Source organism: Rhodospirillaceae bacterium, assembly GCA_028819475.1.
Taxonomy (GTDB): Bacteria; Pseudomonadota; Alphaproteobacteria; order Bin65; family Bin65; genus Bin65.
Genome location: JAPPLJ010000063.1, coordinates 1 through 56,071, shown reverse-complemented (window position 1 = coordinate 56,071; position 56,071 = coordinate 1). Strand labels below are relative to the sequence as shown.

The 56,071-nt window shown below is 67.0% G+C and carries 57 protein-coding genes (1 of these 57 cut by a window edge); 32 read left to right on the top strand and 25 right to left on the bottom strand.

The genetic code is table 11. The features are described from left to right. The 3 genes from OXM58_19030 to OXM58_19020 all read left to right on the top strand — a co-directional run. Positions 1–362, top strand: partial view of a thiamine pyrophosphate-binding protein gene (locus OXM58_19030; GenBank protein MDE0150458.1) — the end only. 1,267 nt of this gene lie to the left of the window's left edge; only the last 362 of its 1,629 coding nucleotides appear in the window; its start codon lies off the left edge, out of view; its stop codon occupies positions 360–362. Between the two features lie 89 nt (positions 363–451). Then, positions 452–739 (top strand): DUF1778 domain-containing protein, encoded by a 288-nt coding sequence (locus OXM58_19025; GenBank protein ID MDE0150457.1) that lies wholly within the window; start codon positions 452–454, stop codon positions 737–739. Next, positions 736–1,266 (top strand): GNAT family N-acetyltransferase, encoded by a 531-nt coding sequence (locus tag OXM58_19020; protein ID MDE0150456.1) that lies wholly within the window; start codon positions 736–738, stop codon positions 1,264–1,266. Before OXM58_19025 ends, OXM58_19020 begins: the two co-directional genes overlap by 4 nt. 242 nt (positions 1,267–1,508) lie before the next feature. On the opposite strand, the gene OXM58_19015 is transcribed toward OXM58_19020, so the two are convergent. Next, complete coding sequence (locus OXM58_19015) at positions 1,509–2,237, bottom strand: alpha/beta hydrolase (GenBank protein ID MDE0150455.1); 729 nt, start codon at positions 2,235–2,237, stop codon at positions 1,509–1,511. A gap of 98 nt (positions 2,238–2,335) precedes the next feature. Here OXM58_19015 and OXM58_19010 point away from each other — a divergent pair, with 98 nt between their 5' ends. The 9 genes from OXM58_19010 (at position 2,336) to OXM58_18970 (ending at position 9,961) form a co-directional block, all read left to right on the top strand. Continuing rightward, complete coding sequence (locus tag OXM58_19010) at positions 2,336–2,830, top strand: MarR family winged helix-turn-helix transcriptional regulator (protein MDE0150454.1); 495 nt, start codon at positions 2,336–2,338, stop codon at positions 2,828–2,830. Positions 2,831–2,834: 4 nt separating this feature from the next. After that, positions 2,835–4,907 (top strand): TRAP transporter fused permease subunit, encoded by a 2,073-nt coding sequence (locus OXM58_19005; GenBank protein ID MDE0150453.1) that lies wholly within the window; start codon positions 2,835–2,837, stop codon positions 4,905–4,907. Continuing rightward, on the top strand, positions 4,904–5,950 hold the full coding sequence (locus OXM58_19000) for a TAXI family TRAP transporter solute-binding subunit (GenBank protein ID MDE0150452.1): 1,047 nt from the start codon (positions 4,904–4,906) through the stop codon (positions 5,948–5,950). The genes OXM58_19005 and OXM58_19000 overlap by 4 nt, the downstream gene beginning before the upstream one ends. Before the next feature lie 282 nt (positions 5,951–6,232). Beyond that, the gene (locus tag OXM58_18995) at positions 6,233–6,445 is read left to right on the top strand and encodes a hypothetical protein (protein MDE0150451.1); all 213 of its coding nucleotides are present in this window, start codon (positions 6,233–6,235) and stop codon (positions 6,443–6,445) included. Positions 6,446–6,465: 20 nt separating this feature from the next. Further along, positions 6,466–7,041: a hypothetical protein gene (locus OXM58_18990; GenBank protein ID MDE0150450.1), complete on the top strand. Its 576-nt coding sequence runs from the start codon at positions 6,466–6,468 to the stop codon at positions 7,039–7,041. A gap of 142 nt (positions 7,042–7,183) precedes the next feature. After that, positions 7,184–8,224, top strand: coding sequence for a D-cysteine desulfhydrase (locus tag OXM58_18985; GenBank protein ID MDE0150449.1), 1,041 nt, complete (start codon positions 7,184–7,186; stop codon positions 8,222–8,224). 91 nt (positions 8,225–8,315) lie between these two features. After that, positions 8,316–9,164 (top strand): SDR family NAD(P)-dependent oxidoreductase, encoded by an 849-nt coding sequence (locus OXM58_18980; GenBank protein MDE0150448.1) that lies wholly within the window; start codon positions 8,316–8,318, stop codon positions 9,162–9,164. Positions 9,165–9,320: 156 nt separating this feature from the next. Then, positions 9,321–9,557, top strand: coding sequence for a type II toxin-antitoxin system Phd/YefM family antitoxin (locus OXM58_18975; protein ID MDE0150447.1), 237 nt, complete (start codon positions 9,321–9,323; stop codon positions 9,555–9,557). A gap of 5 nt (positions 9,558–9,562) precedes the next feature. Further along, a complete protein-coding gene (locus tag OXM58_18970) occupies positions 9,563–9,961 on the top strand; it encodes a type II toxin-antitoxin system VapC family toxin (GenBank protein ID MDE0150446.1) in 399 nt (132 codons plus the stop codon). A gap of 36 nt (positions 9,962–9,997) precedes the next feature. Here the strand turns inward: OXM58_18970 and OXM58_18965 are convergent, their stop codons facing one another. From OXM58_18965 to OXM58_18955, 3 genes are all read right to left on the bottom strand, one after another. Next, positions 9,998–10,744, bottom strand: coding sequence for an arylmalonate decarboxylase (locus tag OXM58_18965; protein MDE0150445.1), 747 nt, complete (start codon positions 10,742–10,744; stop codon positions 9,998–10,000). 66 nt (positions 10,745–10,810) lie between these two features. Beyond that, positions 10,811–12,013 carry an NAD(P)/FAD-dependent oxidoreductase gene (locus OXM58_18960; protein ID MDE0150444.1) on the bottom strand — a complete coding sequence of 401 codons (1,203 nt, stop codon included), beginning with the start codon at positions 12,011–12,013 and terminating at the stop codon, positions 10,811–10,813. Positions 12,014–12,030: 17 nt separating this feature from the next. Further along, positions 12,031–13,095, bottom strand: a complete 1,065-nt coding sequence (locus OXM58_18955) for an aromatic ring-hydroxylating dioxygenase subunit alpha (protein MDE0150443.1) — start codon at positions 13,093–13,095, stop codon at positions 12,031–12,033. A 157-nt stretch (positions 13,096–13,252) separates the two neighbouring features. Between OXM58_18955 and OXM58_18950 the strand changes: the two genes are divergently transcribed. The 6 genes from OXM58_18950 to OXM58_18925 all read left to right on the top strand — a co-directional run bounded on the left by OXM58_18950 (position 13,253) and on the right by OXM58_18925 (position 18,987). Then, positions 13,253–14,158 carry a hypothetical protein gene (locus OXM58_18950; protein MDE0150442.1) on the top strand — a complete coding sequence of 302 codons (906 nt, stop codon included), beginning with the start codon at positions 13,253–13,255 and terminating at the stop codon, positions 14,156–14,158. A gap of 24 nt (positions 14,159–14,182) precedes the next feature. Then, complete coding sequence (locus OXM58_18945) at positions 14,183–15,298, top strand: branched-chain amino acid ABC transporter permease (protein ID MDE0150441.1); 1,116 nt, start codon at positions 14,183–14,185, stop codon at positions 15,296–15,298. 9 nt (positions 15,299–15,307) lie between these two features. Continuing rightward, the gene (locus OXM58_18940; GenBank protein MDE0150440.1) at positions 15,308–16,198 is read left to right on the top strand and encodes a branched-chain amino acid ABC transporter permease; all 891 of its coding nucleotides are present in this window, start codon (positions 15,308–15,310) and stop codon (positions 16,196–16,198) included. Positions 16,199–16,209: 11 nt separating this feature from the next. Next, complete coding sequence (locus tag OXM58_18935; protein MDE0150439.1) at positions 16,210–17,013, top strand: ABC transporter ATP-binding protein; 804 nt, start codon at positions 16,210–16,212, stop codon at positions 17,011–17,013. Next, positions 17,003–17,707 (top strand): ABC transporter ATP-binding protein, encoded by a 705-nt coding sequence (locus OXM58_18930; GenBank protein ID MDE0150438.1) that lies wholly within the window; start codon positions 17,003–17,005, stop codon positions 17,705–17,707. The genes OXM58_18935 and OXM58_18930 overlap by 11 nt, the downstream gene beginning before the upstream one ends. 86 nt (positions 17,708–17,793) lie before the next feature. Continuing rightward, positions 17,794–18,987 carry an ABC transporter substrate-binding protein gene (locus tag OXM58_18925; protein MDE0150437.1) on the top strand — a complete coding sequence of 398 codons (1,194 nt, stop codon included), beginning with the start codon at positions 17,794–17,796 and terminating at the stop codon, positions 18,985–18,987. 86 nt (positions 18,988–19,073) lie between these two features. Here OXM58_18925 and OXM58_18920 read toward each other — a convergent pair whose 3' ends face one another. Further along, positions 19,074–19,841, bottom strand: coding sequence for an SDR family NAD(P)-dependent oxidoreductase (locus OXM58_18920; GenBank protein MDE0150436.1), 768 nt, complete (start codon positions 19,839–19,841; stop codon positions 19,074–19,076). Positions 19,842–20,044: 203 nt separating this feature from the next. Further along, positions 20,045–21,343 (bottom strand): AMP-binding protein, encoded by a 1,299-nt coding sequence (locus tag OXM58_18915; protein MDE0150435.1) that lies wholly within the window; start codon positions 21,341–21,343, stop codon positions 20,045–20,047. A 256-nt stretch (positions 21,344–21,599) separates the two neighbouring features. On the opposite strand from OXM58_18915, the gene OXM58_18910 reads away from it, so the two are divergent. From OXM58_18910 to OXM58_18900, 3 genes are read left to right on the top strand one after another with little or no spacing between them, the layout of a single operon-like run. Further along, positions 21,600–22,511, top strand: a complete 912-nt coding sequence (locus OXM58_18910; protein MDE0150434.1) for a hypothetical protein — start codon at positions 21,600–21,602, stop codon at positions 22,509–22,511. 4 nt (positions 22,512–22,515) lie between these two features. Beyond that, the gene (locus tag OXM58_18905; GenBank protein MDE0150433.1) at positions 22,516–23,388 is read left to right on the top strand and encodes a hypothetical protein; all 873 of its coding nucleotides are present in this window, start codon (positions 22,516–22,518) and stop codon (positions 23,386–23,388) included. Between the two features lie 9 nt (positions 23,389–23,397). Next, the gene (locus tag OXM58_18900; GenBank protein MDE0150432.1) at positions 23,398–23,730 is read left to right on the top strand and encodes a hypothetical protein; all 333 of its coding nucleotides are present in this window, start codon (positions 23,398–23,400) and stop codon (positions 23,728–23,730) included. 61 nt (positions 23,731–23,791) lie between these two features. Here OXM58_18900 and OXM58_18895 read toward each other — a convergent pair whose 3' ends face one another. From OXM58_18895 to OXM58_18880, 4 genes are all read right to left on the bottom strand, one after another. Beyond that, entirely contained in the window at positions 23,792–24,214 is a 423-nt protein-coding gene (locus tag OXM58_18895) for an SRPBCC family protein (protein ID MDE0150431.1), read from the bottom strand. 72 nt (positions 24,215–24,286) lie between these two features. Beyond that, complete coding sequence (locus tag OXM58_18890) at positions 24,287–25,207, bottom strand: cytochrome c (GenBank protein MDE0150430.1); 921 nt, start codon at positions 25,205–25,207, stop codon at positions 24,287–24,289. A 222-nt stretch (positions 25,208–25,429) separates the two neighbouring features. Beyond that, positions 25,430–25,948, bottom strand: coding sequence for a hypothetical protein (locus OXM58_18885; protein ID MDE0150429.1), 519 nt, complete (start codon positions 25,946–25,948; stop codon positions 25,430–25,432). A gap of 63 nt (positions 25,949–26,011) precedes the next feature. Beyond that, positions 26,012–26,626, bottom strand: coding sequence for a pyridoxamine 5'-phosphate oxidase family protein (locus OXM58_18880; GenBank protein ID MDE0150428.1), 615 nt, complete (start codon positions 26,624–26,626; stop codon positions 26,012–26,014). 287 nt (positions 26,627–26,913) lie between these two features. On the opposite strand from OXM58_18880, the gene OXM58_18875 reads away from it, so the two are divergent. Beyond that, positions 26,914–28,371, top strand: coding sequence for an amidase (locus OXM58_18875; GenBank protein ID MDE0150427.1), 1,458 nt, complete (start codon positions 26,914–26,916; stop codon positions 28,369–28,371). Positions 28,372–28,659: 288 nt separating this feature from the next. On the opposite strand, the gene OXM58_18870 is transcribed toward OXM58_18875, so the two are convergent. Continuing rightward, positions 28,660–28,875: a type II toxin-antitoxin system HicB family antitoxin gene (locus OXM58_18870; protein ID MDE0150426.1), complete on the bottom strand. Its 216-nt coding sequence runs from the start codon at positions 28,873–28,875 to the stop codon at positions 28,660–28,662. A gap of 112 nt (positions 28,876–28,987) precedes the next feature. On the opposite strand from OXM58_18870, the gene OXM58_18865 reads away from it, so the two are divergent. From OXM58_18865 to OXM58_18850, 4 genes are all read left to right on the top strand, one after another. Then, complete coding sequence (locus OXM58_18865; protein ID MDE0150425.1) at positions 28,988–29,776, top strand: ATP-binding cassette domain-containing protein; 789 nt, start codon at positions 28,988–28,990, stop codon at positions 29,774–29,776. 127 nt (positions 29,777–29,903) lie between these two features. Then, positions 29,904–30,656: a transporter substrate-binding domain-containing protein gene (locus OXM58_18860; protein MDE0150424.1), complete on the top strand. Its 753-nt coding sequence runs from the start codon at positions 29,904–29,906 to the stop codon at positions 30,654–30,656. Positions 30,657–30,747: 91 nt separating this feature from the next. Beyond that, positions 30,748–31,488 (top strand): ABC transporter permease subunit, encoded by a 741-nt coding sequence (locus tag OXM58_18855; GenBank protein MDE0150423.1) that lies wholly within the window; start codon positions 30,748–30,750, stop codon positions 31,486–31,488. A gap of 5 nt (positions 31,489–31,493) precedes the next feature. After that, complete coding sequence (locus OXM58_18850; GenBank protein MDE0150422.1) at positions 31,494–32,177, top strand: ABC transporter permease; 684 nt, start codon at positions 31,494–31,496, stop codon at positions 32,175–32,177. On the opposite strand, the gene OXM58_18845 is transcribed toward OXM58_18850, so the two are convergent. Together OXM58_18845 and dacB are read right to left on the bottom strand one after the other, a co-directional pair. Further along, positions 32,174–34,486 (bottom strand): xanthine dehydrogenase family protein molybdopterin-binding subunit, encoded by a 2,313-nt coding sequence (locus tag OXM58_18845; protein ID MDE0150421.1) that lies wholly within the window; start codon positions 34,484–34,486, stop codon positions 32,174–32,176. The two genes, OXM58_18850 and OXM58_18845, sit on opposite strands and share 4 nt — an antisense overlap. 42 nt (positions 34,487–34,528) lie before the next feature. After that, a complete protein-coding gene (gene dacB, locus OXM58_18840) occupies positions 34,529–36,100 on the bottom strand; it encodes a D-alanyl-D-alanine carboxypeptidase/D-alanyl-D-alanine-endopeptidase (protein MDE0150420.1) in 1,572 nt (523 codons plus the stop codon). A gap of 276 nt (positions 36,101–36,376) precedes the next feature. Between dacB and OXM58_18835 the strand changes: the two genes are divergently transcribed. Genes OXM58_18835 through OXM58_18825 form a run of 3 tightly spaced genes read left to right on the top strand, consistent with a single transcriptional unit; the run spans position 36,377 to position 39,590 of the window. Then, entirely contained in the window at positions 36,377–37,135 is a 759-nt protein-coding gene (locus tag OXM58_18835) for a glucose 1-dehydrogenase (protein MDE0150419.1), read from the top strand. Between the two features lie 12 nt (positions 37,136–37,147). Continuing rightward, positions 37,148–38,821 carry a sulfatase-like hydrolase/transferase gene (locus tag OXM58_18830; GenBank protein ID MDE0150418.1) on the top strand — a complete coding sequence of 558 codons (1,674 nt, stop codon included), beginning with the start codon at positions 37,148–37,150 and terminating at the stop codon, positions 38,819–38,821. Positions 38,822–38,840: 19 nt separating this feature from the next. Then, a complete protein-coding gene (locus tag OXM58_18825) occupies positions 38,841–39,590 on the top strand; it encodes a glucose 1-dehydrogenase (GenBank protein ID MDE0150417.1) in 750 nt (249 codons plus the stop codon). 303 nt (positions 39,591–39,893) lie between these two features. On the opposite strand, the gene OXM58_18820 is transcribed toward OXM58_18825, so the two are convergent. Together OXM58_18820 and OXM58_18815 are read right to left on the bottom strand one after the other, a co-directional pair. After that, positions 39,894–40,328: a type II toxin-antitoxin system VapC family toxin gene (locus OXM58_18820; protein MDE0150416.1), complete on the bottom strand. Its 435-nt coding sequence runs from the start codon at positions 40,326–40,328 to the stop codon at positions 39,894–39,896. Next, positions 40,325–40,552, bottom strand: coding sequence for an AbrB/MazE/SpoVT family DNA-binding domain-containing protein (locus tag OXM58_18815; GenBank protein ID MDE0150415.1), 228 nt, complete (start codon positions 40,550–40,552; stop codon positions 40,325–40,327). The genes OXM58_18820 and OXM58_18815 overlap by 4 nt, the downstream gene beginning before the upstream one ends. Positions 40,553–40,914: 362 nt before the next feature. On the opposite strand from OXM58_18815, the gene OXM58_18810 reads away from it, so the two are divergent. Both OXM58_18810 and OXM58_18805 read left to right on the top strand, forming a co-directional pair. Then, positions 40,915–41,457 (top strand): TRAP transporter small permease, encoded by a 543-nt coding sequence (locus OXM58_18810; GenBank protein ID MDE0150414.1) that lies wholly within the window; start codon positions 40,915–40,917, stop codon positions 41,455–41,457. 142 nt (positions 41,458–41,599) lie between these two features. Further along, entirely contained in the window at positions 41,600–42,820 is a 1,221-nt protein-coding gene (locus tag OXM58_18805; GenBank protein MDE0150413.1) for a TRAP transporter large permease, read from the top strand. A gap of 298 nt (positions 42,821–43,118) precedes the next feature. Here the strand turns inward: OXM58_18805 and OXM58_18800 are convergent, their stop codons facing one another. The 3 genes from OXM58_18800 to OXM58_18790 all read right to left on the bottom strand — a co-directional run bounded on the left by OXM58_18800 (position 43,119) and on the right by OXM58_18790 (position 46,127). After that, on the bottom strand, positions 43,119–44,012 hold the full coding sequence (locus OXM58_18800) for a LysR family transcriptional regulator (GenBank protein ID MDE0150412.1): 894 nt from the start codon (positions 44,010–44,012) through the stop codon (positions 43,119–43,121). Positions 44,013–44,065: 53 nt separating this feature from the next. After that, positions 44,066–45,034, bottom strand: coding sequence for a thioredoxin-disulfide reductase (gene trxB, locus OXM58_18795; GenBank protein MDE0150411.1), 969 nt, complete (start codon positions 45,032–45,034; stop codon positions 44,066–44,068). A 94-nt stretch (positions 45,035–45,128) separates the two neighbouring features. Next, the gene (locus OXM58_18790) at positions 45,129–46,127 is read right to left on the bottom strand and encodes a mitochondrial fission ELM1 family protein (protein ID MDE0150410.1); all 999 of its coding nucleotides are present in this window, start codon (positions 46,125–46,127) and stop codon (positions 45,129–45,131) included. Between the two features lie 167 nt (positions 46,128–46,294). On the opposite strand from OXM58_18790, the gene OXM58_18785 reads away from it, so the two are divergent. Further along, positions 46,295–46,795, top strand: coding sequence for an Lrp/AsnC family transcriptional regulator (locus OXM58_18785; GenBank protein MDE0150409.1), 501 nt, complete (start codon positions 46,295–46,297; stop codon positions 46,793–46,795). Between the two features lie 48 nt (positions 46,796–46,843). Here OXM58_18785 and OXM58_18780 read toward each other — a convergent pair whose 3' ends face one another. From OXM58_18780 to OXM58_18750, 7 genes are all read right to left on the bottom strand, one after another. Then, complete coding sequence (locus OXM58_18780; protein MDE0150408.1) at positions 46,844–48,301, bottom strand: lytic murein transglycosylase; 1,458 nt, start codon at positions 48,299–48,301, stop codon at positions 46,844–46,846. 78 nt (positions 48,302–48,379) lie between these two features. Beyond that, positions 48,380–49,675, bottom strand: a complete 1,296-nt coding sequence (locus OXM58_18775) for a lytic murein transglycosylase (GenBank protein MDE0150407.1) — start codon at positions 49,673–49,675, stop codon at positions 48,380–48,382. Positions 49,676–49,944: 269 nt separating this feature from the next. Then, a complete protein-coding gene (locus OXM58_18770) occupies positions 49,945–51,798 on the bottom strand; it encodes an SLC13 family permease (GenBank protein MDE0150406.1) in 1,854 nt (617 codons plus the stop codon). Between the two features lie 85 nt (positions 51,799–51,883). Beyond that, complete coding sequence (locus OXM58_18765) at positions 51,884–52,684, bottom strand: MBL fold metallo-hydrolase (GenBank protein MDE0150405.1); 801 nt, start codon at positions 52,682–52,684, stop codon at positions 51,884–51,886. Positions 52,685–52,717: 33 nt separating this feature from the next. Then, positions 52,718–53,206: an 8-oxo-dGTP diphosphatase MutT gene (gene mutT / locus OXM58_18760; protein ID MDE0150404.1), complete on the bottom strand. Its 489-nt coding sequence runs from the start codon at positions 53,204–53,206 to the stop codon at positions 52,718–52,720. After that, positions 53,187–54,413: a bifunctional glutamate N-acetyltransferase/amino-acid acetyltransferase ArgJ gene (gene argJ, locus OXM58_18755; GenBank protein ID MDE0150403.1), complete on the bottom strand. Its 1,227-nt coding sequence runs from the start codon at positions 54,411–54,413 to the stop codon at positions 53,187–53,189. The genes mutT and argJ overlap by 20 nt, the downstream gene beginning before the upstream one ends. 100 nt (positions 54,414–54,513) lie before the next feature. Beyond that, on the bottom strand, positions 54,514–55,416 hold the full coding sequence (locus tag OXM58_18750; GenBank protein ID MDE0150402.1) for a peptidylprolyl isomerase: 903 nt from the start codon (positions 55,414–55,416) through the stop codon (positions 54,514–54,516). Positions 55,417–56,071 lie beyond the last annotated feature (655 nt).

Genomic DNA, 56,071 nt, shown 5'->3' with positions numbered 1-56,071 from the left:
TCGTCGCGATTGCCGGCGACGGCGGCGCGCTGTTCGGCATTACCGAACTGGCGACCGCCGTCCACTACGGCATTCCGCTCACCGCCGTCGTCTTCAACGACAACGCCTACGGCAACGTCAGACGCTTCCAGATCGAGAATTACGACAACCGCCCGATCGCCTCCGACCTGACCAGCCCGGACTTTGTCCGCCTCGCCGAAAGCTTCGGCGCCCGCGGCCTGCGCGCGGAAACGCCGGAAGACCTGCGGCAACGGCTGCGCGAAGCTTTCAAGGGCGGCGGCCCGACCGTGATCGAAGTCCCGGTCGGCGATTTCCCCTCGCCCTGGGACTTTCTCATGCTGCCGAAGGTAAGGGGGATGTGACGCGCAAACCCTGAACAGTCCAAAGCGGTACAATCTTGCATTTGGCACCATAACGACGTACATATTTGTAATTGAACGAGGATAGAAGCATGGCTCCTGCGAACGCGGCCCGAAGCGAACGAATCAATCTGCGCCTGAGCGGAACGGCAAAGCTGCAGATCGAGCAGGCTGCGGCCGTCGAAGGCAAGACCGTCAGCGGCTTCATCGTCTCCAGCGCGCTGGAGAGTGCGGAGAAAGCCGTCCGCCGGCACGAGGCCATGACGCTCGGCCGCGAGGACGCGATGCGGTTCTTCGACGCCCTCGCCGACCCGCCGCCTCCGAACGACCGCCTACGCGCGGCCCTGGAGGAACACCGTCGTCGCGTCGACTCGCGTTGACCGATCCCGACACGCTGGTCATCCGGCCGCTCGACAGGCGGCATAACCGGACAGCCTTTTCCTGCGGTTTGCCGGAACTGGACCGTTACCTGTCGCGCCAGGCCGGCCAGGACGTACGGCGCCGGATCGCCCGCGTGTTCGTCTGCACCGACGGAGACACCGATGCCATCCTCGGCTTCTACACGCTGAGCGCACTGTCGATCGAGTTGACCTCGCTGCCAGAGACGCTTTCCCGGAAACTACCGCGCCATCCGGTGCCGTGCGCCCTTGTCGGCCGGCTGGCGGTCGATTCTTCGGTTCACGGGCAGGGTCTTGGTAGCATGCTCCTCGCCGACGCCATCAGGCGTGTCGTGGCAGCCAGCGAGACGGTGGCCATGCACGCCCTTGTCGTGGACGCCGCCAACGACAGCGCAAGACGCTTTTACGAAGGATTCGGCTTCGCGCCGCTGCGGAACCGCCCGATGCGGCTGTTCCTGCCACTTGGCCACCCCGGTCTGCGGGGGCCGGACGATCCGGCGCGGACCTGACCAGCCCGGACCTCGTCCGCCTCGCCGAAAGCTTCGGCGCCGGCGGCCTGCACGCGGAAACGCCGGAAGACCTCCGGCTCCGGCTGCGCGAAGCGTTCAAAGGTGGCGGCCCGACGGTGATCGAAGTCCCGGTCGGCGATTTCCCCTCGCCCTGGGAGTTCCTGATGCTGCCGAAGGTAAGGGGGGTGTGACGCCGTTCGTCGGATGCGCACGGCGGCGCCGTGTTCGCCGCGCTGTCGCACCTATTGAGCAGACGATCGATCGGGCACCGCCGAGTGAATCAGCCTGGCTGTCTCATCCGGCATTGTCAGCATCGCGTCGTGAAAGGTCGGCAGCCGGTGGACGGTCCAGTTCGGATCCGGTTCGTACTTTCGGGAAATATCGCGAAATCTGGTTTCCGAGTGCCGTTCAGCCTGGATATACATCTTTCTGACCACCCGCTCCCAGTCTGTCGCCAGTGTCAGCGCGTCTTCGAAGGTGCGCAGCGGATGATCGGTCGTCCGAGCATTGATCCAGTCCCTTAAGCCGGGATCATCCGTCCAAAGAGCTGCATCCGGTGGCGATACGCGCCATCCTCCACCCCGTTTTTGCGCTTCGGTCCGCGCAAGTTCGAGACGTTCCTGCGAAAGGTTGTCGGCAACGCATGTTCCGGGTTCCGGGACGAAGGCGTCGAGATACACCAGGGCGCCGATCCGGCTGGGAATCCGGTCCGCCACGCATGTGGTGACGAAGCCGCCATAGCTGTGGCCGACAAGCACGACATCGGTCAAATCTTCCCATTCGACCAAGTGCCGAATGTCGGCAATATGGGTCTCCAGGCCGACATCCGGGCCCAGCAGATGCGAACGGTCCGCGAGGCCCGTCAACGACGGCGCATATACGGTGTGGCCCTCCGTACGCAGACGGTCCGCCACAGGACGCCAGCACCAGCCGCCGTGCCAGCCACCGTGAACCAAAACGATTTCGGCCAACTCGGCCTCTCTTCATCGCTGCCGGAAATCGCCCGATAGCACAGATTAGTTGGCGGACCAACTAATCTGTGCTATCCTTTGGGCGTGGAGGATCAACCATGGCCGGTCGAAGCGCCGAAGTCCCGGAACGCGACCCGAACTACGAAGCGGAACTGGAAGCCTGGTTCAACTTCAAGATCAACGTCCTGTCGAACCGCATTTCGCGGGTCGTTGCCCGCAGCTACGCAGAAAGCTACGGCATCGGCGTGATCGACTGGCGCGCGCTTGTGGCGATCGAGCATTTCGGCCCGACCACGGCGAGCGCCATATCGGAGAGAACCCAACTCGACAAAGGATCGCTCAGCCGCGCCATCGACCGGCTGTCGAAGAAGGGCTGGATCGAGCGGTCCGCCGGACCGCGTGACCGGCGCCAGACCCTGCTCAGGATCACCGAGGCCGGCAAAACGGAATACCGCGCCATCGCCCCGCAGGCGCTGGACCGGCAGCGCGCGCTTCTGTCCGCCCTGTCGGAACAGGAACGCGACGTCCTTGTCGGTCTGGTCGATCGGCTCCTGCTCCGCGCGGACGCCATGCTCTCACGGTCTGCGGACTGACACGATGACGGGTTCCGGCGCGCCCGAAAGGCCCCTTGCCGGACACGGAAACGGCCGGCCGGCGGTAATCTTCCGTATCTTCGCGCCGGCGCCCGACGGGGCGGCGGACGATGCGGACGGCCATTCGGCAGCCGACGGAACGTTCGTTACGACGCGTCTCGTCATGCTGCTCGGCGGCGTCCTCGCCCTCGGTATGGCGCTCCAGACCATCTACACCGGCTATTTCGGCCCGTTCGAGCCGACGCTGCATCGCGGGCTGGCGCTGGGACTCTGCACTGTCGCGGCGGCGTTCGCCGCCCCCCTTTCGCTGCGCTACCGAGACGGGACCGGCCGGCGCCGCGCCGCCGCCTGGGCCTGGGACATCGTGCTAGTCGGAATCGTCGTCGCCGGCGTCGTCCGTCTGCTGGCCTTCTACGAGGATATCAACGAGAGCATTATCGACTACGCCCTCCACGACCAGATGATCGCCCTTCTGGCGATGATCGCATTGGTCATTCTGTCGAGCCGTTATTTCGGGCTGCCGCTGTCGATCTTCGCCGGCCTGTGCCTGGTTTACATTTTCTTCGGCCGGGACCTGCCGTGGATATTCCGGCATTCGGGCTTCGACCTGAGCCAGGTGGCCGAAACGATCTGGTTCTCGACCCAGGGCATTTTCGGCCTGCCGACCGGCATTGTGCTCGACGTCATCTTCATCTTCGTCGTGTTCGGGGCCGTGCTGCAATATACCGGCGCCGGCGATGCGCTGATCAAGATCGCCCTGCATCTTTCGCGGCGGTCGCGCGCCGGGCCGGCCCATTCGGCGATCATCGCCAGCGCTGCCTTCGGCACCATGTCCGGCAGCGTCACGGCAAACGTGGTCGGGACGGGCACCATCACCATCCCCATGGTGCGCGCCCGCGGTTTTTCCGGCCCGTTCGCCGGCGGCATCGAGGCGGCGGCCTCAACCGGCGGGCAGATCCTGCCGCCGGTCATGGGTGCGGCGGCCTTCCTGATGGCCGAACTGTCCGGGCATCCCTATGTGACCATCGCAATCGCCGCGCTGATCCCGGGTCTGTTCTTCTATCTCTCGTTGTTCGTGTTCGCGTCGCTGGAGGCGCGGCGCCTCGGAATCGCGGCGCGCACCGCCGAAACCGAGGCCGGACTGACCCGGCGGGACTGGCTGAATTCCCTGATGTTCGTGGGGCCGATCGCCGCCATCGTGTATGCCCTGGTGGACGGCTACACCCCGACCTTCGCGGGTTTCCTCGGAACCGTCTTCGCGATCGCGTTCAGCTTCCTCAACCCGGAGGTCCGGCGCGAGCCGGGCCGCATCGTTACCGCCCTCGTGAAAGGCGGCATCGCCGGATCGCAACTGATGGTCGGCGTCGCCGTGATCGGCATCGTGTTCGGCACGCTCAGCCTCTCCGGAGTCGGATTGCAGATCGCCATCCTGCTCTCGGGATTTGCGGGAGAGAGCCTGTTCCTCGCCCTCGCGCTCGCCGCCTTCGCCTGCCTCGTCCTCGGCATGGGCATGCCGACGCTGCCCGCCTACCTGATCATCGTCCTGATCATGGGCCCGGCGTTTGCCAAATTCGGCGTGCCCGGCCTGGCGATGCACTTCTTCGTCTTCTATTTCGGCGTCCTGTCCGCCATCACGCCGCCTGTCGCCCTCGCCGCCTTCGCGGCAGCGCCGATCGCCCGGGCCGGGCCGATTTCCACCGGGCTGACAGCGATGAAACTGTCTGTCGTCGGCTTCGTCGTGCCGTTCGTCATCGTTTACGAACCGTCGATTCTGCTGGTCGTCGATTTCGAAGCCGGCACTGCGCTCTATGCCTGCGCGCGGCTGGCCTTCGCCATCTGGCTGCTGACGACCGCCCTGACAGGCATGGAGATCGCGCGCCTGCCCGCATGGCAGCGGATTGCGAGGCTGGTTCTCGGGATCGCCATGCTCTCCACCGTCGCCGAAGTCCAGTTCGCCGCTCTCGCCGCGGCCGCCGTCCTGATCGCCGGGCCGGTGGCCCGGCACCTGCTTGGTCCATCCAGGCGCCAACCCGGCCGGCCGACAGCCGGCAACCACCAACCGGGAGGATTCTCATGATCGCAAACTTCAAACCGGCTCTTTCGAACCTGGTCCCGGCGGCCGCGGTCGCTGCGGGGATCGCGCTCTCCGTCGGCGCCGCACAGGCCCAGACCTTCCTCAAGATGTCGAGCCTGCAGGCCGGTTCGCCGGGCTACACGATCTCGACCGCGATCATCAACATCGTCCAGAAGAACACGGACCTCAAAATCCAGCTCTCCGCAGGCGAGACCCAGACCCGCGCGATGCTGCAGGGCGCGCGCGGCAAGCTCGACATCATGATGTCGACGCCGTTCGCCGTCTTCTGGATGAAGAAGAAGGTCGCCATGTACAAAAAGGTGAAGGACGCGCCGGAAATGGCGGCCCGCCTGCGCAACATCCTGTCGTTTCCGCTCGGCACGATCTATGTGGTCACCAAGGCGGACTCCGGCATCGAGACCTTCAAGGATCTGAAAGGCAAGCGGGTATTCATGGGCCCGCCCGGCGGCGGCGCCTACAATATCGCCAAGGCGATGATCGTGTCGTCCAGCGGACTGAAAGACGGCGAGGACTTCACGTCCGCGCGCCTCGACTGGCGGTCGGGCTCGCAGGCTTTCCAGGACGGTAACGTCGCCGCCTATCTCGGTGCCGGCACAGTACCGAATCCGCTGGTCGAACAGTTCGCGCTGGGCGGCAACCTGCGCTTCCTGTCGATGCCCGAATCGGCCTTTCAGCATCCGGCGGCCAAAGGGCTCATCAGCCTGCCCGGCTTCGTGCGCGCCTCGATCGACGCTGCCGGCTACAAGGGCAAAGTCGTGAACAAAGAGCCGGTGAGTTCGATCGCCATGTGGGCGGCGATCACCTCGCACACGGGCGTTGCGGCGGATCACATCTACAAGATTACCAAGGCCGTGCTGGACAACCTCAAGGACATGCACGCGACGGCGCCGTGGCTCAAATCCATCACCCGGGACACCGTGCTCGCGCAGATGAACCTGCCGCTGCACGCCGGCGCCTACCGCGCCTACAAGGAGGCCGGCCTGAAGATTCCGGCCGCCCTGGTGCCGGCCGAAGCAGCGAAATAGCCTGAACCCCCGATTGCCGGGGCGTGTCGCAACCGACCCCGCGGCACGCAGACCGGCGCGCGCATCTTGCGCAGCCCGGCCGGCCGGCGGCTTTGTTGGCCCGGCCGGGCCCATGCTGCCGAACTTCCGGGATCGAATACGGCAGAAGCATACCGGCAAGGCTCTGCAACGCCGTCCTCGACTTCTGCACGTTGAGCGCCCTGTCGAAGGCGCTCGGGCCGCAGCCCGTTCCCGCGCGTTATCGGGTTGATGGGCGCGCCGGTCGGATGTAGGGTCGGCGCCATGAGCGAACACAGGAAAACGCACACGCCGCCGCCCGACATACCGGGCCGCCCGAAAGACTGGCGCGAGCAGATCAAGGCGGACCTTGCAGCCCAGGTCGAGGCCGGCGGCACGCTCTACGGCGTCCGTTCGGACGGCGCCTATATCGCACGGACCAAGGACGGGGACCGGGTGATCGAGGCGCCCGAGAGACCCGAGAGAAAGTCCGCCTGACCCGGCCGGCGTCCGCGGCCGTGCCGAACCTTCTCGTCGTCTCCGGCCCGAACGGGTGCGGCAAGTCCACCCTGACACGCACGACTTGGTTCGGTGACGTTGACATCATCGACCCCGACGCCATTGCGCGCAGCATCGCGTCCGGCGACCCCCTGCAGGCAGGGCGCGAGGCGCTTCGCCGGCGGCGGGACGCGCTTGCCGCGGGCCGGTCGCATCTGGTGGAGACCACGCTTGCCGGTTCCGGCATTTTCCGCCACATGACGGCGGCGCGGCAGGAGGGCTACCGGATCGTCCTGCACTATGTGTCGGTCGCCTCGCCGGACCGGGCGCTCGACCGCATCCGCAACCGGGTGGCGCTCGGCGGCCACGATATTCCGGAAGCCGACGCAAGGCGGCGGTTCGCGCGCTCGCACGCCAATCTCCCGGCGGCGATCGCGCGCGCGGACGAGGTCCTGCTCTACGACAACACCGATCCCGACCGGCCGCACCGGGAGGTTGCGATCCTGAAGGACGGGGCCTGGTGGGTCGCCGAGGCCGTTCCCGGCTGGGCGGCAGAGGCTCTCGCCAGGATCGGGCCGCCGCATCGGCGACGATGATGGATATCGACTCGCGCAAACATCGGTTCTATTGCCACCGCGCGTACACTTCGGTTGGCGGAGACGGGATGGGCGGAGACTCGACGCGGGTGCAGCGGCGCCCGGCGGATCGCGGGACGGAAGCTGTACCGGAAGAAAAACCATGAATCTCGACAGCCTGCTACGGGTTCGCCTCGCCCATCTGCCGACGCCGCTGGAGCCGCTCGAACGGCTGAGTGCGGCGCTTGCCGGAGCGCTTGCCGGGCCGGGGGGCGGGCCGGAGATCTGGATCAAGCGTGACGACTGCACCGGGCTGGCGACCGGCGGCAACAAGGCGCGCAAGCTGGAATACCTGATGGGCGCGGCGCTGGAGCGCGGAGCGGAAGCCGTCGCCACCCAGGGCGCGGTCCAGTCGAACCACGCCCGGCAGACCGCCGCGGCCGCGGCGCGGCTCGGCCTGGAATGCCACGTCCTGCTGGAAAACCGGACGGGCTTCACCGACGGGGACTACAACGAAAACGGCAACGTGCTGCTCGACCGGCTGTGCGGCGCCACCGTTCATCGCTGTCCGCCGCGCGACGACATGGAGACCGCGCTCGCCGAACTGGTCGCAGGCCTGCCCGGTGGTGCGGACCGGGTTTATACCATTCCGGGCGGCGGCTCGAACGCCATCGGCGCGGCGGGCTACGCTAATGCGGCCGCCGAACTGGTCGAACAGGCCGAAGCGGGCGGGCTGGGCATCGACGCCATCGTACTCGCCAGCGGCAGCGCCGGTACCCACGCCGGGATGGTGACCGGCCTGCTCGGGGCCGGATCGAAAATCCCGGTCTACGGCGTCAGCGTGCGCGCCGAATCCGCCCCGCAGGAAGCGAAGGTGCTGGACCTGGCGCACGCGACGGCGGCCCATATCGGCCTGCCTGCCAGTGTCAGGGCCGCCGACATCCGGGTGGACGACCGCTTCGTCGGCCCCGGCTACGGCATCCCGGCGGACTCGACCCTGGAAGCGGTGCGCACGATGGCGGAACTGGAGGGCATCCTGCTCGATCCGGTCTATACCGGGAAAGCCTTCGCCGGCCTGCTCGGCCTGGTCCGCGAGGGCGCGTTCCGGGCCGGGCAGCGGGTGGTCTTCCTGCACACCGGCGGATCGTCCGCCCTGTTCGCCTATCCCGGCTGGTTCGGGGAGAAGCGGGCGATGGCGGCGTGAGACGGAGTCCACCCGTTATTTCGACCGGCCGAAGAGCCTGCGCTGAGCCTGCCGAAGGGGCGCAGAGAAATCTTTCCCGCAGGGAACAGCGATGACAGACGCCGCCGATCTCTACCCGTCACTCCGGGACCGCGTCGTTGTGGTCACCGGCGGCGGCCGGGGCCTCGGCCTCGAAATGGCGCTCGCCCTGGTCGAGGCCGGCGCGCGGGTGACGGTGACCAGCGCCCGCGAAGCCGGCGAACTGGCCGATACCGTCGCGCAGGCCGAAGCCATCGCGGGGCCGGACCGGCTCATCGCCGTGCAGGCCGACGTGCGCGACTATGGCGATTGCCTGCGCGTGCGCGAGCGGACCCTGGAGAGGTTCGGCGCCGTGCATTGCCTGGTCAACAATGCCGGCCGCGGCATGAAGCTGATCCATCCCGACTATGTCGAGGAACGGCCGAAATTCTGGGAGGCGCCGCTCGACGGCTGGCGCGAGATCGTCGACACCAACATCAACGGCGTCTTCAACATGGCGCGCGCCTTCACGCCCCATTTCATCGGGCAGGGATTCGGCAAGATCGTCAACGTCTCGACCAGCGACGTCACCATCGTTCGCGTCGGCTATTCGCCCTACGGCCCGAGCAAGGCGATGCTCGAGGCGATGAGCCGGGTCTGGGCGCAGGATCTGGAGGGCACCGGCGTGACCGTGAACGTCTTTCTGCCGGGCGGCGCGACGGACACCGCGATCCTGCCCGACATGCAGCAGAAACGCGGCGCCGACGGCGGGCTGCTGCGGCCCGAGATCATGCGCGCGCCGATCCTGTGGCTGTGTTCGGACCGCTCGAACGGCCATACCGCCGAGCGCTATATCGCGCGCCTGTGGGACGATGGCCTGCCGCCGGACGAGGCTGCCGCCGGAGCGCGCGACCGGCACCACGAGAAACCCGGCATTCTGTAACCGGGCCAGGGCGAAACGCCTGCGCCGGCCCAATGCGCCGGCCGCATCGTGCGCCACCGGGAGGTCTTCCGCCTCGATGCCGGGGCGTGAACGGGGAGCTTGCGTCACGACATGGCGGTTGCTAATGTTAGCTAACTCTTAGTTAAGGAGATCATTATGGCGACCGTTACGGTGCACGCCGCAAAAACCCATTTGTCGAAGTTGATCAAACGCGTCGAAGCGGGCGAGGAAATCGTCATCGCACGAGGCGACCGACCGGTTGTGCGTCTCGTGCCCTACGCGGCGAAGGTGGACAAATCGAAAGGCTTCGGTTCGATGAAGGGGCTTATCGACGTAGGTCCGGAATTTTTCGAACCCCTCCCGGACGAAGAACTTGAGGCCTGGTATCGCTGATTGCGATGCGCGTCCTCCTCGACACGCATGTCGCGCTTTGGTGGCTGAAAGGCGACAACCGGATTCCCCGACGCATTCGGGATATCGTGGCACATCCCGACACGGAAGCGTTCGTGAGCGCGGCGACGATCTGGGAAATCGCGATCAAGTCGAAACTCGGAAAGCTTCCGGCCGCCGCCGCCGCGGTCGAAACGATGCCGGCCTGTTTTACCGACATCGGCTTTTCGATGCTGGCCATTAACGCCGCCCATGCAAAGCGCGCCGGCAACCTGCCGCTGCACCACCGCGATCCCTTCGACCGGATGCTCGTTGCGCAAGCGGCGATAGAATCGCTCACACTGATTTCCGGCGATCCCGTCCTCTCGCTCTACGATGTCGACACTGGATGGGATACAATTCGGTAACCGGAAACCTCCGCGTATCGCGAGCCCCGGGCAGCCTCAATAATCCTGCATCAGGCTGCCCCAGCCGTAGACCCTGTCGTCGATGCCCTGCTGGCGCAGCGACCACCAGTAGGTCGCCGTGTTGATCGCGATCACCGGCTTGTCGAGCCAGAACTCCGCGATCGCCGCGACCCGCGCCATGGCGAGGTTGGTGCCGACCTGCACGATGGCCTCGACCCGGCTGTCGTTCACCTCGACGATCGCATCGCGCAGTTCCCGCTCCGAAACATGGGCGATCAGCTGCGGGCTGGCGCATTTCAGGCCCTTGAGGGCGACCACCTCGAAGCCGCAATCCTCGAAGAACTTGCGGACATTCCCGTCGCCCACCGGCATGTAGGGCGTGACCACGCCGATCCTTTTGATATCGCCGTATTTGCGCAGCGCCGCCTGGCAGGCGTCCGAACCCATCGAGACCGGCACGCCGGCCCGTTCCTCGCAGTTCTTGTGGAATATCCTGGAACCTTCGAGACCGTCCCAGAAGGTTTCCGCCGACATGCCCATGATCACGGCGCCCGGCGAGCAGGTGACCACCCGGTCGATCGCCACCATCAACTCGGCCCGGATGTCGACCATCAGCTGGTTGAAATCCTCGTCGCTGCCGATCGGATTGTCCGGGATGTGGATGCGCGCGAAATGGTTGGTCACGCCCCAGGGCCGGAAGGAATCGAATTCCGGCTGCACGGCCGTGTTGGTGGACGGCGCAATGACGCCGAATTTCATGCGGTGACCGATCGAATCGACCATGTTTCGCTCCTGTGGCTCGGCCGGATCGGCCCGGCAGGTCCGCTTGTGCGGGGTTCGCTTCTGTCCTTAGGGGATGGCCTCGGCTTCGCGCAACCCGGCGATCATCGAGCTGCGCAGCAGGAATTCGCGCGCCTTCGCCGGATCCCCGGCCGTGCGACGCATCTCGTCGTGCCGTTTCTCCCGCAGCACCGGATCGGTCTCCATCAGGGTCTCGCGGTTGCGGACGGTCGACTGCTGCACGAAATCCAGCGCCATCTTCCGGCGCTGCCGCTCGTAGCGGTCGAGCACCGTTTCTTCCGCTTCGCCGCGCCAGACGGAGACCAGCTTTTCGCACAGGCTGAAGGCGTCCTGGATGCCGCCGTTCATGCCCATGCCACCGAGCGGGTTGTTGATGTGCGCGGCGTCGCCGGCCAGCAGGATGCGGCCGATCCGGTAGGTGTCGGCGACCCGCTGATGGACCCGGTAATACGTCTTGTGCACGACATCGAACGGGCCGCAGCCCGGCGCAACACCGTCCAGCCGCTCCTGCACCCGTTCGTCGGTCAGCGCAACTTGCATGTCCTCGTCCGGGCCGGTCGGGAACAGCACCCGCCAGGCGTCGACGACCCGGAGCAGCACAAGCCATTCCTCGGGATCGGCGAAATAGTTGACCAGGGTGAGGTCCGGCATCGGCCCGCGGAATTCGAAGCCGGTCGAGAGCGTCAGGAACAACTCCGGAAAGGTCAGCCCGTCGTAGGCGACGCCCAGCGAGCGGCGCACCGCGCTGTTGGCGCCGTCGCAGCCGATCGCCCAGTGGCCTTCGAATTTCTCGATGCCGTCCGCGGTGTTCGCGGCAACCCAGGCGCGGTCGCCGTCCTGGCCGGCCCCGGTCACCTCATGGCCGAAGCGCAGATCGAAATGCGCCACGTCCGCCATGCGCCGGTGCAGCAGGCGGGTCAGCTTCCACTGCTCGGCCTGGATCCGGTAGGGGTGGCCGGTGTCGTCCCTGAGCAGGCCCAGGTCCCAAGTGACGACGGGGCCGGTCTCCCGGTCGCGATACTGCCAGGTCGGCGCGACAAGGCCCCAGCCGGCAAGCTCCGCGACGATGCCGTCGAAGAAATCCAGCAGGTCCAGGGTCGGCGGATGCCAGGTCGAGGCGCGCAGGTCGGTCGCAAGGTCGTCGCCCGCCTCCAGCACCAGCACCGGAATGTCGTGCAGCGCCAGGTAGGCGGCGGCGGTCATGCCGACCGGCCCCGCGCCCGCGACGATTACCCGGTCCGTTTCCGCCATGCGCCCCGCCCTTCCGGCTATTCCGCGGCAACGGCGCGGGGCGCCGCCGCTTCCTGCCGGGCACGCCGCTCGACGGTGCGCCGCGCCATCGTCGGCGCCCGGTCGAAGGCGGCATCGACGCGCGGGCTGTCGGGGAATCGCTCGTTGCCCCGCTGCACCGCCTCGATGACGGCCTTGTCCTCCAGAAACGCTTCACGGAACAGGTCCCTGACCCGCCGGTCCACGTCCGCATCCGTCAGCGCGAAGTTGCGCACATGGGTATAGAAATAGAAACAGCTCCGGTCGGTTTCCGGCGTGATCAGATTGAAGGACCGCAGTTCCACGCCCCGGCTGCGGTCGCCTTCCGGCGCGCCGGTTCCGGCCGCCGCACTGCCCATATCGACCACCACCATCGCCGGCGGTTCGAAGGTGATGATCTGCCAGCGGTCGACATTGCCCTCGAACCCGCCGAGCGCGGCGTAGATCGGCGCCGGCGGCCGGTCCAGGATCCAGCGGGTCATGCGCACACGGTCGCCGTCGCGTTCGGCGCGCACGGGAATGTCGGCGACATCGTCGGTGCCGAGCGTCGACTTGTGCACGAAGGAGACGTGCGAGCCGTCCATCAGATTGTCGACGACAAGCTGGCAATGCCCCTCGACATGCAGGGGATCGCCCTCCGTGACGGCCCAGTCCGGATGGTCGTTGAGGGCAACGTCCGGGATCAGGCTTTCGTCGGCCAGCGCCGGATCGCCCGGCCAGATCCAGATCCAGCGCCATTTCTCGACAACCGGATAGGCGCGCACCCGGGCGGCCTCGGGGATGCTGTCCTGGCCGGGTATGCGCACGCAGCGTCCGGCGGCGTTCAGGGTGAATCCGTGATAGCCGCATTGCAGGTTGTCGCCGACGACCGACCCCATGGAGAGCGGCATGCGCCGGTGCGGGCAGCGGTCTTCCAGGGCTGCCGGGGTTCCGTCGGCCTGACGGAACAGCACGACCGATTCGCCGAGCAGCGTGCGGGCGAGCGGCGCGCGGTCCACGCCGCCCGGAAGCTCGTGGTGCCACGCCGCGACATACCAGGCATTCCGGATATAACCGTCGCCCATCGCCCTTCCGGTCCAACTCTTCGGTTTTTGCCGATTCTCTGCGGCACTCCGGCAGATACGACTGCCGCCGGCCGCGTTGACATACTCCATCGGCTGCATGCACTTTACTGCGCAAAATGCAGCGGGCGCAGGCGCGCCGGGAGCATCCTGCGAAACCATGCATTACGACTATATCCCCCTGCCCGCGCGCAATCCGCTGAAATGGCCGAACGGCGCCCGTCTGGCGCTCATCCTGACAATCAATCTGGAATTCTGGGACCTGGTGAAGGATACGACCGCGCCCTATTACGCCGGCGGCCCGCCGGTGCTGCCCGATCCGCTGCCCGGCAACGTGCCCGACTATCACAACTTCACCTGGCGCGAGTACGGCCAGCGGGTCGGCGTCTGGCGCATGATCGACACCTTCGACAAGGCCGGCGTGCCCGCCGGCTGCACCATGAACGCCAAGATGGGGCTGGAACGGCGGCCGGTGATCGACGCCGTCAAGGAACGCGGCTGGGAACTGGTGGCGCATAACTACGAGCAGGGCGACCTGCTGACCAATTACCAGTTCGACCGGGCCGCCGAGGCCGACCTGATCGGGCGCACCCTCGACGTCTACGAACAGGTCGTCGGCAAGCCCGCCCGGGGCTGGCTGTCCTCCTCGCTGCGCGGCACCTCGCAGACCGCCGACATCCTAGCGGAAAACGGCCTGATCTTCCTGTGCGACTACATGAACGACGAGCAGCCCTACCTGATCCGCACGCCGTCGGGCCCGATCGTCTCCACGCCCTATTCGGTGGAGATCAACGATTTCACCTTCTTCCACCGGCGCGGCATGTCCACCGGGATGGCGCTGGAGCTGCTGAAGGAGCAGTTCGACCAGCTTTACCTCGAAGGCGCGGAAAGCGGCCGGCTGATGAATGTCGGCCTGCATCCGCATGTCGCCGGCCATCCCTACCGGATCCGGGCCCTGCGCGAGTTCCTGGACTATGCCCGGGGGTTCGAGGGCGTGTGGTGGGCGACCCGCGAAGCCATAGCGGCGTGGTACCTGGAAAACCACAGATCCCACATTCCGGCCTGACGGGCGGATCGCCGGCGCCTCTCCATGGACCTGTCCCAGCTTCCCCAGCAAATCGTCAACGGCCTGATGCTGGGCGGCGTCTACGTCATGGTGGCGGTCGCGTTCACCCTGATCATCGGCATGCTGAATTTCCTGAATTTCACCGTGCCGGCGCTGTTCATGCTCGCCTCCGTCCTGATGTGGGCAATTCTCGAAGGACATGGCATCGCCCTCGACCTGACCGCGATTGCGGTTCTGCTCGTGCTCGCCATGATGGCCGCCGACCGGCTGCAGCACGCCGAACTGCCGGCGCCGGTCAAATCCGGCGCTGCGCTGGGCCTGGCCGCCGGCGCCCTGCTGATCTTCTGGCAGATCGTTGCGTCGAAACCGGGCAATGAGGTCTTCGCCTGGCTGGACGCAGCGACCGGAAAGGGCGGCCGCTGGGTCGTTGGAATATTCGTCGCCCTGTTCACGGTCTCGGTGCTTTCGCTGCTGATCGAGCGCTTCACCTACCGCTACATGAAGGCGAAATACGGCGACGCCACGGAACACGCCCTGCCGCTGGTCAGCTCCCTCGGCTTCCTGATCGTCATCGAGCACACGGTCATCAGCACCTGGGGATCGGATGCGCTGACCACGTCCTCGCCCTTCGGCAACGCCAGTTTCGAGGTCGGGCCGGTGCTGTTCTCGGTGCCGCAGCTGCTCAGCCTGATCCTGTCGCTGGCCATCGTCTTCGGCCTGTCGATCATGCTGAAAACGACGAAGCTGGGCCGGGCGCTGCGCTCGATCGCGGAGCGGCCTGATACCGCGCCCCTGATGGGCGTCGAGGTCGGCCGGATCGTGCCGGTCGTTTACGTCATCACCGGCCTGCTGTGCGCCATCGCCGGCATCCTGTTCACGATCAACTACACGACCGTCGACGCCTATGTCGGCGATACGGTCGCCACCGTCGCCATCGCCGGGATGGTGCTTGGCGGCCTGGGCAATGTCTGGGGCGCGATCGTCGGCGCGCTGTTTATCGGCATGGTCGAGGTCATGTCGATCTACATGGTCGGCGCCACCTTCAAGAAAATCCCGATCTGGGGCCTGTTGCTGCTGATCCTGATCGTCCGCCCGACCGGCCTGTTCGGCCACACCGCCATCGGCAAGGGCAAGTTCTAGCGTGCGGCGATGAGCGGTTATCTCGAATCCCAGCTGATCATCCTGTGCCTGAACGTGATCTACGCCTACGGCATCTTCCTGCCGGCGGCTTCCGGGCAGCTCAATCTCGGCGCCGCCGGGTTCATCACCATCGGCGCCTATGCGAGCGCCTGGTTCAACGCTTCCGGCGTGCCGATGTATCTCGCGATCCCGGCCGCCATGGTGTTTGCCGCAACGATCGGCTTCGTCATCGCCTTCCCGATCCTGCGCACGCGCGGCGTCTACATGGTGCTCGCGACCTTCGCCTTCGCGGAAGTCGTCGCCGGCCTGATCATCAATCTGGAGTTCCTCGGCGCGGCCGCGGGCTATCCGGTGGACTCCCACGCCGATTACCTCGTCGTCGTGCCGGTCACGATCCTGGTCGTATTGCTGTGTTTTTTCCTGATGTCGACGCGGTTGGGCCTGGCGATGCGCTCGATCCACGACGACGAAGCCGTGGCGACCCTGTTCGGCGTCGATGTGCGCCTCGCCAAGGTCGCCGCGTTCACCCTCGGCGCAGCCCTGATGAGCCTGGGCGGCGCCCTCTATGCCCATCACTACAACTATGTCGAGACCCAGACCTTCAACGTTCTGGTGAGCATCTACATTCTGCTCTACGTCCTACTCGGCGGCACGCAGACGGCCTGGGGGCCGCTGATCGGCGCCGCCTTCTTCACCATCGTGCCCGAGGCGCTGCGCCAGATCGCGACGGCCAGCGACCAGGCCTGGATCGCGGAATCCCGGTTCATCTTCTTCGGCGCGATCATCGTCCTGATGATGGTGTTCCGGCCGGAAGGCCTGGTCACGCGGACGCTGATTGACCGTATCGCGATGCCGTTCGGCGGCCGGTCCGGCCCGGCGCCGGCCGCCGGGGCCGCATAGGCGGGGCGGCGATGGCGGACGACGTCCTCAGCATCGAAGGCCTGCACAAGAGCTTCGGCGGCCTGAAGGTCATCGACGATGTCGGCTTCGCCGTGAAGCGGGGCAGCCGCACCGCGCTGATCGGGCCGAACGGCGCCGGCAAGACGACCGTGTTCAACCTGCTGACCGGCGTCTACCCGGTCGACGGAGGGACGATGGTGCTCGACGGCCGGGACATCACCCATGTGCCGGCCAAGGACCGGGTGATCTTCGGCATGTCCCGGTCGTTCCAGAACATCCGGCTGATGCCGCACCTCTCGACGGTCGAGAATGTCATGCTCGGCCAGCATGCCCGCGCCCGGCGGCTCGGCGACCTGCTGTATCCGCTCGGCTTCAGGCCGCGCAACCGCTGGGCCACGGCGGCGAAGGAGGCGCTGGAAGAAGCCGGGCTCGAGACCTATCCCGGCCAGGTGGTCGCCAACCTGCCCTATGGCGTGCAGAAGCGGATCGAAGTCGTCCGCGCCATGGTCTCACAGCCCAGGCTGCTGTTGCTTGACGAGCCGGCGGCCGGCCTCAACCAGGTCGAGGCCCAGCAATTGCTCGCGCTGCTCGAAAAGGTTTCCGAAAGCGGCGTCACGCTGCTGGTCGTCGAGCACGACATGCATTTCGTGCACAATCTCTGCGACCATGTGGCGGTGCTGAATTTCGGCAAGAAGATCTTCGAAGGCACGCCGGCCGAGGTCAACGACGATCCGCAGGTCCGCGAGGCCTATCTCGGCAGCGACACCAGCATGGCCGGGCGCGGGGCGGCGGAAGGGGCGGCCGATGCTTCTTGAGGTCGAGGAACTCGATGTCCGCTACGGCCGCAACCACGCGATCAAGGCGCTGGATCTCGAGCTGGCCGAAGGCGAGATCGTCACCGTCCTGGGCGCAAACGGCGCCGGCAAGAGTTCGCTGCTCAAGGCGGTGCAGGGCACCGTCAAGCCGGCCGGCGGCTCGGTCCGGCTGAACGGCGAGACGGTGACCGGCTGGAGCAGCCCGAAGCGGGTGCGCGCCGGCCTGACCCTGGTCCCCGAAGGCCGGCAGATTTTCGTCAGCCTGACGGTGCACGAGAATCTGCAGATGGGCGCCTACTCCCGCAGCGACCATTTCGACCGGGAAATCGACGAGGTCTACGACCGGTTTCCCAACCTCGCGGCGCGCCGGGACATGATGGCTTCGGTGCTTTCGGGCGGCGAGCAGCAGATGCTGGCAATCTCGCGCGCGCTGCTGGCGAAACCCAGGATCATGATGCTGGACGAACCGTCCCTCGGCCTGTCGCCGATCCTGGTCCAGAGCCTGTTCGACCTTATCGCGGACCTGAACCGGGACGGCCTGACGATCCTGCTGGTCGAGCAGAACACCCACATGGCATTGCAGACCGCGCACCGCGGCTATGTTCTCGAACTCGGAGCGACCGTCCTGTCCGGGACGGCCGAGGAGCTTCTCGCCGACGATCGCCTGGAAGAGGCGTATCTCGGCGGGAACTGAGCGCCGCCGGCCCCGGCCCCAAGGCTGGAACGGGGGCGCCGGCAATGAGGGAGCGCGGGCGGAGGCCCGCAAGAAAGAGGATTGAAATGAGCATGAGGAAAACCCTTCTGGCCGCCGGCCTGGTGGCGGCGGGTGCTGCGGCGGGTACGCCGGCGGCAGCGCAGAATGACATCGTGATCGGCGCAAGCCTGGGCCTGACCGGCATCTATTCGACGATCGCGAAGACCACGGAAGTGGCGATCGACATTGCGGTGGCCGAGATCAACGCGGCCGGCGGCATCAACGGAAAGAAAGTCCGGGTCGCCAAGTTCGACACCGCGGGCGATCCGAAGCAGGCCGTGGTGGCGGTGCGGAAATTCGCCCGCGACGACGGCGCGCTGGCCGTGGTCGGCCCCTTCTCGTCCTCGGAGGCGCGGGTCGCCTTCGCCGCCGGCGAGCGCGCCAGGATCGTCCAGATTCCGAACGCCTCCTCGGCGCCCAAGCTGGCGGACAAATTCTCCTACGCCTTCCGCATGACGGAGAATGAGGGCCTTCAGTTCCAGCGGGTGATTTCGACGCTCAAGAAGCGCGGCATGTCGATCAAGTCCGCAGCGATCATGCACGGTACCGACGATGTCGTTTCCAAGGCCGTCGGCCTGTTCATCATGAAGCCGATTTTCGCGAAGAACGGCGTCAAGCTCGCCAAGGCGCCGATCGGCTTCGAGACCAAGGCGGTCGACGTTTCCGCCCAGGTCACGCAACTCAAGGGACAGAAGATCGATTATGTCGGCCTTGCCGGCATCACCCCGGTCGCCGTCCGCGTGCTCAAGGAAATGCGCCGCCAGGGCGTCATGACGCCGATCATCGGCGCCCAGATCTGGGCCGATCCGGAAATCACCCGGCAGATGGGCAAAGATGGCGAAGGCGCGGTCTTCTCGGCCTGGTTCTGGTACAAGAAGGACGAGCGCAGCCGCGAATTCACCCGCAAGTTCGTCGCCGAGAACAAGAAGCGCGGCGTCGACAAGCCGTTCCCTCACCATGTCGACGCGTCGGCCTACGACGCCGTCTATCTGCTCAAGCAGGTCATGGAAGAGCAGAAAGTCACCGGCGATCCGGCAAAGCTGGCCGAAGAGCGCACGAAGATTCGCGACGGCCTGCACACCGTCGTCTACAACGGCGTAATCGGCCAGATCTGCTTCGAAAAGACCGGCGACGCGCAATTGCCGGGCTATGTCATGACCATGAAAAACAGCGAGTGGGTCCTGCTCGGCGAGCACAAGTCGCTGCCCTGCAAGAACTAGTACGGCAGACCCGCAGGATCGTTTCCGGTCCTGCGCCCGACGCCGCAGGGGAGGCCCGAAACCCTCTCCTGCGGCGTCGGCCGGTTTCAGATGCCGACGATGGCGTTGCCGCCGTTCGGGCTGATCGTCTGGCCCGTCATCAGGGCGGCTTGATCGGAAGCCAGGAAGGCGACCGCATAGGCAAGGTCGCGGGGTTCGGCGAGCCGCCGCATCGGCACCGTCGCGGCCCGGCGCTCGAATTCCGCATCGTCGTTCAGGCTCATCTGCGTCATTTCGGTCTTCACCAGGCCCGGCGCCAGGGCATTGACGGTGATGTTCCACGGGCCGAGCTCGCGCGCCAGCGCCTTGGTCAGCCCCAGCAGCGCGCCCTTGGCGACCGTATAATGCGGCGCGTTCGGGCTGCCGATCATGGCGAACATCGAGGACACGTTGATGATCCGGCCCCAGCGCCGGGCCTTCATGCCGGGGACGACCGCCTGGCTGAGAAAGAAGGCCGATTTGACATGGATGGCCAGCATCGCGTCGTAACCGGCCTCGTCGATCTGCTCGAACGGAAGCTGACGGCCGGAGATGCCGGCATTGTTGACCAGGATATCGACCGCGCCGCGTGCCCCGGCGATCCCCTCGACCGCCGCCTGCATGGCGCGGATATCCGCAGCGTCGCCAGGCAGCGGCTCGGCCGAACCGCCGGCGGTGCGGATCGCCCCGGCAACCGCTTCCGTCCGTTCGGGCACGATATCCTGCACGATGACGTGAGCGCCGCGCCCGGCCAGAAGTTCGGCGTGGGCCTGCCCCATGCCCGAGCCCGCTCCGGTGACCAGCGCGGTGCGGTTTTGCAGGGAAACGTCCGCCATCGGAGTATCCTTCCATATTGTCTTCGCATGTTCGTCAATCATCCGAACTCGACCCGAACCGGTGAAGTATTCGCTGGATAATATTTTGAACCGGCAAAATTCCGGACCGGGCCAATGTCGTCTTCTCGACGGAATACTTTAGTGCCGGGGCCGCCTCGTGCCGCGCATCCGGCGGACCGGTTCCGGCCCGGCCTCCCCGACACCTACACCCGCCGGTCGACGAAGCGGGGCGCCTTCATGAATTTCTCGAAATCCTTGCCCAGTTCGCCGTTGGGCAGCACCTCGGTCGCGACCGCCAGCTCGAAGGTCTGGCGGATTCTGAAGCGCAGCGTATCCACGGCTTCCGTCGTATCGGCGCCGCGCTTCAACTCCAGGCGCAGCAGGACGTCCTCCAGGCCGGACTCCCCTGTGTTCAGCACCACCTGAAAATCGTTCACCTTCGGGTCGGCGAAGATGAAATCCTCGAAGTCCGTGTGATTGACGTTAATCCCGCGCACCTTGAAGAAGCCGGCGGTGCGGTGGGCGTGGCGGATCATGGGGAACAGCTCGGCATAGCGGTGGCCGGTCGCGCCGCCGTCGTGCAGCGAGACGATATCGCCTGAATTCCAGCGCAGGAAGGGCGTGGCGTGGCCGGTCACCAGCGGCGTGACCAGCAACATGCCCGGCCGCTCGTCGTTGAGCGGCTCCAGGGTCTGCTCGTCCACCGTCTCGATGAAATAGAGGTCGGTCCAGATGTGGATGCCGTCATGGGCCTTGCCCTCGCCGCCCATCAGCCCGGCCTCGGACATGCCGAACACGTCGAACACCTCGGCGCCCCAGTCGCGGCTGAGCTTTTCGCGCTTGGCGTCCGACAGCGTCTCGGCGGCGGTGATGATCCGCGCGATGCTGCTCTCGCGCAGGTCGATGCCTTCGGCGTCCGCGATGTTCGCCATGTGCAAGGCGAAGCTCGGCATGCCGACGAGCACGGTCGGCCGGATATTGGCGATCAGCTCCAGTTGCGCCCGGGTCGGCATCGCATTGCCGGCGCCGGCCCACAACACGCCGACGCCCGCGCCGTGGGCGCCGCGCGCCCAGACCTGGCCGGCCGGATGGACGCCGATGGGAAAGCAGATATGCGCCAGTTCGCCCGGCGGCGTTTCGGTCACGCCCCAGGCCCGGCGCCACGACAGCATGCCGTAGTCGACGTCGGCGAAGGTGCGCGGATAGAAGACCGGCTTGCCGGTCGAGCCGCCCGAACGCCAGTACTCGGCGATGTCCGTGTTGTCGACGATGCAGAGCCGGTCCATGAACTCCCGGTGCGACCACTGGCGCAGGATGTCCTTGTCCAGGACCGGGATCTTCGCCCACTCCTCCGGCTCGTCCAGGCGGTCGGGATCGATGCCGTCCAGCCTGGCGGCATACCATTTCGCCCGCTTTGCGCGCTCGAAGGCGGCGCGCTTGCGCCGGCTCTGGATCGCCCGGATATCGTCTCGCGACGCCGGCAACTGAAACGGATCGGACATTCCTGCGCCATCCCCCGCCGACGGGTCGGGTCGCGGCTCCCTCAGCCGCCGTCCCGGTCGCTCCCGTTCGCCGACAGTCTGGCGCAACCGGCGCGGCAGGTCTATCGGCCTTTGCCCGTCCGGGCCCGGCTCCGCCCGATCCCGGCCCAACCCCGGCCCAATCCCTGCTGGGCCGCTGACCGTGTTGACCGGAACCGGCAATTCTCTAACGTGTAGGGGATCCGCGAAACGGCGACGGCGCAGCCCGTGAAAACTCATGTCCACCAGTAGCGCAACCCGTTCTGAGGAGCGCGAGACCGCGCCGCGGCTGCCGGAACGGACCCGGCGGACCGCCGATATCAAGGCGCTCGCGCTCAAGGCCGGCGGCGACGTGGTCGGGATCGCGCCGGTCGAGCGCTGGGAAGAGTATGTCCCCGAAGGGTATCGCCCCTACGATATCCTGCCGGGCGCGAAATCGGTCATCGTCGTCGGCGTGCGCGGGCCGAACGCCGGCGCCTGGCAGTCGCCCGACCACCGGATCATGGAGGTCAACGGCTACGATTTCGCCAACGACCGGGCAATCCACGTCGTCGCCGACCATATCGAGCGGAAGCTCGGCTACTACGCCATGCAGGGCCCGGCCCTGCCGACCGCCGGCTACCAGCCGCGCATGTCGATGATGCTGGCCGCCGTGCTCGCCGGCTGCGGCACCCGCTCCTTCGCCGCCAACATCATCCTCAATCCGCAATACGGGCTGCTCTATTACTCGGCCTGCCTGACGACGCTGGAACTCGACTACGACGACATGCTCGAACAGGGGGTGTGCCCGGCGCCCATGTGCGTGCAGACCTACCGCCATATCGGCAAGACGCCCTGCATGGCCGCCTGCCCGGCGGACGACGGCGGCTGCCTCGACGGCTCGATCGACGAAGACGGCAACATGGAGCATGTCTATTACGACCGGGAACGCTGCGTCTCGCGCTCGATGAACTTCGGCATTTCGAGCTTCCAGAAGGCGCTCGAACAGATCGCCGAGGAGGAGGACCGGGACAAGCGGAGGATGATGATCAACTCGGATTTCTTCGCCCGGTCGTGCAGTTCGGTCAGCTTCTACAAGGAAAGCGTGGCCCAGTGCTTCGAATGCATGCGCGTGTGCCCGATCGGGCGCAAGGAACGCAAGCTGAAGTAAGACCATGGCAGACGCGCCGACCGCCGCCGGAACCGACAGCAACATCAAGGAAGACCTGCGCGCCTTCGCCCTGAAGAGCGGCGCCCTGGTCATGGGCGTCGCCGATGCCAGGGCCTTCACCGCCGCGCCCGAGGGCAAGCGGCCGGCGGATTACCTGCCCGGTGCGAAATCCGTCGTGGTCATGGGCGGCGCGCAGCCGCGGGCGGCCGACTGGCAGAGCCCGAAATACGAGCATATGGAGGTCAGTTCGACGACCGACCGTATCTCTGCCCTCGGCAACCGGGTCGCGACCCATATCGAGCGCACCTACGGCTATTACGCGCTCAACGTTCCGCAGGCGCTGGACAAGGGGCGGCAGCCCTTCCTCAGCATGTCGCTGGCGGCGGAGCTGGCGGGCTGCGGTTCGGCCAGCCTCGCGGGCCCGGTGCTCCATCCGGACTACGGCTTCATGTATTATTCCGCCGTCATCACCACCCTGCCGCTGGCGCCCGATCCGCAGCCGGAAACCCCCGCCTGCCCGGCTCCGGAATGCGTGGAGATGTACGAGGATATCGGCAAGACGCCGTGCATGGCGGTTTGCCCGATCGAGGAGGACGGCTGCATCGGCGGCACGCTCGAGGACGGCCGCATCGCGAGCCGGCGGTTCGACGCCGCGCGCTGCACCACCCGGGTGCAGACCTACTGGGTGCCCGGCTTCCAGAAGGCGATGGAAAAGCTGTTCGAGGAGGACGACCGGGACCGCCGGCGGATGATCCTGAACTCGAACCTGATGACCCGCACGCTGTGGTCCATGACCTACGCCAACATCAGCCAGGGCCAGTGTTTCGAATGTATGCGCGTGTGCCCCGTGGGCGCCGAGAAGCGCCAGCTGCGATAGGAGCCGGCCATGCCCTTCTTTTTCGTCGATCCCGAGGTCTACCGGACATACCGCGACCGGGTCGTGGCGATGTCCCAGTCGATCCAGGTCAACTACCCGGAGCATATGCCGGCCGAACAGCGGCAGCCCGGCCTTTCCGACGAGGAGATCGCGGAAAAGCTCGGCCTCGATGCGCGCACGGTCTCGGAAATCCGCTGCGTCGCCGAACGCGAATTCTACGACGTGGACGAGTGGGAAAAGGCGGTCGAATTCAAGGACCGCCAGTGCCGAGGCTATGCCGAGCGGGGCCTGAGCTTCACGACAAAGAAATATTTCGACGCGAAGAAAGCGGAGAAGGGTTAAGGCGGCGGGCTGCGGCGACCGGAATGGCACCGATGGTTCCGGCGGATTTTGCCCGACCGGCCTACCCGGCCAGCTTCTCGCCTACCGAATCCAGCCCGGTCTGGTACAGCTCTTCGATCGAGGCGACGACCTCGCCCTCATCCGCGCCGGAAACGCCGAAGCTGCCGGACCATTTCATGGTCGCGGTGCCGTCCATGTTCGCGCGCACCGCGATCGTCGAGACGTAATCGACCAGCGGCATCGGGCCGGCGTCGGCCATCGAGTAGGTGAGCGTCCGCGCTGCGTCGTCAAGGGCTTCGAGCCGTTCCACGACCACCGCGCCGTCGCCGAGCGTGAGCGTCCGCAGCGCCCCGATCCCGTCGCGGTCGGTTCGGCAGACGACGACCGGCGGCAGCCAATCGTCGAGCCGGCCGAATTCGCGCACGATCGCCCAGACATCGTCCGCCGCGGCAGCAAATACCGCCTCTTTCGTCACCGTCGGCATGGTTTGCTCCTTTTCCCCAGGTCTTCCCGATCCTGCGTCCCGGCGCGCCCGGCCGGCAAGCGCCGCATCGTCCTATTCCAGCGACTTGGGCGGCACGCTTCTGAGATATTCGGCGATCGCCCGGCGGTCGGCATCGGTCAGCTTCGACGTGACGTTGGTGACGACTTCTTCCATTTCTCCGCCCAGCACGTCGCCCGCCGGCGTGACGCCGGTCTGCAGCGCGAACACGATCTCCTCGAGGCTCCAGCCGCCGATGCCCTTTGCCATGTGCGGCGTGATGTTGGGCGCGCCGCCGATCTTGGTCTTGCCGTCGCCATAGTCCGGCGCGCCCGCCAGCCGGACGCTGTTGCGCAATCCACCCAGAATGTTGCGCCGGGTATGGCACTCGCCGCAATGGGCAGGCCCGGTCACGATATAGGCGCCGCGGTTCCAGCTGCGCGATTTCCCGGGGTCCGGCCGGTAGCGGCCCGGTTCCAGAAACAGCAGCTTCCACAGGCCGAGGCCGGGCCGGAACGAATAGGGAAAGGCCAGCCGGTGCCCCCCGGTCCGGCCGGTGACCGGCGGGATGGTCTTCAGGTAAGCCCACAGGTCGCGCAGGTCGTCAGGCGTCATCCTTGTGTAGGAGACATAGGGAAAGGCCGGATAGTAGTGCCGCTCGTCGGGCGACAGGCCCAGCGTCATGGCCCGGATGAAATCCGCCTCGGTCCAGCCGCCGATCCCGGTGGCGGCGTCCGGCGTGATGTTCGGCGAAACGAAAACCCCGAACGGCGAGGCGATCTCGCGCCCGCCGGCGAGCGGCGTGCCGCCCTTGCGGGTGTGACAGCCCGCGCAGCCGGCCATGGCGAACAGATAGGCGCCGCGCGCGGCGTCGGCCGTCGCCGAATCCGCGCCGGCCTTCGGCGTCTGCCAGATCAGCGACGGGAAGAAAGCGGGAATGCTGGCGGCAAAAGCCGCTACGACCGCGAGGAACAGCAAAAGCCTGATCAGGCGCATATCGGGCGGCGGGTTCGTCCTTTGCGGCTTTGACGCCGAAAACCTGTCGAACGGCGACCGGCCGGCCGGGGCGTCTCGCTCCCGACTGTGCCATGCCGTTCCATTTCGATAAATCCAAAATTCCTGTGCCGGAAACCTGGGGCCGAAATAAGGCGAAGACGAATCGCGTTGCCGACCGCAGAAGGGCCGATGGAGCCCGCTTCCGGATGACGCTGCAAGGCCCTATCTGTCGACGGTCGGCGCCGGTTCGTGCGCCGGCAGGCCTTCGGCAGCCGGCGTTTCGGCGTGCGGGGCTTCGAGCCGGGGCGCTTCGGAGTCCTCGTCCGGGACATCGGCGTCGGGCCGGCTGCTCAACAGGGGCGCCAGCAACCCGGACGCCGCGTCGAACCCCGCCATGGCGGTCAGCAGAAGGAAGGTCGAGGTGCCGAAGCCGCCGACCAGCAGGAACAGGGCGCCGCCGCCGCCGAGCCACAGGATCGCGAGCAGGCGATAGCCCAGCGTCCTGCCGCCGGCGCGCGCCGTCTTCAGGGTCTCGAACGCCAGCGCAATCAGGCCGACCAGGAGGAAAAGGACGCGAAAATCCACCTGCCACATCCCGCCCGACGGCAGGGGGATCGCCCAGGCCGGCTCGACCAGGAACGCGGCCATCCGGAAATCGGCGGGGCCGAGCACCGGGCCCAGCAGCGCAAAACCGGCATAGGTGGCCATGACTACGCCGATTGAGGATATGAGCCTGAACATCGCGGTTTCCGGAAGTTTGGCGGCGGGAGGGCGGATAGCGGAGCGGCTGCTGACCGGATTTCGTCAATACAGCGTCCGCGTCCCCTCCCGATAGCTGCGGTCGGCTTCTTCGGGATCGCCGTCCAGCCCGGCCATTTCATGGACCATGCGGCCACCTCCGGGCAGGATTCCACGGTCCGGCTTGCTCTCTTCGTCCCACAGGCCCGCCCGGCGCAGGGCGCGGTTGCAGTGGATATAGGCTTCACGCACGCGCACGCGGATCGCCATCAGGGCCGGCTTGCCGCCCATCGCCAGCCGTTCCAGCAGTTCGGGATCGTCGGTCAGGCCGGCGCGGCCGTTGAGGCGCAGGGTTTCGTCGAAGCCCGGGATCATGAAGATCACCGCGACTTCCGGGTTTTCCAGGATATTGGTGAGCGTATCGAGCCGGTTGTTGCCGGGCCGGTCGGGGATCAGGATCGTCCGGTCGTCGACGACGTGAACGAAGCCCGGCCGGTCGCCGCGAGGCGAGACGTCGCCGGGGCCGCCGTCCGCTGCGCTGGTGCCGATCACGAGGAACGGCGCATGGGCGATGTAGGTCCGGCAATGGTCGTCGAGCCGGTCGACGACCTTCCGGCGGGACCGTTCGCCCGGCGCGCGATAGTGCGCACGCAGCGCTTCGAGGCTGTCCACGACGGCCACCGTCAGCGCACCGGGCGTCGCGCGCCCGCTTCGCGAGCGCCGCGGATTTCGGGTTTGTCGGTCACGCCGGCATTGTCGCTCCGGCCCGCCCGCCGATGCAAGTGGTTCGCGCGCCGTCGCCGGCGTTCGCGCAGAGGCAGACCGGCGCCGCACGGCCGAATTGACGCATTCGGCTGTTGGCACGGCGGCGAAAACCGGTATCTCTACGGGCATCCCCGAGGGCCCGGACGGCGGCACCGCTTCGAACCGTCCCGGCGCCGCCCGCCACTTCGTTTCAGGACTGCCCCATGACGCTATCCGATACTGCCCGCCCGATCTGGCAATGGTCCGCCCCGGCGACCGCAGCCGCCATCCGCGACGGCGACATTTCCGCAGCCGAGGCGGTCGAGGCGCACAGCGCGCGGATGGACGCCGCGAACCCCGCGCTCAACGCCGTCGTGATCGACCTGCGCGAGGAGGCCCGGGCGGCCGCAGCGCAGGCAGACGCGGACCTTGACGCTCACCGGGCGGCCGGCAAGCCGCTCGGCGCGCTGCACGGCGTCCCGGTCACGGTCAAGATCAACGTCGACTTCAAGGGGCAGGCCAACACCAACGGCATTGCCGCCTTCCAGGACGTCATCGCGCCGGACGATTCGCCGGTCGTCGCCAACCTGCGCAAGGCGGGCGCCATAATCCTCGGCCTCACCAACACGCCGGAATTCTCGTTTCGCGCCTTCACCGACAATCCCCTGCACGGGCCGACCAAGAACCCGTGGAGCCCGCTGCACAATCCGGGCGGCTCGTCGGGCGGCGGCGGGGCGGCGGTGGCGGCGGGCATCGGCGCCATCGCCCACGGCAACGATATCGGCGGGTCGCTGCGCTTCCCGGCCTGGTCGAACGGCCTGGCGACGATCAAGCCGACCCTCGGCCGGGTGCCGGCCTACAATCCGAGCGCGCCGGCCGAGCGGCCCCTGATGGCGCAGCTCATGTCGGTGCAGGGCCCGATGGCGCGCGAGGTCGCGAGCGTTCGGCTCGGCCTCGAAGCCATGGCGGCGCGCGACTGGCGCGACCCGTTCTGGTGCCCCGTACCGCTTGAAGGGGTGCCGCTCGAAGGGCCGGCGCCGGAGCGCCCGATCCGCGTACTCTACGCCCAGCCGGACGACGACATGGACTGCGACCCGGCGGTCATGGCCCAGGTCGACGCCGCGGCGGCGATGCTGGCCGACGCGGGCTATGCGGTCGAGAAAGGCCCGGCGCCGCGGCTGAAAGAAACCTGGCAGATGTGGACCGACATCCTGATGGCGGAGGTCCAGACCATGCAGCGCGAGATCATCGACCGGGTCGCCACGCCCGCCCTCACCGACACGCTGGACGCCTATCTCGCCTTCTCCAACCGGCTCGACCTCAAGGGCTACATGACGGCGATCGCGCAGCGCTCCCGCCATGTCCGGGAATGGATGGCGCAGCTCGAGGAGACGCCGCTCATCCTCACTCCGGCCTCGGTCCAGCCGGTCAACCTGCTAAACGAGGACCTGCAGGGGCCGCAGCGGGTCTACGAGATCTTCACCGCCGCCCGCTTCATCTCGGCGCTGAACCTGCTCGGCCTGCCCTGCGCAATCGCGCCGGTCGGCACGCTGAACGGCCTGCCCAACGCCTGCCAGATCGTCGCCAGCCGCTTCCGCGAAGACCTGGCGCTGGACGCCGCCCAGGCCATCGAGGACCAGGTCGGCGTGCTGTGCCGGGAGCTGTGGGCGCGGGAGGGGTAGAGAGCACTTCTCGCAAATTTCATTTCACCCCGGCCCCCGAGCCGGGGTCCAGAGTCGCACGACGGTCGTTGCGTTCAGAGATGGGCGGCAGGGGTTTCGCAGTTCTGCAATCCAACCCACGCAGCGCCGCGGTAGTTGCTGTCTCCTGGAACCGTATCCTCCGATTTGCCAGTAGCCCTGGGCCCCGGCTCGGGGGCCGGGGCGACAATTCTTGTGAGAAATGCGGGTTGGGGCGGCGTTTTGGTGCCGAGACCTTAAAGATGAATCCCTAGTGCCATTTTGACTTCTTCAATCGCAGCGTTGCGGTCCTGCCGAAAACGCTACACCGCACCGCCTGTCGATCTCCTCGGCGAAGGCGGTCTCGAAAAACAGGGTCAGCGCTTCGGCGAGGTTGTCGCGCGCGTCGGACACGGTGTCTCCCTGGCTGGCGACATCCACTTCCGGGCACAGCGCGACGTATCCATCGCCCTCCCATTCGACGATTGCGGTCAGCCGCCTGTTCATGCCGTGTCTCCTTTCGGTCCGCAGACCATTCGTAACCGATCGGAGGGCCGGGCGGGAAGCGCCGCCTCACTCCGGTTCCATCGATGGCGGATACGCACTAGAAGATGGACGGATGTCGGAACATCCCGCCGGGTCGACGCCGCCTGCGCTTGTCGTCGAAGACATCCACAAGAGCTTCGGCGCGCTCGACGTCCTGAACGGCGTGTCCCTGACCGCGGCGGCCGGCGAGGTCATCGCGATCATCGGCAGTTCCGGCTCGGGCAAGAGCACCTTTCTGCGCTGCATCAATTTCCTGGAAATTCCGGATCGGGGCCGGATCGTGCTGGACGGCGAGGAACTCCAGGTCCGCACCGACCGCGCCGGCCGGCTGACCGGCGTCGACCGCAAGCAGATCGTCCGACTCCGCTCGCAACTCGGCATGGTGTTCCAGAGTTTCAACCTGTGGGCCCACATGACGGTGCTGCAGAACGTTGCCGAAGGGCCGGTCCGGGTGTTGAAGCGCAGCCGGGCCACCGCGCGCGAGGAAGCCATGGCGCTGCTGGAAAAGGTCGGCCTGGAAGACAGGCATGCCAGCTATCCCGCGCAACTTTCCGGCGGCCAGCAGCAGCGCGTCGCCATCGCCCGGGCGCTCGCCATGCAGCCGAAGGTGCTGCTGTTCGACGAACCGACCTCGTCGCTCGATCCCGAGCTGGTCGGCGAAGTGCTGCGCGTGATGCAGGATCTTGCCCGGGAAGGCCGGACGATGATCGTCGTGACCCACGAGATGGGGTTCGCCCGGGAAGTGTCGGACCGCACGATCTTCCTGCACCGGGGCAGGATCGAGGAGGAAGGCCCGCCGGCCGGCCTGTTCGGCGCGCCCAAATCCGAACGGCTGCAGCAATTCCTGTCTAGCCAGATGTAGCGGCCGCTGTAAGCTGGTTCCCAGCCGTAACGCCCCGGACGGAATGCGAAGGCGTTTTCGGGAAGCCCGCTGTGAGCCGGGGGAGGCAACCGAAGAAACAAAAATTCGGTCAGGGAGACCTATCGCGATGATCCGCAAAATCACTCTGCTTGCCGCTGCCGCCATGGTCGGCGCAGCCATCCTCTCGGCGCCGGCCGCCGCCCGCGACATCCGGATCGCCACCGAGGGCGCCTATCCGCCCTTCAACAGCAAGAACGCCAAGGGCGAACTGGTCGGCTTCGACGTCGACCTCGCCAGGGCCATCTGTGCGCACATGAAAGCGAAATGCACGCTGGTCGCGCAGGATTGGGACGGCATCATTCCCGGCCTGCTGGCGAAGAAATACGACCTGATCGTCGCCAGCATGTCGATCACCGAGGAGCGCAAGAAGAAGGTCGCCTTCTCCACGCCCTACTATTCGAACTATCTCCAGTTCGTCGCGAAAAAGGGCAACGGCTTCAAGCCGACGGCCGACGGCATCAAGGGCAAGACCCTCGGCGCCCAGCGCGCGACGGTCAGCTCGCAGTATCTCGAAGACAATTACCGCAAGGTCGCGAAGATCAAGGTCTACGACAAGCAGACCGCTGCCTGGCTCGACCTGAAGGCCGGCCGCGTCGACGCCATCCTGTCCGACCTGCTGCCGTCCTACGACTGGGTCAAGAAGAACAAGGGCTTCGAGATGGCGGGCGGCCAGATCAGCAACGAGGACAAGATCGGCATCGCCGCCCGCAAGGATGACACTGAACTTCTTGAAAGAGTGAACGCCGCAATCCTCGCCCTGCGCAAGAATGGCACCTACGCCAAGATCAACGCGAAATACTTTCCGTTCGACATCTACTAGATGCCGGTTCCGGGAAGCACGATAGAAGCCCCCTCCCGCCGGACGGGGGCTTTTTCTTTGGCGGCCGGACCTCCGAATCTACGGCGGCGGGATGATTCCTGAAATTCTCCAGTTCGGCGACACGGGTTTCGGCGATGAACTCGTTGTCGGCGCCCTCGTCACGCTGGAGATCGCGCTCTATTCCCTGGCGATCGGCCTCGCCCTCGGCCTGGCGGCGGCCGGCGCCAAGCTCTCGCGCTCGCCGGTGTTGCGCGGCATCGCCGAAGCCTACAGCCTGCTCGTCCGGGGCATCCCGGAACTGCTGATCATCCTGCTGGTCTATTACAGCGGCGGCGCGGCGATCGAGGCGCTGCTCAACCTCTTCGGCCATGACGGCGGCTTCGACTTCAACAAGCGGCTCGCCGGATCGCTCGCCCTCGGGCTGATCTTCGGCGCCTTCGCTTCCGAAGTCTTCCGCGGCGCGTTCATGGCCGTGCCGAAAGGCCAGATCGAGGCCGCGCTCGCCATCGGCATGACGCGCCGGCAGGTCTTCCTGCGCGTCCGCTTTCCCCAGATGCTGCGCTTTGCCCTGCCGGGTCTGGGCAACCTCTGGATGGTCCTGCTCAAGGACACGTCGCTGGTCAGCGTCATCGCGTTGGACGAACTGATGCGCGAAACCAGCGTGGCGGCGGAGGCGACCCAGCGCCCGTTCGTGTTCTATCTGGCGGCGACCGTGCTCTACCTGCTGCTCACCATCGTCTCCGATTTCTTCCGCGCCCGGCTGGAACAGCACGCCAATCGCGGTGTCGCCGGCGAAGCCATGCCGCGCCAGCTTCTGCGCCGGAGCGCCTGACCCCGATGCTCGACCTGTGGATCAGATATGGCGACCGGCTGATCGACGGCGCGGCCGTCACGGTCAAGCTGGTCGCGCTGGCCTGCGTGATCGGGCTGGTCCTGGCGATTCCCCTCGCGCTGGCACGGCGGTCGGACCGGCGCTGGATTGCCGTTCCGGCCTATCTCTACATCTACTTTTTCCGCGGCACGCCGCTGATCGTCCAGCTCGCCCTGCTCTATTACGGCCTCGCCCAGTTCGAGGCCGTGCGGGAGAGCCCGTTCTGGATCGTGCTCGGCGACGCGGAATATTGCGGCCTGCTCGGCCTGACCCTGAACACGACGGCCTATGTCGCCGAAATCCTGCGCGGCGGGATCGCCGCCGTGCCGAAAGGCGAGGTCGAGGCCGCCGAAGCCTGCGGCATGTCCAGGGCGACGGTCTATCGCCGGATCGTCCTCCCGCGCGCCATCCGCATCGCCTGGCCGGCCTACGGCAACGAAGTCATCCTCTTGATGAAAGGCAGCGCGCTGGTCAGCACGATCACCGTCTACGACCTGATGGGCGAGACCCGCTCGGTCTTCTCGCGCGGCTACGACGATACGGTCTATCTCTACGCCGCCGCGATGTACCTGACCCTGGCGCTGGCCGTCACCGGAGCCTTCCGCCTCGGCGAACGGCGGATGAACCGCTATCTCCGCGCGGCAGGCTAGGCATTCAGCGCCGCCCAGACCTTGGCCGGCGTCATCGGCATGGAGATGTCGGTCACGCCGGCATCCGCCAGCGCATCGACCACGGCGTTCACGATCGCCGGCAGAGCGCCGACCGTGCCGCTCTCGCCCGCGCCCTTGATGCCCAGCGGATTGGTCGCACAGGGGATGTGCAGATGGTCGAGCGCGAAGGCCGGCAGGTCGTCGGCGCGCGGCATGCCGTAGTCCATGAAGCTGCCGGTCAGCAGCTGGCCGCTGTCTTCGTCGTAGAGCGCCTGTTCCAGCATCGCCTGGCCCCAGCCCTGGACGATGCCGCCGTGGATCTGCCCTGCATAGAGTAGCGGGTTCAGCACCAGGCCGGAATCGTCGACGGAGGTATAGCGATCGACGGCGACGTGGCCGGTCTCCGGGTCAAGTTCGACCTCGACGATATGGCAGCCGTTGGGGAAGTTCGGCGTCGTCGGCGAAAAGCTGCCGGTCGCCTCGATCCCCGGCCCGAAGGCGGCCGTGGGCCCACCGCGTATGAAAGCAGCGTGGCAAATCTGTGCCCAGCCCGCCTTCTTGTCGGTGCCGGCGACGGAAAATTCGCCGTTGTCGAACGCGATATCCTCCTGCGCTGCCTCGAACAGCACGGAGGCGAGCAACTTGCCGCGCTCGATCACCTTGTCCGCGGCGTCGCGCAGGGCGTTGCCGCCGACCGTCATGCTGCGCGCCGCATAGGTGCCGCGGCCGAAGCCGACCTTGTCGGTGTCGCCCTGCTCGAAACGGATCCGCTCCGGCGGAACGCCCAGCCATTCCGACACCAACTGGGTGAAGACCGTCTCGTGGCCCTGGCCGTGATTGTGGGTGCCGGCCAGGACGGTCACGCCCGCGCCTTCGTCGAAGCGGATCTCCATCCGGTCGTTGAACAGGCCGCAGGTCTCGATGAAATAGGCCAGCCCGCGGCCGCGCACCTTCCCGGCCTGCGCGCTTGCGGTCGCGCGCTGCGCATAGCCGTCCCAGTCCGCGGCGGTCAGCGCCTTGTCCAGCAGCGCGGGGAAATTGCCGGTATCGTAGGTCGGCCCGAAGGGGCCGGCATAGGGCAGGCGAGCCGGCGCCACCATGTTGCGCCGGCGCAGCTCGACCGGGTCGATGCCGGTCTTGCGCGCCGCCAGATCGACCAGCCGCTCGATGACGTGGATCGCCTCGGGCCGGCCGGCGCCGCGATAGGGGCCGACCATCGCCGTATTGGTGAAATAGCCGGTGATCGACAGGTGGGCGGCCGGGATATCGTACACGCCGCTGTAGATCAGGCAGCCGACGAGCGCCGCCGCGGGCGCGGCCGACGACAGGTAGGCGCCCATGGCGTAGCGGGCGCGCACGCGCAATCCGGTGATTTTGCCGTCCGCATCCAGCGCCAGTTCGGCATCGGCCAGCACATCGCGCCCGTGGGTGTCGTTGAGCAGCCCTTCGGAGCGGCTCGACGTCCAGCGCACCGGCCGGCCGAACACCCGCGCGGCGTGGCAGACCAGGACATCCTCGTGAAAGGCGTTGTTCTTCATGCCGAAGCCGCCACCGACATCGGGGCTGACGACACGGATTTCGGTCTCCGGGATGCCGAAGACGCTGGCCGCCAGGACCGGCCGGATACCGTGCGGATTCTGCGATGCCGTGTAGACGACCAGGCGGCCGTCGGCCGGATCGACAGTGGCGACCGTTGCCCGCGGCTCCATGCTGTTGGGCGAAACCCGGTTGTTGTAGATCTGCAGCGAGACCGTCGTCGCGGCGCGCTCGAAGGCCGCGTCCGCCGCCGCTGCGTCGCCGCGGTCGAAGGCGAAGCAGATATTGTCTTCGGCCTCGTTCCAGACTTTCGGCGCGCCGGGCGCTTCGGCCTGTGCGAGCGTCGCCGCCGGCGCCGAGTCCTCGTAATCGACCAGGACGAGATCGGCGGCGTCTTCGGCTGCCGCGCGGCTCCCGGCGACGACGAAGGCGATCGGCTCGCCGACATAGCGGACCTCGCCGCGCGCCAGGGCAGGACGGGCAGGCCAGAATTTCGGCGGCGGCTCGCCCATGACGACCGGCGAAGTGTGGCACGGTACGTCGCCGATCCCTGCGGCGTCCAGATCGTCGATCGTCCAGACCGCCGTCACGCCCGGCGCCACGCGCGCCGCTTCGACATCGACCGCGAGAATCTTCGCCCTGGCGTGCGGAGAGCGGACCACCGCGCCATGCAGCGCGCCGGGAAAGTTCATGTCGTCGACATATCTGCCGCGGCCGGTGAGAAAGCGGCGGTCTTCGCGCCGGGGCGCGGGCTGACCGATTCCGAACTTCATGGGCGGGACTCCTGGAGATTTCGGATTTGCGAGGCCGGAGCCTCAGAATTCGAGCATTATCTTGCGGACGATGTTGTTGAGCACCACGCGGGATCGCCACGCCCAGCGGGCCGGCTTCAATTGCCTGTAGCGCCGGCCCGCTTCGGCGGCGGCAAGGCGGGCGCGCTCATCGTCGAGGAACACGGCGAACACGACCTCGCGCTTCGACCGGGTCACCATGTAGCCGGCGAGAGACCGGGCGTGGTTAAGCGTACCGGTCTTGCCGCGAATCTGCATTGCCGACCGCACCGGGCCGGACCGGCCCGCAGCGCTCCCGCCCGGCCGCGACCCGGCATGATTCCCGTTCCGCAGCCGCGGCCTCGTCGCGCGGGCCTTTCCGGCGCCGACCCAATAGGGCTGCATCAGGTCCCACAGGCGGTGGCCGGCATAATCCCGGTTGCGCGCCCAGCGCAGGAGGGCCGCCATCTGCCTCGGCGAAATGCGTGTCTCCCGGCTCAACCCCGAATGGTTGGCAATGCGCAGGCCGGACCGGTCCGCGCCGGGAACCTGCCGGCGCCACCAGGCCGCCATTGCGGCACCGGACTGCGCGAGATCCAGCGGCGCGCCGGCAATTCGCCGGGTCGTCGCAAGGCCGATGATTTCGGTCGCGACATTGTTGCTGTATTTCAGGAAGTGCCGCACCGCCTCGATCAACGGTTCGGAGCGATGGACCGCGACGAGCGCGGCGCCGGCCGGCAAAGCGCCCCGCCCGGGATCGGGCACGGCGATTCCGTGCTGCCCGGCGAGTTGCTGAAACACATGGGCGGCCACAAGGCCGGGCCGTTTGACCGGCACCCACATGGCGCCGCTCCGCTTTGTCGTCGGCACGACCATCCAGCGCGGCGTTCCACCCTCTACGGTGCGGACCACACCGCGCCGCGCCCGCGTTCCGGCTGGCGCGACTCCGGCGGCTACGATATCGACCGGCACCACCATATTGTCGGTCTTGGAAAAGATCTGCGCCTTCAGGCTTTTGCCGGACCTGCGCCAGTTCAGCCGCAGCCGGTTGAAATTGAGCGACAGGGCGCCGACGCCCGGATTGTAAGCGGCATCGATATTGTGTGCGCCGCTCAACGCCCGGGCCTCCGGAAACAAACCGTCGTCGAAAAGGAACCGGCCGTCGATCCGCCGGATTCCCCGCTTCTTCAGCGCCCGGATCATCGGCAGGAAATCTTCGGTATACAGTTCGGGATCGCCGCCGCCGACCAGGACCAGATCGCCCTTCAGGGCGCCGCCCCCGACCGATCCGGACCTGTAGAGGCGCGTCTCCGCACGATACGCCGGACCAAGAACCTCAAGCGCCATAACGGCCGTCGGCGCCTTGATGGCGGAGGCCGGCACAAAGGCGCCGTCGGGGCGCCGCGCCGTCAGGACCGCGCCTGTGGCGGCATCCAGGGCGATATAGCCGACGCTGCGCTCATCGATCCGGAAACGCTTGAACAGCTCTTCCAGTCCGAGCGGCGCTGCCGCTGCGCCCGTGGTCTGCGAATCGGCTCCGGTTGCGTGCGCAGCGCCGGCCGCCAGCACGAAAACGCCAGCCGTCAGCACCGCCCACAAAACATTCCGCTGCCTCACGACAGTCTCATTGCCGATATTCCTGCTTGCCGGACGCGGCCCGGAGCCGCCCACGCCCCGGAAAGACGCGCAGACCCGTCGCGCGAATGCGGCGAGCCTGCGAGGCGAAGGATTGCGCCGCGACTATACCCCGCGGCCGGCCGAATTGCACACCAGACAAATCCGGCATTCTGACGCCTGCCCGATTGTGCGGCACAACGCGGCTTCGCCGCCCGGCGGCTTGCCTTTCTGCCGCGACGCTGGAACATTGCCGCGGCATCGGGAGGGAGGCGCACTGTGGCAATTCTGGACAGCAAGACCGCCATCGTCACCGGCGGCGGACAGGGCATCGGCCGCGCCTACGCCCTGGCCTTGGCGCAGGAAGGCGCCAACGTCGCGGTGGCCGACCTGAACGGCGCCAACGCCGCAGTGGTCGCCGGCGAAATCGAGGACGCCGGCGGCTCGGCCATCGCCGTGCAGGCGGATGTCGGCGAGCCGGCGTCCGTCGACGCGATGGCGGCTGCGGCGCGCAAGGCATTTGGCGGCACGGACATTCTGCTCAATAACGCGGCCATCTTCACTAAGCTGGGCCGCTGCGGATTCGAAGACATCCCGCTCGAGGAATGGGACCGGGTGATGCGGGTGAACGTCACGGGCAGCATGCTGTGCGCGGCCGCGGTCCTGCCGGACATGCGGGCCAGAAAGAAGGGCCGTATTATCAACATTTCTTCGAGTACGGTGCCGATGGGCCTGCCGCGCTTCATGCACTATGTGACGTCGAAAAGCGCGGTGATCGGCATGACCCGGGTGATGGCGCGGGAGCTGGGGCCGGACGGCATTACGGCGAACGCCATCATGCCCGGCCTGATCGAGACCGAGGTCGAGAATGTCGGCCGGACCGACGCCATCCGCGAAAAGATGATCGAGGTGCAATGCCTCAAGGAACTGGGCCGGCCCGGCGATCTCACCGGCCTCGCCGTCTTCCTCGCGTCGGACGCCAGCGGCTACATCACCGGCCAGACCATCGCCGCTGACGGCGGCTCGGTGCACCTGTAGGAAGCGCGTCGCGTGGCGAAGAAACCGAACTTCCTGTTCATTATCACCGACCAGCACCGGGCCGATCACCTGGGCTGCTACGGCAACTCGTTGCTCCGGACGCCGAGCATCGATTCCCTCGCCCGCCGCGGCCTTGCCTTCGACGAATTCTACGTTTCCTGCCCGATCTGTATGCCGAACCGGGCGACCATCCTGACCGGCCGCACGCCGAGCGCCAGCGGCGTGCGCCAGAACGGCCTCCCGCTTTCGCTGGATGCGGTCACGTTCGTCGACCTGTTGAAGGCCGAGGGCTACAGCACCGGACTGATCGGTAAGGCGCACTTCCAGAACATCTCCAAACAGGACGTATCGCTCGAGGCGCCGGAGCCGCCGAGCGTCAAATCGGCAATGGCCGTACCGCAGCCGGGCATCGACCCCGACCGGCCGCGCCGTACCCGCGGCGTCGGCGAGGAGCCGATCGGCCGCGACGACGCCTTGTGGAATGCGACGCGCGAATGGCGCACCGGACCGGGCTACGACCTGGAGTGGACCGGGCAGTGGCGGGTGAACCCCGACTACACCGTACCGACGCCCTATTACGGTTTCGACCATGTCGAGATCGCCAACGGCCACGGCGACTGGGTCGGCGGCGACTATGCTGTCTGGCGCGCCCGGCAAGACCCGGATATCGCGAGCAAGGTGGGACCGCCGAACGGCCTCGACAAAGGCGGCGTCACCGCTCCCCAGGCCTGGCGCACCGCGGTGCCGGAGGAGTTGTGGTCCAGCACCTGGGTCGCCGACCGGACGATCGACTGGCTGGAGCGGCAGGCCGGCGGGAAAGAGCCCTTCTTCCTGTTCTGCAGTTTCCCGGACCCGCATAACCCCTTCTGTCCGCCGGGCAAATACTGGGACATGTACGATCCGGAGGAAATCCCGCTCCCGCCGTCCCACGACCATGTCAACCGCGGCGAGCCGCGCTATCTGCGGACCCTGCGCGCCCACGCCGCCGAAGGCAGGAAGCACGACGATTTCATGTGGGGCTTTCTCGCCGGAGAACGGCACACAAGGGAAATCCTGGCGCTGACCTACGGCCTGATCTCCTGCCTGGACGACCAGATCGGCCGGATCCTCGTCCGGCTGCGGGAGCTGGGCCTCGACGATGATACGGTGGTCGTCTTCACGTCCGACCACGGCGACTTCATGGGCGACCACGGCCTGATGCTGAAACAGGGCTTGCACTATCAGGGCGTGATCCGCGTGCCCTTCATCTGGGCCGATCCGGCCGGAGTTACCGGCAGGCGCAGCGACGTTCTCGGCGGCTCGATCGACATCGCTCAGACGATCCTCAACCGGGCCGGCGTCGCCGCGGCTGCCGGCATGCAAGGGTTCGATATCGCCGGCGCGGCGGCAACCGGCAAGCAACCCGGGCGCGCTGGCCTGATGATCGAGGAGGATTGCCCGGGGCTCCATATCGACATGGACTTCGGGCTGCGCACCTGGACCCTGATCCACGACGGCTGGCGGCTGACCCGGATCCTGGGCGAAGAGACCGGGGAGCTGTTCGATCGCAATACCGACCCGCACGAGATGAACAATCTGTGGTCCGATCCGTCGGCCCGGAACAGATTGCAGGATATGACCGGGCGCATGCTGGCCGAACGCATGCGGCTGACCGACACGGCAATGCTCTCGCCCTTCATGGCGTGAGCGGTTCAGGGGGAAAGGAATGGGACGTATCGAAGGCAAGGTGGCGATCGTGACCGGCGGCGCGCAGGGCATCGGCGCCGTCTATGCGAAGGCGCTGGCCGCCGAAGGCGCCAGGGTGGTGGTTTCAGACATCCTCGACGGCTCGGCGCTGGCCGGCGAGATCGGCGATGCGGCCCGTTTCATCAGGGCCGATATCTCCAGTCTCGACGAGATCCGGGCGATGACCGATTTCACGGTAGCGGAATTCGGCACGGTCGACATTCTAGTCAACAACGCGGCCATCTTCGCCAGCCTCACGCCGAAGCCGTTCCTGAAGATCGCGGCCGACGAGTTCGACCGGATGCTGCAGGTCAACGTCCGCGGCCAGTTCCAGTGCATCCAGACGGTTGCGCCGATCATGATGGAGAAGAAGGCCGGCAAGATTGTCAACATCGCTTCCGGCGTCGTCCATGTCGGCCCGCCGATGATGCCGCATTACACGGCTTCGAAGGGCGCAGTCTGGGTGATGACCAAATCGCTCGCCCGGGAACTCGCCGAGCACAATGTGCAGATCAACAGCCTGTGTCCGGGCTTCGTGTTGAGCGATCAGATTCTCGCCAACCCGGAAAAATGGGGCCGGTTCATGGAAATGGCGCCCCAGGCGCGGCTGATCAAAAGGGACCAGCAGCCCGAGGATCTCGTCGGTGCGCTCCTCTTCCTCGCCTCTTCGGACAGCGACTTCATGACCGGCCAGTCGATCACGATCGACGGCGGCACCACCCTGCGCTGAGCCGTCCCGATGAAGCCCTCCGAAACTGTCGGGGGAAGCGGCGCGGGGAAGGCAGGCGAAGACCTTTGCGGCCGCGTTTTTTTCAGCCTCGACAAACCAATAGTGCCATCCCGGATTTAATCCGGGATCTGGTGCCGCAAGTCGAAGTGGTGCCGGGCGACGCCGGGCCCCGGAACAAGTCCGGGCGGCACAATTGTTTTCGTCGACGAACGAAGGGCGTTTGAAGTTCTCGCCGGCTTTGTCCCGCCGTCGGAGGAATATCCGGCGCTGCAAAACTGCTGAAATTCATGAAGTATTTTCGCGCTACGCCGGGACGGTGTGCGGAATCCGTTGCATGGCCGTGTCGAACGTGTATACGCCGGTCAACGCCTCGCCGGCGCCGGACGTGATATGCAGCGCCTTGAACGCGATCAGCGCATCGGCGAAACCCGCGCCTTTCGCCGGCCCGGCTCCGCCTGCCGGCGCGGTGCTCTTGTACGCCTGCACGGCACGCCAGACCGTCTGGTTATCCTCGAAACGGATGTTCGGTTCGCTGAACAACCGTTCGAGGACAGCCGCCAGTTCGCCCTTGCCCAGTCGATACCTGCGGCCGGACAGCGTCCATACGGTTTCCGCCAAGACGACGTCCGTGATCAGCACGGTCTCGCCGGCGTCGAAGACGACGCCCGCGCGTGCCGCCTGGGCTTCGTCGTCGTACAGCAGATACCGGAGCAGGACGTTGGTATCGGCGGCGATCAAGGCTGCGGCCCGCCCAGGGCGCCCTCCAGGGATTCCTCGTCCGTGACGGCGGGATCCCCGGTTACGCCACTGAGGAAGCCCCTGGCCGCGCCGGGGGTTTTCCGGACGATGGTGATCCGTCCGTCGGCGACGAAGCTGCGGTATTCGTCCCCGGGGCCGATCCCGATTTCTCTGCACTGATCGACGGGGAGCGTAATCTGGCGCTTGGCGCTTACCCGCGGCATGGGACCGTTCCTCCCGGTAAATCCTCTTCGGATAAGATGATACCGACTTCTTTACCAATTGTCGAATGGTAAAGAATTGGCAATTGCGTACCCAGGCGACCCCGCACGGACAAGCCGTCAGTCGCCCGGCCGGAACGATTCGGGGAGAGGTGCGCGCCGGGCGAAAACCGGACCGGCGCACGATTGCGCCCCGTATGTGCCGGGGGTCGCGACTCGACGGCGGCCGGCAAGCCGTGCTTTGTTGCAGCGCCTTTCAGGGCGCCCGCCGAGGCTCGCTGCGGCGGGGATCGATCCTGCCGCCGGCCGGACCTTGCCGCGGCCATAACCGCTGCGAACCGGAAGCACGCTCGCCGGAGCACCGCATGAACGACAACGCCACGCCGCCGCCGCACACCGTCGCCCTGCCGAAGGCGTTGACGATCCCGCTTCTCACGGTGGTCAGCCTGTCGGTCTTCTCCATGATGGCGCTGGTGTTCGCCAACGTCTTCAGCCGCTATGTCCTGAACCAGCCGATCGCCGGCGCCGAGGAAGTCATCAAGTTCCTGATGGGGCTGACCATTTTCGGCGGCTTGCCGATCGTGACCTGGAACAAGAACCACATCACCGTATCACTGTTCGAGGAGTTCTTCCGCGGCCGGACCAAGCAGCTTCAGGTCTTTTTCGTCACCCTGTGTTCCGTGGTGGCGCTCGCGCTGATCTGTTACCTGATGTACCAGCAGGGCCTGCTGCTCGCCGAGGCCAAGCAGATCACCAATTATCTCGGCTGGCCGTTCGCGCCGATCGCCTATGTCATGTGCGGCTTTGCGGCGGCGACCCTGGTCATCCAGCTGCTGCTCGCCGCGTTCCTGGTGCGCGGCATCGCCACCCGGCCTGCCGGGGTGTCGATGATGTCCCAGGTCGACTGAGCGGGAGCCGGCCGCAATGGATACAACGCTCGTCGGCTTCCTGGCGCTGTTCGCGATCTGCTTTTCCGGCGTTCCGCTGGGCTACTCGCTGATCATCGTCGGGACCGTCGGCTTCGCCTATGTCCGGGGCTAAGCCGACGATGTGGGCTTCTTCCAAGCCATTGCCGAAGGCGCCGAGCCGGCCATGACCATGGCAGGGCAGCAGATCATCGATATGGGCCTGAACGACGGGCTCGCGGTGCTGCCGCTGTTCGTGCTGATGGGCGTCTTCATCCACCGCGCCGGGCTCTCTGACGGCCTCTACGCTGCCGGCAACATGGTGTTCGGCCGGGCGCCGGGCGGGCTTGCGATGGCAACCGTCGGGGCATGCGCCGGCTTCGCCGCGGTATCGGGATCGTCGCTCGCGACCGCCGCGACGATGGCCAAGGTCGCCATGCCGTCAATGAAGCGATACGGTTACGCCGACAGCCTGGCGGCCGGCTCGATCGCCGCCGGCGGCACCCTCGGCATCCTCATTCCGCCCAGCGTGCCGATGGTGATCTACGGCATCCTGACCGAAAGCGACATCGGCAAGCTGTTCATCGCCGGTGTCATCCCCGGCATCCTGCTGACCGTCCTGTATATCATTTCGATCGTGGCCGTCGTTCGACTCAAGCCCGGCCTCGCGCCGCGGTCGGAGGTCGAACGGCCGGACAATATCGTTGAACTGGTCATCAGCGTCGGCGGCGTGGTCGTCCTGTTCGCGATCATCCTGGGCGGCATCTATCTCGGCGTGTTCACCCCGTCGGAAGCCGCCGGCATCGGCGCGGCCGCCAGCCTGCTGTTTCTGCTCATGGCCCTGTACAATCGCAGGGCATTCAGCTGGCGCGCCGTCGTCGAGCCGCTGATCGAGGCCGGAATCACGACGTCGATGATTTTCGTCGTGGCGTTCGGCGCGCTGATCTTCGCCAACTTCACCAATCTCGCCGGGATGGTCGACGGCATCGTCAGCGCGATCGAATATTTCGAGCTGTCGCCGGTCGGCGTCGTCCTGGCGATGTGCGTGATCTATCTGCTGCTCGGCTGCGTGTTCGACAGCCTGGCCATGCTGCTGCTGACCATTCCGATCTTCGTCGCCGTGATCGAGCCGATGGGCGTCGACCTGATCTGGTTCGGCATCGTTGCCATCATCATCGTCGAAATCGGCCTGATCACGCCGCCGATCGGCATGAATGTCTTTGTGGTGAAGACGGTGCTTGCCGATGTCCGGATCTGGGCGATCTTCGCCGGCGTCTGGCCGTTCGTCGTGGCCAGCCTCATCGGCCTGGCGATGATCATCGCCATGCCGGAGATCGCCCTGCTGCTGCCCGGCCTGATGGGCTGAAGGAATTCGCCGGCCGCCGGGCCGGCAACAGGCGAAAAATGAGTCCCGGAAAGCGGCTTTCCGGGACTCAGGAACAGGGAGGCTTCACGTCTGGGAGGAAGCAGCGCATTGAGCGGCTGACCGCACCGAAAAACGAAACAGACGCCTTACGGTTGCAATGGACAATGCCGCGCCACGCCGCACATCCACACCGTTGATTATGCAACCGAACCGGTCGATTCAGTAGGGCCGATGCGACAAATTTGCCATGCGGCAGGTGCATGGCTGGTGCAGCCGGAAACCGGCGCACCGTGCCGGATCAGAAACGGGTTTCGGCTATCTTCCGGATCAGGAAATCGCGGAATACCGCCACGCGGGCCGATTTGCGCAAGGTTTCCGGATAGACGAAATAGGCCGTCATCGCCGGTCCGTCCGTCTCCGAGAGGACCCGCACCATGCTGGTATTGCCGTCCACCAGATAGTCGGGCAGCAGCGCCAGGCCGACGCCGCTGCGCACCGCCCGGAAAATGCCGTAGACGCTGTTGACGCGCAGGGCCGGCGTCCGCGGCCGCGAGCCGTTGGCTCCCGCCCGCAGAATCCAGTCGGCATTCACGAAGGCCGGCGCCGGGGGATGATCCGTGAATGTGATCAGCCGATGGTCGTCCAGATCGGCCGGCGTCTTCGGCATGCCGTGCCGGCGGACATAGTCCGTCGATCCGTAGACGTGATTGTGAATCGTCATCAGGGAGCGGCGGATCAGATCGGGCTGGGTCGGTTCGATCAGGCGGATCGCAACATCCGCTTCGCGCATTCCCAGGTCGAGATCGCCGTCGGCCAGAAGCAGGCTGACGTCGATATCCGGATACTTCTTCAGAAATTCGCCCATGCGCGGCGTCAGCCAGCTCGAGCCCAGTCCGGTTGGGGCGGTGACGACCAGCGGCCCCTCCGGTTTCTGCTTGCTCTCGGCAATCAGGGCCTCGGTCTCGTTCAGCCGGCCCGCCATCTCGCGAACGTTGCGGTACAGCAGTTCGCCCTGCTCGGTGAGGATCAGGCCGCGGGCGTGCCGGTTGAACAACGCCGTGTTGAGCGTCTCCTCGAGCGCGCCGATCTGCCGGCTGACGGCAGACTGGCTCAAATGCAGAACCTCGCCGGCATGGGTGAAGCTGCCGGCATCGGCAACCGCCAGAAAAACCCGTAATTTGTCCCAGTCCACCATGCCATTCCGCCCGCGGCGGTCCGACGCCGGCCCGAAGCCAGTCCGACCGCCTATTCCGCCGCCATCGGCGTCGCAGCCTCCCGTTCCGCCAGGAATTTCTCCGCATCCAGGGCCGCCATGCAGCCCAGTCCCGCGGCGGTGACCGCTTGCCGGTACACCTTGTCGACGACGTCGCCCGCGGCAAAGACGCCGGGAACGCTGGTCACGGTCGTATTGGGCTCAACCAGGATATAGCCCTCCTCGTCCATCGCCAGCTTGTCACGGAAAACCGCCGTGGCCGGGTCGTGTCCGATCGCGATGAAGATGCCGTCCACCGGCCTTTCCGCGATCTCGCCGGTCAGGACATTGCGCAGCCGGGCCGCCGTCACCCCCGGCGGATCGTCGTCGCCGATCACCTCTTCGAGCACGGTATTCCAGAGCGGCTCGATCTTCGGATTGGCGAACAGGCGATCCTGCAGGATCTTCTCCGCCCGCAATTCGTCCCGGCGATGCGCCAGCGTAACCCTGGTGGCGTGATTGGTGAGATAGATCGCTTCCTCGACGGCGGTGTTGCCGCCGCCGACCACGATCACTTCCTTGCCGCGATAGAAGAAGCCGTCGCAGGTCGCACAGGCCGAAACGCCGAAGCCCATGAATTTCTCTTCGCTCGGCAGCCCCAGCCAGCGCGCCTGGGCGCCCGTCGCGATGATCGCGGTATCGGCGAGGTAGACGTCGCCGCCGTCGCCGACGCAGCGGAACGGCCGCTGCGTGAAATCCACCGCGACGATCAGATCGTGGGTGATGGTGGTCCCGACATGCTCGGCCTGGGCCTGCATCTGCTCCATCAGCCACGGACCCTGGATCACGTCGGCGAAGCCGGGATAATTCTCGACATCCGTTGTGATCGTCAGCTGCCCGCCCGGTTGGAGCCCCATCGCCATCCGGGGCGCGAGGTTTGCACGCGCGGCATAGATTGCGGCGGTGTATCCCGCCGGGCCGGAGCCGATAATCAGAACACGGTCGTGGAAGGTCTGTGGCATTAATTGCAATCCGGGACGGGATTCTGCCGATTGCGGGAGCGGCGGCGCATCGGCAGAAAAATACGGTCGGGCCCGCCCGGAAGCAATGGCAGGGTCAACCTGAGCGCATGACGCCGCCCGCTTGCCCGCTTGCGCGCAGCCGGGCGCGAATCGCGGCGGCGGCGGCGGCGGTATCGTCCGGCGGCGCGTAGTCCCAGCGCTCCAGCGCCCCGTCGAACGGGCGGGTGTAGCCGTCCGCCTGCAAGCCGGCATGAAACCGGTCGATTCGCCGGGATGCGCCCTCCAGCGGCAGAACATAGACGGGCTTGCCCGTCGCCAGCGCTTCCGAGGTCATCGACACCGAATCCCAGGTAACGACAATGGTGTCTGCGATCGCGAGCCAGTCGAAGTACGGATTATCGCCCGAACCGTCCCAGATTTCCGCCCCTGTTCCGGCCAGCTTCCCGGCCAGGATGCGGACGATCGCCGGGTGCGTGCGGCGCGACGGCGTGAGGCGCAGGTCGATCGGGCGACGGCGGCACAGAGCGGCCAGCCGGTCGCCGAACCGGGCGGCAATCGCTTCGGTCAGCCGGTGCCGCCGGTTCGAACCGCCGATCAGCACGGTTACGGCGTGGCGGGCCGGATCCGCGCATCCGGCAGCATCGCTGCGGCCCGCTGCGAGCCGCTCGGCGGTTACCCGATGGACGGCGGCGCGGGTGACGTGGACGTTGGCGCCGTCCAGACCGTCGTGCCGCGGAGCGACAACCAGATCGAACCGGTCGCTGGGCATGTAGGGCCGCTGGATGTGCACCGACAGGGTGGCGCCGCCGCTGCGCTTCCGGACCGCCAGGTTGGGCGCCGCCGCCCGCCGCCCGCAACTGATCAGGACGTCCGGCCACGGCGGTTCGAGCAAATCGCCGTTGCGGCCGAGCGCCGTCAGCGGCGCCGGCCAGAGGGCGGGAGACAGCCAGCGCCAGGGCGCGCGGACTGCGATTCGCTTGACGACGACAGCGCCGGGGCCGCTGCCGACCAGCGCTTCCGCCACGCCGCGCGCCTGGTTTTCCGTCCCGATATGTCCTTCGGTCACCGCCCAGACGGTGAGCGGCTGCGTCATCGCCGGCCCGCTTTCACAATTGCGAATGATTCGGAAATCATTGAAACTTTATTGCGTGTCTGGCATTGGACAGGCAATCCCGGCGTAAAAACCGATTGTCACAGCGAAATTTTCTGAAACGGCCCCGAATGCGGGGCGGCTGAACCCGGGGAGGAGAACGACCGTCCATGCCAGCACGCCTGACGACAGCAAGCGGCAAGCGGGTTCGCCTCGACGCCATCGACCTGAAGATTTTGCGCGATCTCCAGGAGCATGGCCGGATGACCAATGTCGAGTTGGCGCGGCGCGCGGGTATCTCCGCACCGCCCTGCCTGCGCCGGGTCCGCGCGTTGGAGGAAGCCGGTTATATCCGCGGTTACCACGCCCAGGTCGACCAGGAGGCCCTGGGCTTCGAAGTGTTGTTCTTCGTTCTGGTCGGCCTGGACAGCCAGGCCCAGGAAGTGCTGAGCGCCTTCGAGGATGAAATGGCCAATTGGCGCGAGGTGCGCGAATGCCACATGGTGCGCGGCGCCGGCGATTTCCTGCTCAAGATCGTGGCGCGCAACACCGCGCACGAGAACGAGGTCACGACGCGGCTGACCTCCGCCCGCCATGTCACGACCGTCCAGTCGATCCAGGTCATCCGGAGCGGCAAGAACCGGCCCGGCGTGCCGGTCGATATGGAATAGCCTGATCGCGATTTGCGTCGATCGCTAACGCGCCCGGGCAATTCCGCGCTATTGCGCCTCCGCCCGCTCGATAACCGGCCCGAACGCTTGCGGTTCGCCGCCGCTGTCGGCATAGCCGCCGCCGCTCCGCCGGCCCCTGACGTGGTTGTAGAGCCGCGTGTTTGCGTGGCCGCTGGGGCACAGCCCCTTGCGCGCCTGGTAGCGCTGGATCGCCCGGCGGCTTTTCTCGCCAAGGATGCCGTCGGCCCTGAGGCGGCCATAGCCCATGCGGGTCAACCGGCGTTGCAGGTCGGCACGCTCCCGTTTTGTGAGGGCATAGTCGCGCCGCGGCCAGGGTTTGCGTATCCGGAACCGGTTCTCGATCTTCTCTGCCAGCACGGCAACGGCAAAGGCGTATTCGATCAGGTTGTTGTAGCGCATGATGGCGCGGAAATTTCTCGTCAGCAGGAATGCCGGTCCGCGGCAGCCGGCCGGCAAAAAGACCGAGGCTGTTTCCCGGCTCCGCGGCAGGGCGCCGCCGTCGATCCGGCGGACGCCGGCCCGACGCCAGTAGTTCAGGGGACGCCGGTTGTAGAACCCCGTCCGGATAACGCGCAGGCGGCGCGGCAGGCGCACTTCGTAGATCGCGCTGTTTATCCGGGTATCCCAGCCGCCGCGCTTGATGCTGTAGTTCGCCATGGAGGCCAGCACGTCGGCCTTGCTCCGCCAGATGTCGCGCCGGCCGTCGCCATTGTGATCGACGGCATAGTAGATGTAGGCAGACGGCATGAATTGCGTCTGGCCCATGGCGCCGGCGGCGCTGCCGTACATCCGGCTGAGACGCGCGAAGCCGCGGTCGGCGATCATGAGCGCGCCGAGCAGTTCGCTCGAGAAGAAGCGCCGGCGATTGCTGCGATAGCCGAGTTTGGCGAGGGTCGGCACGACGCGGTGGCGCCCGGTGACGGCGCCGTATCTGGATTCGATGCCCCAGAAGGCGACCAGGTAGTGCGCAGGAACGCGATACCGCCGCTCGATCTGCCTGAGCAGGCGGCGATAGCGTTTCCGCATGCTCCGGCCCTTGCGAACTAGGTCCGGAGTCACGCGGTAAGCCAGATAGTCGCGCACGGCGTTGCCGCTGCGCCGCCGGGCCAGCAGGACGCCGTCGGCGCCGGTTGCGTCGGCGATCTGCTCCCGCAGTTCGATGCCGTCCGCTTCGGCATAGTCCGAAACCCCGACGTTGCGGTTGTTCAACCGGCCGAGACCCGCGTGGAGCGTCGAACTCCGGATGCCGCAACGGCGCCCGATTTTCTTCGCCTTGCTCAGGTAACCGTCGAAGCTGCCCGAATAGCGGTAGAGCGCGGAAACCTTGTTCAGACAGGCCCGGTATTGCGCCGACGCATCCTTGCCGGAGCCCCAGTTTCCGCCGCCGCATGCAGCGAGCATGCCGCCGGCAATGGATAGAAGCGCGAGGTTTCGAACCGGCCGCCACGACCCGGCGGGCCGGTTCCAGCGATGAAGGAACAGCATCTCGACCTACCCTCTGTCAGCGATCCGCCGGCGCCCGGCGCCGCGGATCGACCGTCTGCTCTCTCTTCACCCCGCCGCTTACCGGTGAGCGGCCTCGCGGACCGCTTCCAGCAATGCATGGTTGGCGTAACCGTCGGCCGGTTTGCCGGCGCTTTTCTGGAAGGCCCGTATCGCCTTCCTGGTTTCCGGGCCGACCTTTCCGTCGACCGGGCCCGGATCGTAGCCGAGCGCCATCAGCTTTCGTTGCAACTCCGCCTTTTCGGAGCGCGACAACAGGCGGTCCGCTGCGGGCCAGCGGGCGACCAGCCTGCCCTGCCCTTCCAGCCGTTCGGCAAACAGGCCTACCGTCAGCGCATAGGCCGCTGCATTGTTGTAGCGAAGGATGGCGCGGTAATTCTGCGTAACGAGAAAGACCGGTCCGCTCCAGCCGGCCGGCACGATCAGGCTGGCCGGCCGGTCGATCTCCGGGATCGGCCGGCCGTCGGCGCGCCGGACGCCCAGGGCGCGCCATTCGGCGACGGTCCGGCTCTCCCCGATATGGGCCCGGCCGAGGTCGAACCCCTCCGGCAGCTTCGCTTCCCAGCCGAACGGCAGGCCCGGCTGCCAGCCGGATTTCCTCAGATAGCTGGCCGTCGAGGCGAAAACGTCCGGCAGACTGCGCCACAGGTCGCGCCGCCCGTCGCCGTCGAAATCGACCGCATGGTCGAGAAACGTGGTCGGAATAAACTGGGTATGGCCCATCGCGCCGGCCCACGAGCCGACCAGCCGGTCGAGCGGCGCGTGGCCGCGGTCGACGATTTGCAACGCGCCGAACAACTGCCGGCGCCAGAAGCGCCGGCGCTTCGGCGTGCCGGCATAGGCCAGCGTCGCCAGGGTCTCGATCACCGGGAAGGCGCCGAAATTCGCCCCATAGTCGGATTCCAGCCGCCAGATCGCCAGAAGATAACGCGCGGGTACGCCGTAAGCCGCTTCGATCCTGGCAAGCAGGGCGGCGTGCTGCCGGCGTTTTTCCCGGCCGGCGGCCAGCGCCTTTTTGCCGGTCAGCGCGGCGACATAGGCGCCGACCGGCGTAACGAATTCCGGCTGGCGCGCCTCCAGTTCCAGGGCCCGCCGGTTCAGGCGCAGTCCGTCGAGCGCTGCGGTCAGCGTGGCTTCGCCGATCCGTCTGGTACGCGCTTCGGTCTTGAGCCCGGCGATCCATGCGGCGAATGACGGACGGGAAGCCGGCCCCTTGGGGGGATTCGGTCCCGGAGCGGGCCGATCCGCAGCCGTAGCCCGGGCCAGAACCTCCGGCGTGCCGGCAAGCGTTAAGGCAGCATTCGCGACCGTGAATACTGCCGCGATAGCTGCGAAAGCGCCGACTTGTCTCAACACCTTTCCCATCCGGATTGCCCTCCGACACCGGAAATAGGAGTTTCATTTCGTTATTCTACACCAATTCTTGAAAAATCCAAAACTGGTTTACAGCGCTATTTCAGGAACATGAGCGGCGATCTTGAGACATTGGGAATCCCGGCGCGGCCTTTTCGGTGCAGCCATGGCCGGCCCGGCATCTCCCGACGCAACCCGGAAACGCTTCCACGCCCGCGCCCGGTGCCGTCCGTTACTGCCCGCTACTGGCCGCTACTGGCCGCTACTGGCCGCTACAGGCCGTAATACAGCGGAAGGACAACGCTCACCGTCGCCCACACGAAGAGCAGCATCGGCAGACCGGCGCGCACGAAGTCCTGGAAGCGGTAGCCTGCCGGGCCCATCACCAGCAGGTTGGTCTGATAGCCCATCGGCGTTGCGAACGCGCAGTTGGCGCCGAAGACCACGGCCACCGCGAACGGCTCCACCGGCGCGCCCAGCCCGAGCGCCAGCGAGACCGCGATCGGTGTGAACAGGACCGCTACCGCCTTGGTGCCGACCAGGTTGGCCAGAACCGCGACCAGCAGGAAGAAGGCGGACAGCACGACCGGCACCGGCGATCCCGCCAGGGCGTCGGCCAGCAGGTCGGACAGGATCTCCGCGCCGCCGGTCGCCTGCAGCGCCTTGCCCAGCGCCAGGGCGGCGGCGATCACCAGCACCAGATCGGCCCCGATGGCGCGCGCCGCCTGGCGCAGGGTCATGACCCCCGTCGCCAGCATCGCGGCAGCGCCGGCCAGCGCGCCGATCTCGATCGGCAGGATATCCAGCGCCGCGAGCCCGACCACGGTGCCGAAAATCGCCAGCGCGCGCCAGGCTTCGGGCGCCGACGGCACCTCGCTCGCCGACCATTCGATCGGCAGGATGCCGGGCCTGCCGCGCAGCGCCGCCTTCGCCTCGGTGGTGCCCTGCACCAGCAACACGTCGCCGGCGGCAAGCGGCAGGTCGGTGATCGGCCGGTGCATGCGTGCGGCCCGGCGCTGCACGCCGACGACGACGCAGTTGTAGCGATAGCGGAATCCGATCTGCTCCAGCGTCCGGCCGATCAGCTCCGATCCCGGCGTGACCAGGACCTCGCCGAGCAATTGCCGGCCGCGCAGCCAGGGCGGCTTGCCGTGGGTCTCATCCTCGCGTGCCGCCCAGGCGTCGCCGAGGGACGGATGCAGCAGATCCATCTGGCCGCGCACGGCCTTCGTCAGGGCCGCCCGCGTGGCGCTCACGATCAGGATGTCGCCGGGCTGCAGTGCTGCATCCTCTTCGAAAGGCGGCAGCAGGCTCGCATCGCCGCGCTGGATGGCGTGGACGGTGACATCGGCAATTTGCGGAAAGAAGCCGCCGGCCGGCCGGAGCCCGGCCAGCGGCCGGTCCCGGACCACGTCGATCTGGGCGAGGAACTGGCGGCCGGTCGCCGGGGCCGCGTCGTCGCCGACGCTGCGGTCCGGCAGCAGGCGCCGGACGACCAGCAGCGCGAAGAGCAGGCCGGGCAGGGCCACGGCGAGACCCGGCACGGTGAAATCGAAGAAGCCGAAGCCGGGCTGGCCGAGATCGGTCAGCAGGCCGGAAACCAGCAGGTTGGTGCTCGATCCGATCAGGGTCGTCATCCCGCCGAGGATCGACGCGAAGCTCAGGATCATCAGGGAGCGGCTGGGCGCCGTGCCGCCGCGGTTGGCGAAGGCCTGGAGGATCGGGATGAAGATGACGACGACGGGCACGTTGTTGAGCACGCCGCTGACCAGCAGCACGGCCAGCAGGGACAGGCACAGCGCGACTTCGGAGCGCCCGCCGGCGGCGCCGAGCAGCGCCCGTGCGCCGTGGTCGAGCGCGCCGGTCTGCGCCAGGCCCTGCCCGATGATGATGAGTCCCAGAAGGGCGATCAGGGCCGGGTTCGCGAAACCGGCCAGCAATTCGGCCGGGCCCAGCGCGTTGCGGCCGCCGGCGCCGGCTTCCGGGAAAATGTGGAACGCCAGGAGGAGCAGGCAGATGACGGTCAGCGACGCCAGCTCCATCGACACCCTGGGGGCGGCATAGAGGATCAGCGCCACGACGATCGCGCCGAAGGCCAGGACCGGCCCGATTTCGCCCTCGATCATGCCGAACCCAAGTCCATCGCACGCCCCTGCCCTGTCTGCCGCCGCGGTCGCCGGGAACAGGATAGCCCGGCGCCCGCCGCCGCAGCTACAACGTCATCAGATCCTCGCCGATGGCCAGCGGCCCGGCATAGTCGCGGCGGATGATCTCCCTCAGTTCGTGCGGTTCGGACTCCGGCAGCATGTGGGTCGTGACCAGCAATCCCGGCGCGGCGTCCCGCGCGACGAGGCCGAGCCGCTCCGGCGACGTATGCGCCAATGGCGTGTGGCTGTGGTCGATCTGCGGCGAGATCCATTTGTCGTACTGCACGCACTCGTGGATCAGGATATCCGCCCGGTGCGCGTGCCGGATCAGGTTTTCGCACGGGCTGGTGTCGCCCGAGAGCACGATCCGCCGGTCCCGCGTTTCGAAGCGGTAGCCGAACGCCTGTTCGAGCGGATAGTGGGCGACGTCGAACGCAGTGACCGCGACCCCGTCTACGTCCAGCGCCGGGCCTTCGGTCAGTTCGCGGACCCGGATGTCGGGCATTTCCCGGGGCACCTTCCGGATCCGCATCCGCAGTTCGAGATCCGGGCGCAGGAGTTCCAGCAACTGTCCGACCATCGTCCGGGTGCCTTCGGGCCCGTAGATGTGCCAGGGCCGGTCGTCGCTCATCATCCAGCGGGTGACGATGAAATGGCCCAGGTCGATGAAGTGGTCCGAATGGAGATGGGTGATGAACAGATGGTCGACCTCGTTGGGCATCAGGCCCAGCTCGACCATCCGGTGGACGATGCCGGAGCCGCAATCGACGACGAAGTTGCGCGCGCCGGCCCGCACCGCGTAGCCCGGCCCGCACCGCTTCGGGTTGGGGAACGGCAATCCGGTGCCCAGGAGGCTGACCTGCATCTTCGACTCCGTCGGGGATGCCCTGCGCGAAGGCTAGAGAAAATCCCGCAGCATGGCGACCAGCGGCGCGTCGGCCGGTGGCATGGGATAGTCGCCGAGGCGCATCGGCCGGACCCATTTTATCGCCCCGTGCTCGCGCGGCGCCGGCTCGCCCAGCCATTTCCGGCAGATGTAGAGCGGCATGAGCAGGTGGAAATCCGCATAGGCGTGGGAGGCGAAACTGAACGGCGCAAGGCAGCTTTCCGAAGTATCGATGCCCAGCTCTTCGCGCACCTCGCGGATCAGGGCCGCTTCCGGCGTTTCGCCGGGCTCGACCTTGCCGCCCGGAAACTCCCACAGGCCGGCCATGTCCTTGCCCGCCGGCCGCTGCGCGATCAGGACCCGGTTGTCGATGTCGACCAGGGCGATGGCCGCAACGAACACGACCGGGCGGCCCGGCGCTTCCGCCGGCGCCGTGCTTTCGCCGGGATCGCAGCCGGCCGGTACGGGAAACGCGGCGGCCCTAGCTTCGGTAGTCGGCATTGATGCTGATGTAGCCGTGGGTCAGGTCGCAGGTCCACACGGTCGCCCTGCCGCGCCCGATGCCGATATCGACGTCGATATCGATCTCCGCCCCTTTCATATGCCGGGCGACCGGCGTCTCGTCGTAGCCGGGCGCGAGCTGGCCGTTTTCCGTGATGGTAACGCCGCCGATGGCGATCGACAGGCGGTCGCGATCCGCTTTCTCGCCGGCCTTGCCGACCGCCATGACGATCCGGCCCCAGTTGGCGTCCTCGCCGGCGATCGCCGTCTTGACCAGGGGCGAGTTGGCGATGGTCAGACCGATGCGCCGCGCCGCCCGGGCGGAGGCCGCGCCGCTCACATTCACGGTCACGAACTTGCTCGCCCCCTCGCCGTCGCGCACGATCTGCTGGGCAAGGTCGATCATGACCGAATCCAGCGCGCGCTCGAAATCCCGGACGGCCCGGAGGTCCGCGGGCGGCGCGTTGCCGGCGGCGCCGGTGGCGCACAGCAGCACGGTATCCGAGGTCGAGGTGTCGCCGTCGACCGTGATCGCGTTGAACGACCGGTCGTTCGACCGCGCCAGCAGTTTCTGGAGCAGCGGCGCCGGGATGTCGGCGTCGGTGAAGACGAAGCCCAGCATGGTCGCCATGTCCGGCGCGATCATGCCGCTGCCCTTGGCGAAGCCGGCGATGCTGACCGGCGTGCCGCCGATCGAAGTCTGCGCGCCGGCGCCCTTGGGGAAGGTGTCGGTCGTCATGATCGCTTCGGCCGCGTCCCGCCAGGCGCCGGCGCTCAGATGGCGCGCCAGTCCGGGCAGGCAATCGCCGATATGGTCCGGCCCGACCGGAACGCCGATCACCCCGGTCGAGGCCAGGAACACCTCGCGCTCGGCGCAGCCGAACAGGGCGGCGGCGGCCTCGGCGGTCCGTTCCGCCGTTGTATCGCCCGCCTTGCCGGTAAAGGCGTTGGCATTGCCGGAATTGCACACGATCGCCCGGGCCCGGCCGCCCGGCAGCGCGGCCCGACACCAGTCGACCGGCGCCGACTGACATTGCGAGCGGGTGAAGACCCCGGCAACGGTTGTGCCCGGCGCCAACTCGGCGAGCATCAGATCCTTGGCGCCGCTGCGTTTCAGGCCGCAGGCGCGGCCGGCGATCTGCACGCCGCCGACCGCCGGCAGGTCCGGAAACCGCTCCGGCGCGAGCGGCGATTTTTCAAGAGCCATATTGCGATTTGCGGCCCGTCTCCGGTTGCGTTTCCCGGCCCGGCCGCAGGCGAACGCGGCAGCGCCGGACGGCGCGGAGACGGTCTACACCGATCCAGTCCTACTGTTTCTTTTCTTGCCCGTCTTCTTTCCGGGCCGGCGCCGCATCGTCAAGCGGCTTTCCGTCCGGGCCGAATCGGACGACGCTGGCCGATTTTTGCAGCCGTTCGATCTCCGCAACCGCCAGCTTCCGGCCCAGTTCCGCCTTGAGCTCGGCCCGCTTCGCCTCGAACGGCGGCGGCGGCTTGCGGCGGCGGTCTTCGAGCAGGATGACGTGCCAGCCGAACTGGGTCTTCACCGGAACGCCGGTATACGCGCCTTTCTTCAAGGCGAACGCGGCGTCGGCGAACGGCTTGACCATCTGGCCCCTGGCGAACCAGCCGAGATCGCCGCCGCCGGCCTTCGACGGGCCGATCGATGTCGTCCGGGCGAGTTCTGCAAACTTGCCGCCTTTCTCCAGGGCCTCGATGACCGCCATCGCCTCCTTCTTGGTCTTGACCAGAATATGCCGGGCCTTCGCTTCTTCCTCGCCGCGATGGCCGGCGGCGAATTCCTTGTAGGCCCTGGCGAGATGGTCCTCGGTGACGGCCTTGTCGATATGGTCCTCCAGGTAGGCCTGCTGCAGCACCCGGTCGGCCAGGGCGCGCAGCCTGCGTTCGATGGGCGGGGACTTGTCCAGCCCGTCGGCCCGCGCCTTCGCGGCCAGAAGCTTGATCTGGACGACCTGCTCGAGCAGCGGCTGGTAGATTTGATCCAGGGGGATCTTCCGGATCTGCTCCGGCAGGTCGGCATGGAGCGCCCGCAGATCGGACAGCATCACCTTTTCGCCGTTGACGGTGGCGACGACCGGGTCCTTGGCCGGCGTCGACGACTGTGCCTGCACAGGCGCACCGGATTGCACGGCAAGCGGCAAAGCCAGTGCCAGCGCCGCAGCGGCGGCGCGCAGGGGAATGGCGGGGAACATTGCGGGGAATCTCCGGTATCGCGCGTTATGCGGGTGGTATCACCGATCCCCGCGCTGCGATAGGCGAAACCCACCGGACGCCCCTGACGCGGGAGCGTCATGAAGTGTCATGATTTGTCATGCCGCTCCTTTCCGGCTTGCTGCCGTTGCTTCGACCGAACTCCCCCCGACCGTCATTTCGACCGAGCGCCCCCAACCGTCATTTCGACCGTAGCCCCGGACTTGTCCGGGGCGAAGCGGAGAAATCTTTCGCCCGCGATGCCGGGGCCGGAGCGCCGGCGCGGAAAGATTTCTCCACTCCGCCGTCCTCCGGACGGCTCCGGTCGAAATGACGGGGGAAGGGGCTGGCGCCCCGCCCGTCGAAAGGACGGTCGGGGCAAGGACGGGCAGGAGTGTCATGAAATGTCATGCGCCGCCCCGTTCGGCTTGCCGCCGCCGCCGCTTTCCGGGCGCGCCGCCGGGGCCGTCCTCCGGCTTCCCTTCCTCCGCCGGCCCGTCCTCCGGCTTCCCTTTCTCCGCCGGCCGGCCTCCGGCTTCCCGTCCTGTTCCGCTGCCTGCTCCCCTGCCTGCTCAGGACCGTCCTCATCCGGATCGTCCCGCTCCGGGTCGTCCTGCGCCGACACGAACGGGTCCTCGTGGGGCGGGGCGTCCGGCC

Coding starts and splice junctions, on each gene's coding strand:
- OXM58_19025 (MDE0150457.1), top strand. CDS start 452: ATGGCTCCTGCGAACGCGGCCCGAAGCGAACGAATCAATCTGCGCCTG.
- OXM58_19010 (MDE0150454.1), top strand. CDS start 2,336: ATGGCCGGTCGAAGCGCCGAAGTCCCGGAACGCGACCCGAACTACGAA.
- OXM58_19005 (MDE0150453.1), top strand. CDS start 2,835: ATGACGGGTTCCGGCGCGCCCGAAAGGCCCCTTGCCGGACACGGAAAC.
- OXM58_19000 (MDE0150452.1), top strand. CDS start 4,904: ATGATCGCAAACTTCAAACCGGCTCTTTCGAACCTGGTCCCGGCGGCC.
- OXM58_18995 (MDE0150451.1), top strand. CDS start 6,233: ATGAGCGAACACAGGAAAACGCACACGCCGCCGCCCGACATACCGGGC.
- OXM58_18985 (MDE0150449.1), top strand. CDS start 7,184: ATGAATCTCGACAGCCTGCTACGGGTTCGCCTCGCCCATCTGCCGACG.
- OXM58_18980 (MDE0150448.1), top strand. CDS start 8,316: ATGACAGACGCCGCCGATCTCTACCCGTCACTCCGGGACCGCGTCGTT.
- OXM58_18975 (MDE0150447.1), top strand. CDS start 9,321: ATGGCGACCGTTACGGTGCACGCCGCAAAAACCCATTTGTCGAAGTTG.
- OXM58_18970 (MDE0150446.1), top strand. CDS start 9,563: ATGCGCGTCCTCCTCGACACGCATGTCGCGCTTTGGTGGCTGAAAGGC.
- OXM58_18965 (MDE0150445.1), bottom strand. CDS start 10,744: ATGGTCGATTCGATCGGTCACCGCATGAAATTCGGCGTCATTGCGCCG.
- OXM58_18960 (MDE0150444.1), bottom strand. CDS start 12,013: ATGGCGGAAACGGACCGGGTAATCGTCGCGGGCGCGGGGCCGGTCGGC.
- OXM58_18955 (MDE0150443.1), bottom strand. CDS start 13,095: ATGGGCGACGGTTATATCCGGAATGCCTGGTATGTCGCGGCGTGGCAC.
- OXM58_18950 (MDE0150442.1), top strand. CDS start 13,253: ATGCATTACGACTATATCCCCCTGCCCGCGCGCAATCCGCTGAAATGG.
- OXM58_18945 (MDE0150441.1), top strand. CDS start 14,183: ATGGACCTGTCCCAGCTTCCCCAGCAAATCGTCAACGGCCTGATGCTG.
- OXM58_18940 (MDE0150440.1), top strand. CDS start 15,308: ATGAGCGGTTATCTCGAATCCCAGCTGATCATCCTGTGCCTGAACGTG.
- OXM58_18935 (MDE0150439.1), top strand. CDS start 16,210: ATGGCGGACGACGTCCTCAGCATCGAAGGCCTGCACAAGAGCTTCGGC.
- OXM58_18930 (MDE0150438.1), top strand. CDS start 17,003: ATGCTTCTTGAGGTCGAGGAACTCGATGTCCGCTACGGCCGCAACCAC.
- OXM58_18925 (MDE0150437.1), top strand. CDS start 17,794: ATGAGCATGAGGAAAACCCTTCTGGCCGCCGGCCTGGTGGCGGCGGGT.
- OXM58_18920 (MDE0150436.1), bottom strand. CDS start 19,841: ATGGCGGACGTTTCCCTGCAAAACCGCACCGCGCTGGTCACCGGAGCG.
- OXM58_18915 (MDE0150435.1), bottom strand. CDS start 21,343: ATGTCCGATCCGTTTCAGTTGCCGGCGTCGCGAGACGATATCCGGGCG.
- OXM58_18910 (MDE0150434.1), top strand. CDS start 21,600: ATGTCCACCAGTAGCGCAACCCGTTCTGAGGAGCGCGAGACCGCGCCG.
- OXM58_18905 (MDE0150433.1), top strand. CDS start 22,516: ATGGCAGACGCGCCGACCGCCGCCGGAACCGACAGCAACATCAAGGAA.
- OXM58_18900 (MDE0150432.1), top strand. CDS start 23,398: ATGCCCTTCTTTTTCGTCGATCCCGAGGTCTACCGGACATACCGCGAC.
- OXM58_18895 (MDE0150431.1), bottom strand. CDS start 24,214: ATGCCGACGGTGACGAAAGAGGCGGTATTTGCTGCCGCGGCGGACGAT.
- OXM58_18890 (MDE0150430.1), bottom strand. CDS start 25,207: ATGCGCCTGATCAGGCTTTTGCTGTTCCTCGCGGTCGTAGCGGCTTTT.
- OXM58_18885 (MDE0150429.1), bottom strand. CDS start 25,948: ATGTTCAGGCTCATATCCTCAATCGGCGTAGTCATGGCCACCTATGCC.
- OXM58_18875 (MDE0150427.1), top strand. CDS start 26,914: ATGACGCTATCCGATACTGCCCGCCCGATCTGGCAATGGTCCGCCCCG.
- OXM58_18870 (MDE0150426.1), bottom strand. CDS start 28,875: ATGAACAGGCGGCTGACCGCAATCGTCGAATGGGAGGGCGATGGATAC.
- OXM58_18865 (MDE0150425.1), top strand. CDS start 28,988: ATGTCGGAACATCCCGCCGGGTCGACGCCGCCTGCGCTTGTCGTCGAA.
- OXM58_18860 (MDE0150424.1), top strand. CDS start 29,904: ATGATCCGCAAAATCACTCTGCTTGCCGCTGCCGCCATGGTCGGCGCA.
- OXM58_18855 (MDE0150423.1), top strand. CDS start 30,748: ATGATTCCTGAAATTCTCCAGTTCGGCGACACGGGTTTCGGCGATGAA.
- OXM58_18850 (MDE0150422.1), top strand. CDS start 31,494: ATGCTCGACCTGTGGATCAGATATGGCGACCGGCTGATCGACGGCGCG.
- OXM58_18845 (MDE0150421.1), bottom strand. CDS start 34,486: ATGAAGTTCGGAATCGGTCAGCCCGCGCCCCGGCGCGAAGACCGCCGC.
- OXM58_18825 (MDE0150417.1), top strand. CDS start 38,841: ATGGGACGTATCGAAGGCAAGGTGGCGATCGTGACCGGCGGCGCGCAG.
- OXM58_18815 (MDE0150415.1), bottom strand. CDS start 40,552: ATGCCGCGGGTAAGCGCCAAGCGCCAGATTACGCTCCCCGTCGATCAG.
- OXM58_18810 (MDE0150414.1), top strand. CDS start 40,915: ATGAACGACAACGCCACGCCGCCGCCGCACACCGTCGCCCTGCCGAAG.
- trxB (MDE0150411.1), bottom strand. CDS start 45,034: ATGCCACAGACCTTCCACGACCGTGTTCTGATTATCGGCTCCGGCCCG.
- OXM58_18790 (MDE0150410.1), bottom strand. CDS start 46,127: ATGACGCAGCCGCTCACCGTCTGGGCGGTGACCGAAGGACATATCGGG.
- OXM58_18785 (MDE0150409.1), top strand. CDS start 46,295: ATGCCAGCACGCCTGACGACAGCAAGCGGCAAGCGGGTTCGCCTCGAC.
- OXM58_18780 (MDE0150408.1), bottom strand. CDS start 48,301: ATGCTGTTCCTTCATCGCTGGAACCGGCCCGCCGGGTCGTGGCGGCCG.
- OXM58_18770 (MDE0150406.1), bottom strand. CDS start 51,798: ATGATCGAGGGCGAAATCGGGCCGGTCCTGGCCTTCGGCGCGATCGTC.
- OXM58_18765 (MDE0150405.1), bottom strand. CDS start 52,684: ATGCAGGTCAGCCTCCTGGGCACCGGATTGCCGTTCCCCAACCCGAAG.
- mutT (MDE0150404.1), bottom strand. CDS start 53,206: ATGCCGACTACCGAAGCTAGGGCCGCCGCGTTTCCCGTACCGGCCGGC.
- argJ (MDE0150403.1), bottom strand. CDS start 54,413: ATGGCTCTTGAAAAATCGCCGCTCGCGCCGGAGCGGTTTCCGGACCTG.
- OXM58_18750 (MDE0150402.1), bottom strand. CDS start 55,416: ATGTTCCCCGCCATTCCCCTGCGCGCCGCCGCTGCGGCGCTGGCACTG.